Source organism: Aetokthonos hydrillicola CCALA 1050 (assembly GCF_017591665.1).
Classification (GTDB): domain Bacteria; phylum Cyanobacteriota; class Cyanobacteriia; order Cyanobacteriales; family Nostocaceae; genus Aetokthonos; species Aetokthonos hydrillicola.
In genome coordinates this window covers 57672-115342 of record NZ_JAAKGC010000013.1, presented here as the reverse complement: position 1 = coordinate 115342, position 57671 = coordinate 57672, and the positions used below count along the sequence as shown (strand labels likewise).

The 57671-nt window shown below is 40.1% G+C and carries 49 protein-coding genes, 1 other RNA gene and 1 pseudogene (2 of these 51 cut by a window edge); 34 read left to right on the top strand and 17 right to left on the bottom strand.

Annotated elements, in window-relative coordinates:
* On the bottom strand, positions 1 to 883 hold the 5' portion of the coding sequence (locus G4P69_RS09370; RefSeq protein WP_208340136.1) for a trifunctional serine/threonine-protein kinase/ATP-binding protein/sensor histidine kinase. It extends 4502 nt beyond the left edge of the window; 883 of the gene's 5385 nt are visible here — the first part of the coding sequence; it begins with the start codon at positions 881 to 883; its stop codon lies beyond the left edge, outside the window.
* Between the two features lie 560 nt (positions 884 to 1443).
* On the opposite strand from G4P69_RS09370, the gene G4P69_RS09365 reads away from it, so the two are divergent.
* The 4 genes from G4P69_RS09365 (at position 1444) to G4P69_RS09350 (ending at position 9533) form a co-directional block, all read left to right on the top strand.
* Entirely contained in the window at positions 1444 to 3897 is a 2454-nt protein-coding gene (locus G4P69_RS09365) for a beta strand repeat-containing protein (protein ID WP_208340135.1), read from the top strand.
* A 58-nt stretch (positions 3898 to 3955) separates the two neighbouring features.
* Entirely contained in the window at positions 3956 to 4495 is a 540-nt protein-coding gene (locus G4P69_RS09360) for a hypothetical protein (RefSeq protein ID WP_208340134.1), read from the top strand.
* Positions 4496 to 4731: 236 nt separating this feature from the next.
* Positions 4732 to 6147, top strand: coding sequence for a DUF11 domain-containing protein (locus G4P69_RS09355; protein ID WP_208340182.1), 1416 nt, complete (start codon positions 4732 to 4734; stop codon positions 6145 to 6147).
* Positions 6144 to 9533 carry a porin family protein gene (locus G4P69_RS09350; RefSeq protein ID WP_208340133.1) on the top strand — a complete coding sequence of 1130 codons (3390 nt, stop codon included), beginning with the start codon at positions 6144 to 6146 and terminating at the stop codon, positions 9531 to 9533. Before G4P69_RS09355 ends, G4P69_RS09350 begins: the two co-directional genes overlap by 4 nt.
* Before the next feature lie 37 nt (positions 9534 to 9570).
* Here the strand turns inward: G4P69_RS09350 and G4P69_RS09345 are convergent, their stop codons facing one another.
* Together G4P69_RS09345 and G4P69_RS09340 are read right to left on the bottom strand one after the other, a co-directional pair.
* Complete coding sequence (locus G4P69_RS09345; RefSeq protein WP_208340132.1) at positions 9571 to 9897, bottom strand: DUF5615 family PIN-like protein; 327 nt, start codon at positions 9895 to 9897, stop codon at positions 9571 to 9573.
* A complete protein-coding gene (locus tag G4P69_RS09340) occupies positions 9881 to 10105 on the bottom strand; it encodes a DUF433 domain-containing protein (RefSeq protein WP_208340131.1) in 225 nt (74 codons plus the stop codon). Before G4P69_RS09340 ends, G4P69_RS09345 begins: the two co-directional genes overlap by 17 nt.
* 100 nt (positions 10106 to 10205) lie before the next feature.
* On the opposite strand from G4P69_RS09340, the pseudogene G4P69_RS09335 reads away from it, so the two are divergent.
* Both G4P69_RS09335 and G4P69_RS09330 read left to right on the top strand, forming a co-directional pair.
* Positions 10206 to 10421, top strand: a pseudogene (locus G4P69_RS09335) (WD40 repeat domain-containing protein); the annotation flags it as partial.
* Positions 10336 to 10509, top strand: coding sequence for a hypothetical protein (locus G4P69_RS09330; RefSeq protein WP_208340185.1), 174 nt, complete (start codon positions 10336 to 10338; stop codon positions 10507 to 10509). The pseudogene G4P69_RS09335 and the gene G4P69_RS09330, both read left to right, overlap by 86 nt.
* Here the strand turns inward: G4P69_RS09330 and G4P69_RS09325 are convergent.
* Positions 10496 to 10990, bottom strand: a complete 495-nt coding sequence (locus G4P69_RS09325; protein WP_208340129.1) for a hypothetical protein — start codon at positions 10988 to 10990, stop codon at positions 10496 to 10498. The two genes, G4P69_RS09330 and G4P69_RS09325, sit on opposite strands and share 14 nt — an antisense overlap.
* A gap of 958 nt (positions 10991 to 11948) precedes the next feature.
* Positions 11949 to 12167 carry a hypothetical protein gene (locus tag G4P69_RS09320; RefSeq protein ID WP_208340128.1) on the bottom strand — a complete coding sequence of 73 codons (219 nt, stop codon included), beginning with the start codon at positions 12165 to 12167 and terminating at the stop codon, positions 11949 to 11951.
* A gap of 793 nt (positions 12168 to 12960) precedes the next feature.
* Between G4P69_RS09320 and G4P69_RS09315 the strand changes: the two genes are divergently transcribed.
* Genes G4P69_RS09315 through hpsJ-A form a run of 4 tightly spaced genes read left to right on the top strand, consistent with a single transcriptional unit; the run spans position 12961 to position 15996 of the window.
* Complete coding sequence (locus tag G4P69_RS09315; RefSeq protein WP_208340127.1) at positions 12961 to 13788, top strand: PFE-CTERM domain-containing protein; 828 nt, start codon at positions 12961 to 12963, stop codon at positions 13786 to 13788.
* A complete protein-coding gene (gene crtA / locus G4P69_RS09310) occupies positions 13785 to 14639 on the top strand; it encodes a cyanoexosortase A (protein ID WP_208340126.1) in 855 nt (284 codons plus the stop codon). Before G4P69_RS09315 ends, crtA begins: the two co-directional genes overlap by 4 nt.
* Positions 14636 to 15304, top strand: a complete 669-nt coding sequence (locus G4P69_RS09305) for a cyanoexosortase A system-associated protein (protein WP_208340125.1) — start codon at positions 14636 to 14638, stop codon at positions 15302 to 15304. The genes crtA and G4P69_RS09305 overlap by 4 nt, the downstream gene beginning before the upstream one ends.
* Positions 15305 to 15318: 14 nt before the next feature.
* Positions 15319 to 15996: an HpsJ-like protein, cyanoexosortase A-associated gene (gene hpsJ-A, locus G4P69_RS09300; protein ID WP_208340124.1), complete on the top strand. Its 678-nt coding sequence runs from the start codon at positions 15319 to 15321 to the stop codon at positions 15994 to 15996.
* Positions 15997 to 16063: 67 nt separating this feature from the next.
* Here the strand turns inward: hpsJ-A and G4P69_RS09295 are convergent, their stop codons facing one another.
* A complete protein-coding gene (locus G4P69_RS09295; protein ID WP_243902921.1) occupies positions 16064 to 16534 on the bottom strand; it encodes a DUF6335 family protein in 471 nt (156 codons plus the stop codon).
* A 285-nt stretch (positions 16535 to 16819) separates the two neighbouring features.
* Here G4P69_RS09295 and G4P69_RS09290 point away from each other — a divergent pair, with 285 nt between their 5' ends.
* The gene (locus tag G4P69_RS09290; protein WP_243902920.1) at positions 16820 to 16990 is read left to right on the top strand and encodes an SDR family oxidoreductase; all 171 of its coding nucleotides are present in this window, start codon (positions 16820 to 16822) and stop codon (positions 16988 to 16990) included.
* Positions 16991 to 17020: 30 nt separating this feature from the next.
* Here the strand turns inward: G4P69_RS09290 and G4P69_RS09285 are convergent, their stop codons facing one another.
* The 4 genes from G4P69_RS09285 to G4P69_RS09270 form a co-directional block, all read right to left on the bottom strand.
* Entirely contained in the window at positions 17021 to 18520 is a 1500-nt protein-coding gene (locus G4P69_RS09285; RefSeq protein WP_208349529.1) for a S10 family peptidase, read from the bottom strand.
* A gap of 175 nt (positions 18521 to 18695) precedes the next feature.
* Positions 18696 to 24071, bottom strand: coding sequence for a trifunctional serine/threonine-protein kinase/ATP-binding protein/sensor histidine kinase (locus G4P69_RS09280; protein WP_208349526.1), 5376 nt, complete (start codon positions 24069 to 24071; stop codon positions 18696 to 18698).
* Between the two features lie 239 nt (positions 24072 to 24310).
* Complete coding sequence (locus G4P69_RS09275; RefSeq protein WP_208349523.1) at positions 24311 to 27460, bottom strand: non-ribosomal peptide synthetase family protein; 3150 nt, start codon at positions 27458 to 27460, stop codon at positions 24311 to 24313.
* A gap of 776 nt (positions 27461 to 28236) precedes the next feature.
* Entirely contained in the window at positions 28237 to 29943 is a 1707-nt protein-coding gene (locus tag G4P69_RS09270; RefSeq protein WP_208344937.1) for a glycosyltransferase family 39 protein, read from the bottom strand.
* 65 nt (positions 29944 to 30008) lie between these two features.
* Here G4P69_RS09270 and G4P69_RS09265 point away from each other — a divergent pair, with 65 nt between their 5' ends.
* Together G4P69_RS09265 and G4P69_RS09260 are read left to right on the top strand one after the other, a co-directional pair.
* Positions 30009 to 32348: an ATP-dependent helicase gene (locus tag G4P69_RS09265; protein ID WP_208344936.1), complete on the top strand. Its 2340-nt coding sequence runs from the start codon at positions 30009 to 30011 to the stop codon at positions 32346 to 32348.
* A gap of 3 nt (positions 32349 to 32351) precedes the next feature.
* Positions 32352 to 32987, top strand: coding sequence for a Uma2 family endonuclease (locus G4P69_RS09260; RefSeq protein ID WP_208344935.1), 636 nt, complete (start codon positions 32352 to 32354; stop codon positions 32985 to 32987).
* Positions 32988 to 33202: 215 nt separating this feature from the next.
* Here G4P69_RS09260 and G4P69_RS09255 read toward each other — a convergent pair whose 3' ends face one another.
* The 5 genes from G4P69_RS09255 to G4P69_RS09235 form a co-directional block, all read right to left on the bottom strand.
* Positions 33203 to 33454, bottom strand: a complete 252-nt coding sequence (locus G4P69_RS09255; RefSeq protein WP_208344934.1) for a type II toxin-antitoxin system HicA family toxin — start codon at positions 33452 to 33454, stop codon at positions 33203 to 33205.
* Positions 33447 to 33956, bottom strand: coding sequence for a DUF4365 domain-containing protein (locus G4P69_RS09250; protein WP_208349511.1), 510 nt, complete (start codon positions 33954 to 33956; stop codon positions 33447 to 33449). Before G4P69_RS09250 ends, G4P69_RS09255 begins: the two co-directional genes overlap by 8 nt.
* Positions 33957 to 34196: 240 nt before the next feature.
* On the bottom strand, positions 34197 to 34385 hold the full coding sequence (locus tag G4P69_RS09245; protein WP_208344841.1) for a DUF6887 family protein: 189 nt from the start codon (positions 34383 to 34385) through the stop codon (positions 34197 to 34199).
* Entirely contained in the window at positions 34382 to 34558 is a 177-nt protein-coding gene (locus tag G4P69_RS09240) for a DUF6888 family protein (protein ID WP_208344840.1), read from the bottom strand. The genes G4P69_RS09245 and G4P69_RS09240 overlap by 4 nt, the downstream gene beginning before the upstream one ends.
* A gap of 37 nt (positions 34559 to 34595) precedes the next feature.
* The gene (locus G4P69_RS09235) at positions 34596 to 36563 is read right to left on the bottom strand and encodes a WG repeat-containing protein (protein ID WP_208344839.1); all 1968 of its coding nucleotides are present in this window, start codon (positions 36561 to 36563) and stop codon (positions 34596 to 34598) included.
* A 453-nt stretch (positions 36564 to 37016) separates the two neighbouring features.
* On the opposite strand from G4P69_RS09235, the gene rpmI reads away from it, so the two are divergent.
* From rpmI to G4P69_RS09135, 20 genes are all read left to right on the top strand, one after another.
* Entirely contained in the window at positions 37017 to 37214 is a 198-nt protein-coding gene (gene rpmI / locus G4P69_RS09230; RefSeq protein WP_208344838.1) for a 50S ribosomal protein L35, read from the top strand.
* 19 nt (positions 37215 to 37233) lie between these two features.
* Positions 37234 to 37596, top strand: a complete 363-nt coding sequence (rplT, locus tag G4P69_RS09225; protein ID WP_208344837.1) for a 50S ribosomal protein L20 — start codon at positions 37234 to 37236, stop codon at positions 37594 to 37596.
* A 45-nt stretch (positions 37597 to 37641) separates the two neighbouring features.
* Positions 37642 to 38478, top strand: coding sequence for a transporter substrate-binding domain-containing protein (locus G4P69_RS09220; RefSeq protein WP_243902919.1), 837 nt, complete (start codon positions 37642 to 37644; stop codon positions 38476 to 38478).
* Between the two features lie 9 nt (positions 38479 to 38487).
* Entirely contained in the window at positions 38488 to 39012 is a 525-nt protein-coding gene (locus tag G4P69_RS09215; RefSeq protein ID WP_208344836.1) for a tetratricopeptide repeat protein, read from the top strand.
* A 278-nt stretch (positions 39013 to 39290) separates the two neighbouring features.
* The gene (gene bchB / locus G4P69_RS09210) at positions 39291 to 40817 is read left to right on the top strand and encodes a ferredoxin:protochlorophyllide reductase (ATP-dependent) subunit B (RefSeq protein WP_208349509.1); all 1527 of its coding nucleotides are present in this window, start codon (positions 39291 to 39293) and stop codon (positions 40815 to 40817) included.
* 433 nt (positions 40818 to 41250) lie between these two features.
* A complete protein-coding gene (locus G4P69_RS09205) occupies positions 41251 to 42021 on the top strand; it encodes a DsbA family protein (RefSeq protein ID WP_208344834.1) in 771 nt (256 codons plus the stop codon).
* 291 nt (positions 42022 to 42312) lie between these two features.
* Positions 42313 to 43014, top strand: a complete 702-nt coding sequence (locus G4P69_RS09200; RefSeq protein WP_208344833.1) for a CAP domain-containing protein — start codon at positions 42313 to 42315, stop codon at positions 43012 to 43014.
* A gap of 156 nt (positions 43015 to 43170) precedes the next feature.
* A complete protein-coding gene (locus tag G4P69_RS09195) occupies positions 43171 to 43947 on the top strand; it encodes a thioesterase II family protein (protein ID WP_208349508.1) in 777 nt (258 codons plus the stop codon).
* Between the two features lie 60 nt (positions 43948 to 44007).
* On the top strand, positions 44008 to 44373 hold the full coding sequence (locus G4P69_RS09190) for a ferredoxin thioredoxin reductase catalytic beta subunit (protein ID WP_208349507.1): 366 nt from the start codon (positions 44008 to 44010) through the stop codon (positions 44371 to 44373).
* Complete coding sequence (locus G4P69_RS09185) at positions 44370 to 44762, top strand: DUF309 domain-containing protein (protein WP_208349506.1); 393 nt, start codon at positions 44370 to 44372, stop codon at positions 44760 to 44762. Before G4P69_RS09190 ends, G4P69_RS09185 begins: the two co-directional genes overlap by 4 nt.
* A 155-nt stretch (positions 44763 to 44917) precedes the next feature.
* On the top strand, positions 44918 to 45412 hold the full coding sequence (locus G4P69_RS09180; RefSeq protein ID WP_208349504.1) for an LptA/OstA family protein: 495 nt from the start codon (positions 44918 to 44920) through the stop codon (positions 45410 to 45412).
* Between the two features lie 93 nt (positions 45413 to 45505).
* On the top strand, positions 45506 to 46234 hold the full coding sequence (gene lptB / locus G4P69_RS09175; protein WP_208349501.1) for an LPS export ABC transporter ATP-binding protein: 729 nt from the start codon (positions 45506 to 45508) through the stop codon (positions 46232 to 46234).
* A 162-nt stretch (positions 46235 to 46396) separates the two neighbouring features.
* Complete coding sequence (locus G4P69_RS09170; RefSeq protein WP_208349489.1) at positions 46397 to 47515, top strand: LptF/LptG family permease; 1119 nt, start codon at positions 46397 to 46399, stop codon at positions 47513 to 47515.
* Positions 47516 to 47777: 262 nt separating this feature from the next.
* Entirely contained in the window at positions 47778 to 48044 is a 267-nt protein-coding gene (locus G4P69_RS09165) for a YciI family protein (RefSeq protein WP_208349488.1), read from the top strand.
* Between the two features lie 37 nt (positions 48045 to 48081).
* An RNA gene (gene ffs / locus G4P69_RS09160) (signal recognition particle sRNA small type) lies at positions 48082 to 48178 on the top strand.
* Positions 48179 to 48203: 25 nt separating this feature from the next.
* Positions 48204 to 48593 (top strand): phasin family protein, encoded by a 390-nt coding sequence (locus tag G4P69_RS09155; protein ID WP_208349487.1) that lies wholly within the window; start codon positions 48204 to 48206, stop codon positions 48591 to 48593.
* Between the two features lie 142 nt (positions 48594 to 48735).
* Complete coding sequence (locus tag G4P69_RS09150) at positions 48736 to 49143, top strand: hypothetical protein (RefSeq protein ID WP_208349486.1); 408 nt, start codon at positions 48736 to 48738, stop codon at positions 49141 to 49143.
* A 27-nt stretch (positions 49144 to 49170) separates the two neighbouring features.
* Complete coding sequence (queF, locus tag G4P69_RS09145) at positions 49171 to 49551, top strand: preQ(1) synthase (protein ID WP_208349484.1); 381 nt, start codon at positions 49171 to 49173, stop codon at positions 49549 to 49551.
* 178 nt (positions 49552 to 49729) lie between these two features.
* Positions 49730 to 51202: a TldD/PmbA family protein gene (locus G4P69_RS09140; protein WP_208349480.1), complete on the top strand. Its 1473-nt coding sequence runs from the start codon at positions 49730 to 49732 to the stop codon at positions 51200 to 51202.
* A 230-nt stretch (positions 51203 to 51432) separates the two neighbouring features.
* Positions 51433 to 52773, top strand: coding sequence for a TldD/PmbA family protein (locus G4P69_RS09135; RefSeq protein ID WP_208346028.1), 1341 nt, complete (start codon positions 51433 to 51435; stop codon positions 52771 to 52773).
* 46 nt (positions 52774 to 52819) lie between these two features.
* Here the strand turns inward: G4P69_RS09135 and G4P69_RS09130 are convergent, their stop codons facing one another.
* Both G4P69_RS09130 and mgtE read right to left on the bottom strand, forming a co-directional pair.
* Positions 52820 to 53809 (bottom strand): aspartate carbamoyltransferase catalytic subunit, encoded by a 990-nt coding sequence (locus G4P69_RS09130; protein ID WP_208349478.1) that lies wholly within the window; start codon positions 53807 to 53809, stop codon positions 52820 to 52822.
* A gap of 447 nt (positions 53810 to 54256) precedes the next feature.
* Positions 54257 to 55612: a magnesium transporter gene (gene mgtE / locus G4P69_RS09125; RefSeq protein WP_208349476.1), complete on the bottom strand. Its 1356-nt coding sequence runs from the start codon at positions 55610 to 55612 to the stop codon at positions 54257 to 54259.
* 693 nt (positions 55613 to 56305) lie between these two features.
* Here mgtE and G4P69_RS09120 point away from each other — a divergent pair.
* Positions 56306 to 57671, top strand: partial view of a glycoside hydrolase family 15 protein gene (locus G4P69_RS09120; RefSeq protein WP_208349475.1) — the 5' portion only. Its footprint extends 1853 nt past the window's final position; the window shows 1366 of its 3219 coding nt (coding positions 1–1366); the start codon lies at positions 56306 to 56308; its stop codon lies beyond the right edge, outside the window.

Below are 57671 nucleotides of genomic sequence, written 5' to 3'. Positions count from 1 at the left end.
CGGAGACAACGAAGCGATCGCACACATCTCTCCTGGCAATTTCAAAACTTTCTATTTTGCCAGTTTCTTGGAGTTGAGATAAACAATGTTCTAGATCATATTTCAATCCTAAAGCACTTTGATAGCGGTCTTCAGCATTTTTTGCCATCAACTTGCTGACAATTGCGGACAATACTGATGGGATTTGTCGGTTAATTTCATGTACTAACAGTGGAGTTTTGGCAATATGACAATGAACTACTTCCATCGGATCATTAGCTGGGAAAGGTAACTTTCCCGTCAGTAATTCATAAAGAGTGACACCAAGTGAATAGAAGTCTGTCCGGTAATCAATCACGCGATTCATTCTCCCTGTCTGTTCTGGGGAGATATAAGCTAATGTTCCTTCTAATACGTTAGCCTTGAGTAGGGTTTGGGTTTCTCGTGGTAATAAAGATGCAATACTAAAGTCAATTAACTTAACTTGTTTGGAAGAGGGGTTGATTAAAATATTGCTGGGTTTAATATCTTTATGAATAATCCGCTCTTGGTAGAGTAGATCTAACGTGTTACACAGTGCGATCGCTATTTCTAAAAATTGCTGTAGAGATTCACTTAGTCCCCACTGCTTCAGAGAGATTCCCCCAAAATCTTCCATCACTAGCGCATAACCATTTTGGTAACGTTCGAGACTGTAGGTTTTGAGAATCAGAGGTGAGTGGAGATTTTTAGTAATAGTGTACTGGTTGCGAAATGACAAGAGTTCACGGAAACTTGGATAAGGATTTTTCAGCACTTTAATGACTACAGCCAATAGGTCACTCTCCCGATATCCTCGATAAACCAACGTTCTGGGACTATTGTAAATTTCTTCAGTTATTTGATATCCAGAAATACTGTTCACAGGAGCAACCACACTTGTTAATACTGGAAATGTCTATTTTTAGTATTCCCACACACAGAAACTATATTCACTATCAAGTACAGAATTTACACTAATACGATACCGCAAAATAATATTTCTGAACGTTAAAAATCTTTGTGCTATTGCGGAAAGTCTCCAAGGAAAGTTCCCAAAAACGACGTCTGCAAGGAATTTACCAAACAGGGTAGTTTTATCTACAGATCCTATTCACTTTGTCCGATCAGGAATCTAACAATCTCTTTAAGAAGAAATACGTGGTTTCTCTAAGGGGTTCTTTCTAGTTCGTGTTTTAGATTACATTTATAGGCAAAAAAAGTTTTTAACTTTTGCGTCTTTTACCAACAATGAGCATAACAAAACAGAGTTTCTTTTGATTGCCCGATGACGCTTGCTTACAGTTAATAGATTATATTCGTTCAGAATTGTTTTGTCAACTAATAGCTTTGCTTAGATTTAAGAACGTCTGCAATTCTGCATTTTAGTTTAATAGGCACAAGCCTGGAATGATTTTTTTATAAAAAAGAAAGGATGATCCTAAATTGAAAAGGCCAACGATTTATATCAAAAATTTTCGTTCTTTAATCGCAGCAGCATTATTAGCCGGTGGAGTTTTCCAATTTGTCGCGCCTGTATTAGCCGACGGGACAGCTGCTGGTACATCTATCAACAACACTGCAACCGCGACTTACGAAGACCCAAACAACCCAGGAACAACGATCAACGCTACTTCTAACATGGTCACGGTTACAGTTGCGAAGGTTGCGGGTATCACTGTAACAGCGTCTGGTGTTACCAACACATCTGCTGGTGCTGTTGACGTAGGGAATACACTCAACTACACCTATACAGTCACTAACGTTGGTAACAGCGCCATTGATTTCCGGATTCCCAACTTAGCAACAGTAACAGGTCCTGGTACGGTATCTGGTAATCTGCAAATTAGCTATGATGGTGGCGCTACTTTCCAAGATATCACTGGTAGTGAACTTGTTACAACAAAGATCGCAGTTGGCGGTTCTGTTTTAGTAAAAGTTCCGGTGACAGTTGCTAGTGGTGCCCAATCAGGAGATACTATCAGCGTTAAATTCGGTCAAACTCCTGGTGATGCTCAAAACCAACTCAGAATTCCAGATGGTGGTGACGTTTACACGGTAGATGATGCAACTGTTCCTGGTGGTACACCTGCGAATGGGACTCGTGAAGCGAGTGCAACCCAACAGATTAAAGTTGGTAACACTGCTAAAAATAAAGCACTAGCGACAATCCTCAAAACTCGAACAAACTTCGACAGTAGCGCTAGTACAGACAAGATTAATGATGATGTGTTAACCTACGGTTTGACCTTGCGAGTCGAGCAAAGCGACGTTACGAATACCGGACTAACTCCTGTACCGTTAGTCGGTACAAATATCAGTGTTGATAATTCAACAGTCTCCAGAATCTTAATCTCTGACGCAATTCCATTAAATACCTCGCTCAAAGCTATACCGACTCCTCCACCAGGTTGGAAAGTGGTTTACACAACTGACCCTGTAACCATGGATGCAAAAGATGCAAAATGGGTCACTACTGCACCATCTTTAAGTTCTATCACACGGGTTGGTTTCATTAACGATCCAAACGTAATCACTTCAGTCGCACCTGGACAAACGATTACAGGCTTTTCTATCCAAGTTGTCACTAGTGGTCTTCCTGCATCAGGAGGAAGTATTGCAAATATTGCTCAAGTCTTCGGTCAAACAGCAGGCGATTCCAATAACACCCTAGTTTATGACGAGTCCGGTGACCAAGATCCTGATAACTTTGACCAGAATACTAAAACCTTTACCGCCTTTGATTCAACCAACGACATTGGCTATATTAGCAACCCATCTTCTCTAACTTCTGCTGATATTGACCAAGCAAACAACAACACTGGTACTGGTCTTGCTGGTGAATACAACGTTTATACTATTTCACCTCAACAAACAAACGCTGTTTTGAATGGACCAAACGGCGCACCTGATGCTACTGGTGCGACTGGTACGAATGATGACTTTACTAACAAGTCTGCATTAATTCCGGCGAATACTCTTCCTGGTTCGCCTATTAATCCAAGTCCTGTAGGCTTTACCAATACAATTAAGAATTCAGGTACATCAACTAGCAATATTTCCCTTCTACCCACCGCACCTGCTACCAAAACTGACTTACTTGCGAATTCGTTGGTGACTTTAACTTACGGTAGTTTATCAGCGACTTATACCTACGATGGAAATGGAAACTTCACATTTACATCAGCGAATGGTACTGTCGGTGGTAATTCCATTAGTGCCACTAACCCACTTCGGATTGATAATCTCGCATCAGGCGCTACAGCTAACTACGGGGTGGAAGTGAAGCTCCCTAATGGAAGTCCACTTTCAACCGATGCTAATATTCTTAGAGGGTTCCCAGTGCCTATCACTGCTTTCATTGACGCCAACAGTAGTGGAAACCCTAGTGGTCAAACCTCAAATATTACAATTGACCGGGTTTACACCGGATTTTTAAGAATGGTTAAAGAAACCCGTGTTCTGCAAGGAACGGGTCCCGCACCACAATCAGCAGATACGACTTTCAGCACGAATCCCAAGACTCCCGCACCTGGAAATATTATTGAATATCGCATTACTTACACCAACATTTCTACACCTCAAGCCGGAACTGGCAATATTATCTTGAACGCAAATAATGTCGTAATTACAGAGGATGGTACTCTGTATCCTAATAGTAATTGGGCGTTAGATAACGACAAAAATGGCCAAATCGATACCAGTAACATTGTCGGTACGGCTAAAGATTCTGGTGCTGCAACGGTTACTTTCTTCAGTGGTACTCCAGCAAACAAATCAATCGGAGATCAAACAGGAACAACAGTTGATACTGACGTCACAAAGTATGTTGATGCAGTGACAGGTCAAGTTGCACCAAATCAAACAAGGACATTTGGATTCCAACGCAAGGTTAACTAGGTTGTTGGACAGGGAAAAATTAGAAAAGCAGTTTTGTAAGTTGTTTGAGGATATTAACATGAAGCGTTTTGCTACTATAGGTTTAGGGGTTATCGCACTCACCGCAGCAGTACCATTAGTTGGTACAATACCAGGGTTACCAAACATTTCCGCGATCGCACAAAATATTAAACATCAGCCACAACTACATTTAGAGTTAGATGTTGCTAAACAAGTCCAAGATAAGCAAAAGATTACCTGGCAGTCTTTACAAGGTCAAGCTTTGGTAAAACCAAAAGATGTGCTGCGCTACACGATTATCGGTGAAAACTATAGCGATCGCGCAGTGAAAAACCTCTCTCTCAATCAACCCATTCCCAGAGGAATGCAGTTTATCCTCAAATCTGCAACAGCGACCAACAAAGCAAAGATTACTTACAGTATTGATGGTGGACGCAGCTTCAGCGAAAACCCCACAATTAAAGTTACCCTCCCTAACGGCAAAGTAGAAACCAAACCAGCACCAGCCACAGCATACACCCATATCCACCTAAACTTTAACCAACCCATCCCTGCAAAAACCAAAATTCAGGGAACGTATCAAGTGCAAGTGCTTTAGAAGGAGTCAGAATTCAGAATACAGGAGTCAGAATAATTTCACCATTGAACTTACTCTCCATCGAGATTGAAGACAAATCTACCTATAGCCGCGATACATCTTCATTCTGGCTTCTGACTCCTGACTCCTGACTCCTTAATTCTTTTTATTAGAAGGAGAAAAATTCAGTGCCTCGTCAGTGGTTCCAACAGTTAGCAACATCTGTATTACTAATCGCAAGTTTGGTGGAGAATTCAATGTCTGCTGTAGCTCAAGTTTCACGTACACCTCTCATCAACCAAGTGAGTTATAGTTATACAGATTCTGTGAGTCATACTCAATTTCAAGGAACTTCTATTCAGATAAAAGCTACTCCTATTCCCTTAACTGATCCATTAGGGAGAATTTTAGGCTGTGCTGGTGAAGTTTTACCTGACTACACAGGTTTTTCTGTTGGTGTGTATGAAACTAATCCTAACGATCCAACAGGAACAGAATTAGGACAATTAGCTTCCCTGACTCGCACTGAATTCCCTGATATTCCTAATAACGACATTCCTGTAGGGAAAGAACCAAATAGCGAGAATAGTAATCCCTACTTCTTGACAAATAAAGAACCGCGAGGAACTTATAACTTTTTATTAGACCCGAATAAACGTCAACTCGAGCCTGGTAAAACTTACATTTTTGTCACAAATCCACCATCTAATTCTGTTTACAAGCAACGGCGCATTAGAATTCAAATTCTTGAAAGTATTGGTAATAATATCACCCGATATATTGCAACTTCCTTAGATGGTCAACCAATCAGAATCACAGGCGAAACTAAGATGGAAAGCGCGGTTGTCTTGGTTTCAAATGCAGAAACGACAGGATTGGATTTGTTTGCCTTTCAATTTACGTCAAATCTCTGTCAACCACATCAGGTACAGATTCTCAAATCAGGCGATCGCGCTAGTGCTCAACCAGGTGATACAGTCATTTATCGCTTAACAGTCAAGAATTTGGCTGATTCTGGTTTAGATCATGTGGTTGTCACTGATAACTTACCCTTGGGATTTAACTTTTTACCCAAATCTGTCCAAGGAGAAATTGACGGAAAACGTATCTCTATCAATACCACAGCCAATAAAGCTACGATAACATTTCAGACAGATGTTGCTATTCCATCGGGGAAAGTACTGAATATCGCCTACGCAACCCAACTAACACCCGATGCTTTGCGTGGTTCAGGACTCAACTCAGCAATTGTAAATGCACAACGGACTGATAATCATTTTACCACCAAGGATGGCCCTGCAACCTACCAATTACGAATTAGACCAGGAATTGTAGCTGACTGTGGAACGATTATTGGTCGGGTGTTTGTTGATAAAAATTTTGATGGTGAACAGCAGCCAGGTGAACCAGGGGTTCCCAATGCTGTGATCTACTTAGAGAATGGTAACCGAATTACCACTGATGCTAATGGTCTATTTTCCGTTGCCAATGAACCACCAGGAAACCACACTGGTGTTTTAGATCTTAGCAGTGTTCCAGGTTATGCTCTAGCACCCAATCACAAATTTAAAGAACGCAATAGCCAATCTCGGCTTGTACGTCTAGAACCTGGTGGATTAGTTAGGATGAATTTCGCAGTCACCCCGATTGTGCAGGAGAAACTCCGTAGATGAAAGACAGACTGCGCCACCTTAACTTAAGCTTAATGGGAGCTATAGCAGGAATTTTAATTCTTAACCCTACCATAGTTAAAGCACAAAGCACTGACTCTGAAAACTTCATATCCTTAAAACCAAACACGAGTACGGATACTTTAGCCAATATAGACTCGACAACTTCTTCTCTCAAAATTCTAACGCCTAAACCTGATGCGGTTATAGATGTGCCAGCTACTTCGGTAGGTGTTCAATTTCCCAGTGGAACTAAGGTAGAACTTCGGGTAAATGGTTCTTTGGTCGATTCATCCTTAATTGGACGTACAGAAACGGATACTAAGACTAACGTAGTAATACAGACATGGTTTGGTGTTTCTTTGAAAGAAGGAGAAAACATCATCTCTGTAGAGTCGGTTGGCTCAACACAACCTCCCGTGTCTATACGAGTCCAAGTAGCAGGAACACCAACAAAATTATCTATAGAAACAGTAGAGTCTCATATTCCTGCTGACAATCGTTCTACAGCGACAATCCAAGGACAACTGCTTGATAAAAATGGTAACCGTTCTAATAGAGATGGGATTGTTACCTTAGTATCAACAGCCGGGGAATTTGTAGGAAAAGACGCTAAACCTGATCAGCCTGGGTTTCAGGTTGAAGCTAAAAATGGACAATTTACAGCAACGTTGCTTTCAGATTTGAAGGCGCAGACAGTAAGAATTCGCGCGATAAGTGCTGATTTAGAAGGTTTTACACAACTCCAATTTGAAACAGCATTACGTCCTAGTCTCGTCACTGGGGTCGTAAATTTGCGTTTAGGTGCTAGAGGTACGGATTATTATGGTAAGTTACGTGATTTCCTTCCTCCTAATAAAAACAATAGCACTCAATTGGATTTCCATTCCGCTATATTCGCAACTGGTCCAATTGGGAAGTGGTTATTTACCGGAGCATATAATAGCGATCGCAATCTCAATGAAGATTGCAACTGCGATAATCGGCTGTTTAGAACAAACCAATTCAACGACCAAAACTATCCTGTTTACGGTGATAGCTCAAAAGTGGATGTAATGACACCTTCAGTAGACAGCGTATTTTTACGCTTAGAGAGATCTACTAAGACTCCAGGTGTCGAACCAGATTATTTCATGTGGGGGGATTACAACACCCAAGAGTTTGCGCGTCAATCACAGCAATTTACCGCCGTCACTCGTCAGTTACACGGCTTTAAAGCGAATTATAACTTTGGGAAATTCCAATTTACTGGATTTTATGGCAACAATATTGAAAGTTTTCAACGAGATACTATAGCGCCTGATGGTACAAGCGGTTATTACTTCCTTTCTCATAGACTATTAGTACCAGGGAGCGAAAACGTTTTTGTTGAGTTAGAGGAGCTCAATCGTCCTGGTACAGTGATTGAACGCAAACAATTATCCGTGGGAACCGATTACGAAATCGATTATGATCGCGGTACTTTATTATTTCGCCAACCAATCTTACGCACTGATGTGGATAAATACGGACAAGTTTTGGTGCGTCGGATTGTTGTCACTTACCAGCAAAAGAGTCAAGGTTCAACTAGCAATATTTATGCAGGGCGCGTACAGTTAAATCTTTCCCGTAAACTAAATGAGGAAAGTTGGTTAGGAGCAACATATTTACGACAAAACCAGGGAAGGCGTAACTTTGAACTCTATGGTGCAGATACAACAATTTCTCTAGGTTCAAAAGGTAAGTTAATAGCAGAATACGCTCATTCGACCAATTATTCTAACGTTATGGGATTGGTGAGTGGATCTGCTTATCGTATTGAAGCCCAAGAGGAAATCACCAAAGGTGTTCAAGGTCGAGCTTATTATCGCTCTACTGATACAGGTTTTGCCAACGATGCGACAATTAGTTTTGTTCCTGGACAGACTCGATATGGTGCGCAAGTAACCGCTCAAGTATCGTCGGTTACTAATGTGCGGGTACAATACGACCATGAAGACAATGTTGGTATTGCTCCCCAACCACTGGATAGTTTTGAGCAACTATTTTCACCTGGTGCTGTAGCAACTCCTGGAAGCAAAGTTGATAACTCTTTAACAACAATTTCGGCTGGTATTGGACAACGCATCGGTAAAGCAAATGTAGAAGTAGACTGGACTCATCGTCAGCGGGAAGATAGGATTGCCAAAATTAGTACTAGTGCTGACCAATTGCGATCGCGCTTCACATACCCCCTCACAAAAAATCTAACCTTTCAAGCACAAAACGAGCTCACTCTATCTTCTAAAGCTGATACTGTTTACCCAGACCGCACCATATTAGGTCTCAATTGGGCTGTTATTCCTGGCATCAGCGTAAGTCTAGCACAGCAATTTTATACTGGTGGTCAGTTTAAAGGTAACTCTATCACTAGCCTTAGCGTCAATGGAGAACATAAACTTGGTACAGATACCACCATCACTGGTCGTTACTCAATTATCGGTGGTGCTAACGAAATGACCACTCAAGGTGCAATTGGACTGAATAACCGATGGAGTATTGCTCCTGGATTACATTTAAACTTAGCTTACGAACATATATTTGGTAACTTCTTTGGACGTACTGCAAGAGGTGTGCAATATGCTCAACCGTTTGCTGTTGGTCAAAGTGCTTCGTCTATAGGTTTTGGTGGCGGTGATAGCTATAGCGTAGGGTTAGAATACACGAATAGCTCTAAATTTCAAGCAAGCGCTCGTTACGAACATCGTAGTTCTTCTGGTGGTTCCAACACCGTTATTTCTGCTGCTGCTGCTGGAAAAATTTCTCCCGCTTTGACAGCTTTATTCCGTTATCAGCAAGCAAATGCTTCCAATCAAAAGCTGATAGGACTGGGAGATACAATTAACTTAAAGCTCGGTTTAGCTTATCGCGATCCCAACAATGATAAATTTAATGCTCTGTTGCGTTATGAATATCGCAAAAATCCAGCAACCATCCCCAACACGTTGCTTTTAGGTAGTGGTACTGGTTCTGAAGACCATACCTTTGCCCTAGAAGCTATCTATGCTCCCAATTGGCAATGGGAGTTTTATGGTAAGTATGCTTTGCGTCACAGCACCTCTTACCTTGCTAGTGATTTAGTTGGAACCAGTACGGTAAATTTAACACAGTTCAGAGCTACTTATCGTTTAAGCTACAGTATGGATTTGGTAGGCGAAGCTCGTTGGATTAATCAAGGTAACTATACGGAAACAGGGTTTGTTGTAGAAGCAGGTTATTACCTAACCCCTAATTTACGTCTTGCAGCGGGTTATGTTTTTGGTAAGGTTAATGATCGCGATTTCGATGGTGCACGTTCAGCCGGAGGAGCTTATTTAGGGTTAACCCTTAAGCTGAATGAATTGTTTAGTGGTTTTGGGTTACAGAAGTAGTTAATTGATGGAAGTGTTTTGAGTAGCTATACAACTGTCACAAGCGTCCCACTTCAATCAATTCCCCCGCAGCAATTGTATTTAGCACTTTGCGAAGATCTGGTATCAGAGGAACTAAATCAGGTAGTCTATTACTGGGTGCGACAAGAACAACGACTGCCATCGCAGCTTCCTGTAAGTTTTGTTCATAGCGCAAATTTTGGTCTGTGGTGAGCAGAATCGTGAAGCCGTCTTGACTCATGAGTCGTAGCAATTCACCGTTCTTTTTTCCTGACCATCCCATCTCTACAACCGTACGTATCTCATAATCAGGAAGTTTACGCTTTAAAGGTCGTGGGACACATTCATCAAGCAGGATTCGCATAGGCTGTCAGCATTTCTTTTGCTAATTCAAGGGCTGCGATCGCCTGCTCGCGACTAACACTAGGGAAATGGTCTAGAAACACATCCAATGAATCACCAGCTTCGAGATAATCAAGTAGGGTTTTCATTGGCACACGGGTTCCCACGAAAACAGGGGTTCCCCCCAGAATATCGGGGTCGCTATGAACAATACGGGATGTTAATGCCATAACAAATTTAGCTGACTGGCTGCTAGTCTTTAGTTTAATCTTAACCTTATGTTACCAGGAATCGACTGCAACCGTGTTGTAGTAAACTACAAGCTGGGTTAATAGTGTCAGCTTTAGTCCGGATGGCAAGATGCTAGCTTCTGTTAGTCGTGACAACACAGTGAGGCTATGGAGGCTGGATTTTAATTATTTACTCAACCAAGGGTGCAATTTCCTCATACTACGGCTACGTGGGAATAACTATTGGTTATTTTGCTTACTATTATCTTTATGCCGGAAATTGGAATTATTATACTTCTGGAGCTTGGGCTCATGAAGAAAATCAATGGGCAACTTTATTAAAACCTGGTTTATATCTGTTCGGACAAGCAATTCCTATTCCCAAATTAGTCACTGTTCCTTAAATTTATATAGTGCGACACTCTCAATTACAAGATTTGTAGGTGAATAAGCTTGCTTACGAATGAAAGTCAATGTTAAGTTTCGAATTGTTGAGGTTTGTAAGCGCTTTTGTACCTGATTTTTCAAATCAGAAGTAATGTCAAAAGTAAACTTTTTTATTCCTTGGTTGGGAGTTGGTACATCAAAAAAATTGAGTGAACCAATGTAGTAGTTATCAATCTCAGCAATTCCCTGAAGGCTTGGTAGGTTTAGATAAATGCTGTAGCTTTGGGTGGGTTTAGACTGATATGCAACTTGAACTTCCAGCATATAAACTCGCTGAAAATTATCTGTTTCAATTTCTAAAGGTCTCGATAAAGGAAAAGTGACTTCTGTTGGGGTCAGTGGATTATCCGCCAACTTTATTTTAACTTCTTTAGACGAAATAAGCGTTGCTTCCATCTGATTTTGATTTGCTACCTCGAAAGAGGATAAGGTACTCATTAAAACTTCTTTAGAAAGAGGAGAGATTCGTAACAGAGTGAGTTGCTCCCAGAAAAATTCCCCAAACCCGGAACCCAATGGATTGCACCCTGGTAATACCAGCTGTCAGCGTTTTCGCAAGCTAAAGCTCGCATTTGTTTTAAGGCATTTTCTAGTGAGTCTAAATCCTTTTTACCTTTGTCAGAGAAAACACTACTGCGAGTAAATTGTATCTGCGCAGTTTGAGCAGGTTTGGTACTTGGCTGGACAGATTGGGATTGAGCATAAGCCTCAGTTGGCACTAGGAGTGTGCTGACAGTAGTAAACACTATTAGAATGATGGTACTCAGTAACTTTTTCATAAGTCTATTGAACGTTCCAATATTCAAGGCGCGATATCGACGAACAAATCTCTCAAGAAATCCTCTCAACAAAGTAGAAGTGAAGGAGGTGTTTCTTTCCTTGATAGCGGGAGTTATCACCCGCTAGTAAATCTGCTCCTAAGAAAACAGAATGGTTTCTTTCTATGCACAAACGGCTTTTATCCCTATGGAGAGATAATAATCGAGTTTAGATAGCGGAACTCATCTGTCCTTAAGGAGTTTGGTAATAACATACCAACACGAATCAGCAAACGATTTCAGAGAGAAAAATCCTATCTGAACAAAATTTTTGTCTTCCGCTCTGACGAGAGTAATAAAAGAAACGATAATCCAGGCACTAAATTGACAAACTTTTCAAACACCCTCTAAAGAGCCTAGTTTCTTCAACCGTTGTTAATTAAACCAGTTATCAGCGCTATAATCAAATGTGCTTAATAAATCGATACGACAAGCTGTCAAACTTCCCTAAACCTAGCACCCAAGTTCCCACAAAACACCAAGTCGATCCCCTTCACCGCTTACGGGAATGGCTTTTCGATTAAAAATTCGCCGTGTCCGTTCACGCAGCGTCTCCCTTGGGAGCAGCTGAAAAGCTTTCAACTTGCTATTTTGTAAAATTTCAAATATTGAATAGAAGTGTCAGCAATTGAGAACTCCCGTCCAGCTTCAGTCAGAAAATTATAACGACTACCTTGAAAACCTGTGAACTTCACCAACATCTCGAAACCGTTGAGAAATTGAACTCTATAAGTTACACCCCCCCTGAGTTCATGCTGTGACACAGATTCTCCCTTCAAAGTGTTAAATTCTATCATTAGAGTATCCCTAATTTAAGACAATTTTTAAGCATCACCGGAACTTACGCCTAACAGAAGCGTTGTTTGTAGATGGGGTTGAGATAGATTCCAAGCTCGTCTTATAGAGAGTGTTTCAAATCAATAAGGAACGAATTTACGATACTACTGAATTTACTTGTGATAGTCAAAATATTTAGTCTATCCACCGAGAGAATTTTTGTTAATCTTTAAAGTATTGGAAAATACAAAACACTTGAATAACTACAAAGCTCCATTAGTTCATAGCTGTATCTTTTTTGCTTAGATAATTAACACAAATTTAGATATATCTGCTAAAAACCTAATTTCTTAAACTTAGATCAATTTCTTCTCTTAAAGGAAACTTTAAAAGGCTATACAAGGATGTAGCCCGTACAATTGCGGATACCCTTGAGGTGATGAACCCACAATATCCTCCAGCGGAGGAGGGTTTAGAAAATATTGTCATTCCATGAACCCTACTAATTATGGGGCTATATTAACGTGCGAAATGTTGGCGGCAGCGCGTTAGCGAAGCTCACCGAAGGTATCGCCTTTACAAAGATTTATGATTAAGTAAAATTAACATTTACTAGCTAATGAGTATATATAGCATTTTGAGCCAAACTGAACGCGAACGAGTGAGTGATGGAGCAGTTGTATCTATCTTGAGCGGTTGCGAATCGTCACCAACGATAGGCAATGATTGATTGGCTAGCTAAAAACTGGACGTTTACTAAAACACGAAGTAATAATGGTAACGTTCGATTTTACTTAAAAATACTCAATTATAGTGAGCACCAAACTAGCTGTTATTATTACTGCTTTTAGCTTGCTGATGCTAAACTACCCCAGTTTGGCTGCATCGATTACTCTTTACGATGGTGCATCCGGTGTGACTCCTAACCAATACCCTGATGTATCGTCAACGTTCTTCACTTTTAATTCTCCTAACGGCGGTACTCAGCAAGCTAGTGGTGGAGTGACAAATTTGAATACAACAGCAAACAATTCTATATACGCTGGCTACAGTAACTACAATAATGCCAGCCTCGTCAACTCATCATTTCCCTCGCTAGATAGAAATGCTGGGTATACCTTGAGTTTCACTGTAAAGATTAACTCGGAAGCAGACACTGCTGATGCTACCCACCCTCGTGCAGGTTTCAGTGTTATTGCTCTCAGTAGTGACAAACAAGGGATAGAAATAGGTTTTGGCTTTAATAACAATACCGTTATTTTTTCTCAAGATAATTCCTCTTTTAATCAAATTGGTGAGAATTATAGTTCTGCATCAACTTTACTGGAGAGCCTCACCCAATATGATTTAACCGTTTCTGGTAGCACCTACACCCTGAGTAGTGGTAGTACTACTATTTTGAGCGGTGCGTTACGTAACTATACCGCAGCTACAGGATTTGGAAGTGATGTTTACAGAACTTCTAACTTTATTTTTTTGGGAGACGATACCACTTCTGCAAACGCTAATATCGACCTCAAATATGTAGCTCTTACCACTAACTCTGCTGGCGTACCTTACGAATTTTCTCCATCTTTAGGGATTTTAGCGTTAGCTGCTTGCGGTGGTGTCACTCATTTGATGAAAAAGAAAAATTCATGAATTGGTACTTACCGGGACAGCTAAAAAGTTCTTGGTTTTGGTTATCTGCGATCGCTGTCGGCTTGATACTGATTCAACTTGACTTAACTTATAAAATTCTTGGTAAGGTTGATAGTGTTATTATTAGTGCTTTGTTTTGGTTAGCTATCTCATATCTAATTTGGAATAAACGCCACACTCTCAACTTACAAAGTAATGTTTTTTCAACTTTTTGCGGCTTATTAATTATTATATTTATACTTGTCAAAAGTCAATCATTATTTTGGTACGAGTCTTTTTTTGTTAAACTTTCAGCTTTGCTTTCATTTTTATGTTGGTCTTTATTAGCATCTGGAATTAGTGGATTAAAGCAATACAAACAAGAATTTATAATTTTACTTATTCTTGTATCTGAGCAACAGATAATAACATTGATCTCAGAAAAAATAGATATTAGTATATTAGCTGCTAAATTTTCAACTTTTCTCCTCTGGTACTTAGGATTTCAAGTATCTCGCCAAGGCATTAACGTAATTCTTCCCACAGGAGAAATTCAGATATATTCAGGTTGCTCAGGCTTGAACGCCATAGTCTTATTGTTACAACTAGCATTAGTTTTTATTTTAGTATTTCCTATTAATTTTTTGAATAAAATATTAGTACCTCTTGTAGCTATATTTCTCGCATTTATAATTAACGTATTTCGATTAGCATTGATGGTGCTTCTAGTAGCATCTTCAAATAAGGAAGCGTTTGAATTTTGGCATGGACAGCCTGGTAACGAAGTATTTTCTACACTATCTATTTTGGCTTTTGGATATTTCTGTCATTTTATACTTCGAGAAAATCATCTTGAGGTAATAAGGCGATGAAATGGCAAAAAATACGCATGTTGTTACTGGCTTTAACTTGTATTGGAGTTCTGGCAAATCTTGGAAAGTTAATCGTTGAACCAGAAGCAGGTAATCATAAAGTAACTGAGTTCAATTTTCCTACAGATGTCCCATTAATTGGATCGAAAATGCTAGAAAGCAAACCTTTAATAGACACAGTTATTCAGCAACCAAGAAAATACGATTCTGTTATTTCTGGTAGAGTTTATCACTATACTCAAAATGGCATTTCTTTAAATATAGAAATGAGATATGTATTGGGTACTTTAGGGAATGTAGAGGGATTTATCACACAAAAACCAGACGGTAAACTATTTCAAAGTATACGCAAACAGCAAGGAATTGGTTTCTATGGTCTGTTTGTCGCTCAAAATAAAGCTTATTTGACTAGCTGTATTAACTCGCGTGGAGGGAGTACAGTTACTATAGAGCAGTTTTTACAAAATCGGCGTAGTTATGACCTTGACTTAAGTCGTCTACAGCCTTGGTTATTTGGTCAGCAAAGTCTGACAGATAGGCGTTGTTTATGGGCGCATTTATCAACTCCCTTAAATAAGGCTAATTCTAATTCTGCGTATCAAGTTTTGGAAAAAGCTTGGTTTTTTTGGTATCGCTGGTGGAGTCTCCACTTTCCGCAACACTAATTCAACGCATTGTTATGACAAAATCACAAATATATGATTGGGATGCTAATTCTTTGTTTCGCTTTGGAGGCTATATCTTATTAATTTTAGCTTTAATAGACTTTATTAATATTCTTATTCCATTTCATTTTACCAATCCTGTTTGGGAATTTCAGATGATTGGGGCCTTAGTGGATCATGCAACTGTACCTTTAATAGGTTTGATATTCGTATTTGCTGGTCATAGAAAATTTTCTAATAGATTAGAATTTTATTTACTAAAGTTCCTATCATGGTCTGCTTTATTTGTCGGGGTTTTATTTTTGTTGCTGCTTCCTCTAGGAATTAATAATACCTGGCGTATTGACCATCAAAATAATTTTCAAATTCTTAATCATTCGTCACAAAAAATTGCGCAATTACACCAGATTAAGAAACTTTTAAATAATGCAAAAACGGATCAAGAACTCAATAATATTTTCCATTCCTTCAATAGCGAACAAACCTTACCAAAGCTAGCAAATCCTCAAAATGTGAAAACTCAAATTGTTGCACAAATTGCTCAAATAGAAAAAAATGTAAATAATCAGACAAAAGCAATTCAGAATGATAAACACCAAGAACTTATCAGGAATTCTGTCAAATGGAATTTGGGTGCTTTAATTTGTGCAGTTGCGTTTATTTGGATTTGGCGTGCTACCAACAGTATGTGATTACCTTTGCCTGTGAAATCCTTGAGGGGTGGGAGTAGTGCCCACCAAGGAAAAAAAGATGTGTTGCTCAACGCTCCTGATAATCTTCTGAAGACATGGGATCTAACTCCCATCGACTAGAGTCACGCTCCCCCAAAATATCGTTTGTCTGAAGAGATACCCCATCGTCATAATCTAAGCCAACAGCTTCTCCCAGTTCTTGAACAATGCTTTGATCCGGGGTAGCAACAGTTCCTCCCACTCCTTCCTCACCTACTGCTTCAGCCTGATCCCAACGAGCATCAATATCACCTCCCGATAGTTCTGGACTAGCGGATGTGTATTGCTCCATTCGATCGCGCATGGTTCGTCCGCCAATTTCCAGCCCCGGCTCCAGAGCAACACCCGTTCCATAGGATTCAGTAATTTCTTGAGGTAAATCTGAAATAATCGCTTCCCCGTTATCTTCTACAGGTATATCCGAAACAAGGTCAATATCTTCAACGGGTATATTTGAAAGATTGCGTTCGTTGTCTGTTTTGCTTGTCCGATCAGGCATAATTCTTCTTACAAATCATCTAAATACAACATATCTAAAGGTGATAGTCACTATAATCCGCAAATAGAATGAGATCTCATTTCAAAGTGCTGACTCAGGAAAAAGACAGGCTCATTAACTTATCAGTTCATGAATCTTCAGATCCAAGTCTAGTAAGAGCTAATCGGGATAAACAAGCTCCGCAGGATAGAAATGAGTTGAACAACTCTCCGTGATTTAGGCGTTGGGTTTGGGTGTTAAACTTAGCAGCAGCAGTCGTAATTAAAATCTCATGAGCAGCTTAAGTTGTTTCTAGAAGGTAAAACCGAAGAAACTATTCAGCGATTAGCGTCAATGTCGGCGCTGGGACGAATTGGTGAACCAGAAGAGATTTCCCGTGTTGTTCTATTTTTGGCTAGTGAATCTGCTGGATGGGTAACAGGACAAAATATAGCCGTGAACGGAGGTTCTGCTTAGGAAAAATTAAAGTAGCACTTGATGTTGGCTTCAAGTTGCTGCCTCAAAGAAAGCTTTCATCTCCGTAAACCATTCCTCACGCGATTTATCCCACGTGTAGAACATGTGCCCACCCAGAAAATGTCTTAAAGTCAGATTAGGGCGAATTTCAGGATTAAGTCTCATCAAATCTGCTAAATAATTTGAGGAGAAATACGGAGTAACCAGATCAAAAACTCCGTGGGTTATATACACACGCATATAGGGGTTTAGCGTCATCCCCACCCGCAAATCATCGACTGCGCCGATAAAGCCCTGTTTAAAATCACCTTTGAGATCAAACTTCCAAGCTTTAAATGTTTCCAAATTCAGTAGATTGTAAGTTAGGTCAGTCTCAACCCCCAACGTGTCGCGTAAATGACTGTTGATTGCTCCGGTAAACAGTCGGTCAAGACCATCTAGGGTGGGATCTATACCCTCGTAAACTATACGATCAGGGAACGGATCGATCGCCGTAATGGAAGCGTCATACAGTCCAACAATACGCTGTTGATCTCGCAGCAGTTCCCTAGCAAACACTTCAATGTTGATCCTTCCTGCCTGTCTTTCAACCAATGCTACAGGCAAGCCAATTAAATCTGCCATTTGCTGATAAGCACTTTGACGTTCATCAGATGGGAACGCATCTCCCATCGCCAGCATTGGAATCAGGGTTTTGCGTGCAAATTGTTCTGCTGTTGCGGTGTGAGCTTGGATATCTCCCGGTTTTCCTGCCCACTGAACACGACCGTGATAAGCGCCACAGGCGGCAAAGGAAGGTAGCAACGATGCCCACGAACTCAGATTGTAGTCGCTACCCCCTAGCAAGCTGAACTCTAGAGCCGGGGAAATTATAATAGCACCTGAAAGACCAATGCCAAATTCCTGCTGCAGCTTACGAGCTAAGCGAGCTACCCGAAAGCCACCGTAACTTTCACCGGCAATAAAAATCGGTGCTAGCCACCGCTTGTTTTGAGAGAGAAATCTTTGCATAAATTCCCCAAGTGCTTTCAAGTCTCGCTCGACTTCCCAAAATTCTATTTCCTTGGGTTTATTTTCCTGTTCAGGATCAACTTTCTGGCTTGATTTATCTTCAGTATCTTTATTTTGAGGTAGACTTCGGCTGAAGCCTGTGCCGAGCGGATCAATAAACACCAGATCAGTAAAGCTCAACCAGCTTTCAAAATTATCGACTACCCGAACTGGAGGTTTAGGTAAGGTACCATTGGTTCCGAAATGGACACGCTTTGGACCTAATGCTCCCATATGTAGATACGCTGAAGCCGCTCCAGGTCCGCCATTAAAAACAAAGGTGAGCGGTCGGGGCGATGCGTACTCAGCGTCAGCTATATAAGCCACATAAAACATTTCAGCAACGGGCAAATCCTTGTCGAACAGGGTTTGCCAATCAGCAATGGCAGTATAGCGAATCTGTTGCTCCCCAAGCGATAGTGTATGCTCAGTTTTACTCTTCTTGCGGGGGGTTGCAGGTGGATTGGGACTCTCAGGCATGGTTAAAGCGATAGTGCAGAAGGACGAGGGTATCTGGTGAAAATTGTACTCAACCAAGAGAAGAAATACTATCAAAAGCGGGGCTTGAATCCATCCCCCTTGTGGGTAGAATTTTTATTTTTTTGGGTAGGATATACCCACACTTCTGACTTCTCCACATGCCGTGAAAAGTCAGCTATATAGTTAGTGTGATAATAAATTCTGTACCCTGCCCTCTTGTGGAATTAACATCAATCTTTCCTCCATGTTTTTCCACAATAATCTGGCGAGCGATCGCCAATCCTAGACCAGTACCTTTACCTACACCCTTAGTAGTAAATAAGGAGTCAAATATTTTTTCTTTAACTGCCTCTGTCATACCTATGCCATTATCAGCAATTTGAATTTTGACGTATTCTTGCTCATACACGGATGTTCGAATAGTGATGCGATTGGGGTTTTCTTCAATCTCTGCAAAACTGCGTCCCTCGTTTGATTCATCCAAAGCATCTATTGCGTTTGCTAAGATGTTCATAAATACTTGATTGAGTTGTCCAGGGAAACAGTGAATCTGGGGTAAATCACCGTACTCTTTGACTACGTCTATCACTGGACGAGTGTCATTAGCTTTCAGGCGGTGCTTAAGAATCAGAATGGCACTGTCAATACCTTCATGAATATTAAAGAGTACCTGATGATCTTTATCAGCTCTTGAGAAAGTGCGGAGACTAGTGCTGATATTTTCGATGCGATCGCACCCAACTTCCATTGATTGAATCATGTTGGGTAAATCCTCAATTAGGTAACTGATATCTACTTTTTTGGCGTGGGCTGCTATTTTAGTGTCAGAAGCACTTGATCGATATAAGCTAAGGTGATCAACAATATCTTGCAAACCTGTTTTAACTTCGCTGAGATTTCCTGAAATAAAACCCAGAGGATTATTGATTTCATGTGCTACACCTGCTACTAAATTACCCAGAGCAGACATTTTTTCGCTTTGTATAAGTTGCAATTGCATTTTCTGGAGGTCAGAGAGTGAAATCTCTAGACGCTTAGCATTGTCTTGTGCTTGTTGATAAAGTCGAGAATTCTCTAAAGAGATCGCTGCTTGGGACGTGATCAGATTCAAAATTGTGACGCGATCGCTAGTAAACGCATTTGTAGCCAGATTATTTTCTAAATACAGGATACCAATAAATTTGCCCTGATAAAAAATGGGGGTACACAAGATTGATTTTGGTTGATGCTGCTGGATATAAGGATCTGATTGAGCGATATCTTCAGAAATAGCGTCGTTCAACACTAAAGGTTCCCGAGTTCTAGCGACATAGTTAACAAGAGAAACAGGAATATCTTTACTGTCTGCAATTGGAGTGGATTCCACAATAACAGAAGAATTTTCTGTATTATTGATTGCTTTTATAAATAAGTCATTGTCTTTAACCAAAATCAGACAGCCTTTTTGAGCAGCGGCATTTTCCAGAATAATACGTAAGAGAGTATCTAGAAGTTGATCTAGAACTATTACACTGCTAATTGCTTGCAAAGCTTTTATTACCGTCACCAAATCTAAAATATTATTGCTATTAATTCCACTTTCCAAATAGTGCTTTGTAACAATAGTTTTAGTAGCATCTATTGCAGAGTCCTGGGTATTTTCGCTATGAATTATCAAATGGGGATAGCGTTCATTTAACTCTTTCACTTTTGCTATTGCTCCCCAATGTATATAATCATAGTAGGCTTCAGTCATATACATTTTAGCAATCTTTTCTTTACCCAGACCAAGATAAAACTTAGCTGCAAGCTCATTTATCAAGGCTGCATCTTGGATATAACTATTTTCTTTAGCTCCTGCAAGGGCACGATCATATAAATTGCTGGCTACTTGTACCTCACCTAATACTCGTGCTTTTTCCGCCTCAACTAACTCATATTTATGCTTGAAGTTACATGGTGCTTGTTTAGCCAATTTTTTCATTTTTTGCTGATTAAATTCTACTTGCTTTATATATTTCTTATTGTTCCGATATGTGTGGTCGTTGCAAAGAGCCAGGAGAGATAAAGAATAATAAAAATTATTATAAATATAAATTAAGAACCCTGCATTATCCGCATGAGTTTTTTCTACTATGAGCGCATTCTCTATTGCTAATTCATAATCATTAAATAAATACGCCAAAATAGCTTTACATCCATAATAAAACCCTTTATAAGAATAATTTTTAATAACATCCGATGCCATCGTTTTTTCGTCAAAAGCTTCACCGATTAAAGCAGATTTATTCGATGACCGTGATTGTAAATTTAAAGCAGTTTGTCTAAAAACACTAGCAGCTCCTGCTATAGCTTCAAGTTTTAGCTTGTGCATTAAATCAATATAAGCTAAAAGTTTTTTATCTACTAGTTCCAAGCTTTTTCCAGAAAGCAATGAATTACATCCTGCAATCACAGCACAATAACCAGCATTTTCTATATTTCCCATTTCTAATCCACTTTGCAGTCCCTCCAAACAAGAATCTATTGTGTCTTGAAGAGGATCTTTAAAAAAGCGAATTGTACCATTAAATACAAAATGAACTGTTGCTTTAAGGGAGTTAGCATTCATATTTGAAATCAAATCTACTCCTAACTTACCGAATTTATATCCTGTATCAAATTCACCAAGTTTATCAGATATAATGGATCCGTAAGCTGTATAAGCATAAGCAGAAGCAGGGGATCTACCATATTTCACGGATAGTCGAACCATTGCTAATATAGATAATCCAAAAAGAAGAGAGCCAGCCTGACTAGCAGTAGGAACAATTTGCAATAAAATTTGCATAGCTGCTAATTTATAAGGCTCGCACATTTCTGGCAACGAAGCCAATTTTTCTATTGGTTTACCCAGTAATGTTAATTTAGTCTCAACAAGTGATGAAATAACATCTAATTTTGTGGGTTTTATGGGTAATATTACTCCTAGTTCTTTAAGAACTTCCACTCCAATCTCTAAAGCTTCTGTAATCTTCTTTTGTGCAGTACAAATTAGCATTTTAACTTCATAGATCTTGACTTTATCTAAAATATTATTAGCTTGGTTGACTATAATATTTACTAGCTCGTTTGCTCTATCGAAATTACCAGTTAAATACTCTGCCTCTGTAGTTTCAACATATAAATTTAGCGTAGAGACATAGTTTTTTTGCCAGCTGTCTACAGATAAAAGTTCCAAACCTATATTTAAGTACTTGGCTGCAGCTTCATACGCTGTTGCTTGCTTAGCTTTCTTACCAGCTAAAAGATTAAGTTCAGCTAATTCATCTTTTTGGAATTGTTGAGTCAGTAAGTTTAAGCCAAAATTAAGCTGGTTGACAATATCCAAAATATTTTCTATCACTGATTCAGGCGGTGTCTGTTCCCGTAAGAGCTGGCCTATTTTTAAATGAGTTGATTGTTTTTGAGTGTCTGGAATTAGAGAATAAGCAGCTTGCTGAACCCTGTCGTGTAAGAATTTATAAGCTACATTTTTAGCGTCAAAAGTTAAATTAACAGAATCTTGTTGTTCAAATACTAAAGGAATACGGTAAGCATCGCTTAAGGGTAAAATTAATCCAGCTTGTAAGGCATAATAAAGTTCACTAGCAGTAGTTGCATGTGATTTTTCGTTCACTATTGAGAGGACATTTAAAGAAAATTGGTTGCCTATGCAAGCAGCCAATTTTAAAATTTCCTGTGTAGCTTGGGGTAAATTTTCTATTTGACTCGCAACTAGTTCTACTATACCTTTATTTGTAATACCAATTGATTGAATTTCTTCTATATTCCAATACCATAAACCAGTTTTAAAGTTAAATTTAAATAATTTTTCTTGATATAGAACCAACAAGAGTTGGGTTAGAAAAAATGGATTACCACCTGTTTTATTATAAAGTAAATCCGCTAATATTTGGACTTTTCCTACAGATGTATTAAATGTATCTGCAACTAATTGGCTGACATCTTTTAGAGAAAGCGATCGCAGAATAATATTATGAGAAATAGTGTTATTTTTAGTAATTTGCTCTACTGTTTGAATTAATGGATGTGTAGGGGTGACTTCATTATCTCGATAAGCCCCTATCAAAAGTAAATATTTACTATTAGGGTCAGTGATCAGCAGTTGCATTAACTTTAATGTAGCTGAATCTGCCCATTGCAAATCATCAAGAAAGATGACCAAAGGATGTTCTTTTTGGGTGAATACACGGATAAATTCACTAAAAACACGATTGAAGCGATTTTGTGACTCTGCTGCACCTAGTTGAACGACTTGTGGTTGTTTCCCGATGATCAATTCCACTTGGGGAATCACATCAATAATAACTTGTCCATTAGACCCAACAGTAGCCAATATTTTACTACGCCATTTTTCAAGTTGAGTAGTATTTTCGGTCAATAGTTGTCGCATCAATCCACTGAAAGCTTGAATCAGCGGTGCATAAGGAATATTCCGTTGGAACTGGTCAAACTTACCACTAATAAAGAAACCTTTAGCGCGGGTAATAGGTTTATTGATCTCGTTAACTACTGAAGACTTCCCAATTCCTGAATAACCAGAAACTAAAATAAGTTCTCGACTTCCTTGGCTAACTCTCTCAAACGCCTTCAAAAGAGAATTAACTTGAGTTTCTCTACCATAAAGCTTTTGAGGAATGAGCAATTGACTTAAGATATCTAAACGACCAGGTATAAAGCCAGTGGTTTTACCAGTTGTTCTTAACTGTTCGGAACAAAGTTCCAGATCTGCCAATAGTCCTTTAGCTGTTTGATAGCGGTCTTCAGCATTTTTTGCCATGAGTTTACAAACTATTGCTGAAATAGCACTGGGAACGTCTGGATTTAATTCCTTAATATCTACAGGTTGTCTAGCAATATGGCAGTAAACTAACTCGAGTGGATCATCACTTTCAAAAGGTAATTTTCCTGTAAGCATTTCATAAAAAGTAACTCCAAGAGAATAAAAGTCACTGCGATAGTCAAGGGTACGGTTCATTCGCCCAGTCTGTTCTGGGGACATGTAAGCTAAGGTACCTTCTAGTTGTTTAGGATTGGTGAGTTGTGGCGTTTCTTTATTTAATTGTGAAGCGATACTAAAATCTGTAAGCTTTACAATCCCAGTTTTAGGATTGATAATAATGTTGTCTGATTTAATGTCTTTGTGAATTATGTGGTGAGTATGTATTGACACCAAAGCTCGTGTTACTTGAATAGCAATACTCATAAAACTATTTAGCTGTAGTTTGTTAGAGCTAAGTAATTCTTTAAGTGATTGCCCATAAAAGTCTTCAAATGCTACTGCTAAACGGGTTTCGTGGTTCTCTAGTCTTAGAACTTTAACAACACTTTCTGAATCCAGGTTCTGTGTAATTTGGTACTCATGTTTCAACCGAGTTATTGCATCTAGCGAAGGATATTCTTTTTTGAGGATTTTTAGAATTACAGATTGTTGATCTACCTGGGATGTAGCACGATAGACAACTGTATCATCTCCCTCATGTAGAATTTCATGTAGCTGATAACTTGGAATTAAGGTAGATGTATCCATTGCAATATCCTTCTTGGTAGACATAAGACTTTAAATGGTGGATTCTATACTAAAGAAAAATCCTTATATAGCTTGTGAGCAAAATTGAAAGCACCAATCAACTTCAAAGAATTTAGACCGAGTTGTCTTACATCGTAATTATTTGCTAGAAGTGAACTTGATTCCATACAAGACGAATTTTACCAACTTGGTATGAGTCCGAAAAGTTAATTGAAGGCTCTAAATATGATGTGTCCATCTTAAGCTACTGATCTGACAGATGACCAGTATGAGTTGATCACTGGCAAACTTTTCGGTTCGCAAAGTTCTTGTAAGTCTACTTTCTTGGGTTCTTTGGGGATCCCTTTAAAAAAATTGGGTAAGTACTGATAAATCAAGGCCTTGTCAAATTTTGGACATTGAATGCTAGAACCTTGTATAGCGCTAAGGGTATTATCAGCTTTGAGTACAGGGGTACGATGGTGTACCTCCAAAATAGTGCTACGGTTTTGATAGACTTTTTCTTGGAAGAAAGAGGTCAGCGAATGCAAAGGATTAACCGGTGATAAGGTGGAGAGAGCATTCAACCAATTTTTGATCGAAATTTTCTGTAACGGGTACCCTAACTCTGTTAAGTACTCAAATATCTCGACATGACTTAACTCGTCTTCTCTTGGTACAAGAATATTGTAATTACCACCTATGTACTGATTGTCTGAGGAAATATGAGCTATGACGCTAGCAACGTAGTCAACAGGTACGGGACTCCAATATTTTTCCGGTAAGTCGGGAAACATATTCATTTGAAGACAGCCGCTCACAAAGCGGTAGAATGTATCGTTGAGGTTAGCAATTCCTGTTTGCCTGTGTCCGGAAATAAACCCAGGACGGTAAATTGAAACTGCTAATCCTTGTTCCCTTGCTGACCTTACCATTCGTTCAGCAGTCCACTTCGTCCGTACATAAGCAGATTCAACGGACATAATTGGTGCAAACAGATCAATGTCGGAATCTTCTGAAACTTCATCAATCCCTAGCAATGAAGACGGTGAGCCATAAACAGACAAAGTAGATACATAATGAACTACTTTGTGGCGACGATGCGCTGCTAAGGCAATCAGATTAGCAGTACCATCTAGGTTAGATTTTTTAATGAGTGAATAAGGTTTGATGTAATTGGTATCAGCAGCAACATGATAGATTAGATCAACTTCTTCACCCAGTTTGTTAAATAATTCTGTTGGAAGTTGCAACTGTGGCTGCTCTATATCCCCAACTATAGGATGTACCTGTGGTAATCCTGCTGTTGGTAGCTGATACTCGGTAAAGGTCTTATATAGCCTTGCCATTGCAACTTGATCGTTCTGTGCTCGTACGATACAGTAAATTTTTCGATAGCTATCTTTTTTGAGGAGTTCATGCAATAGGTGTGCACCCAGAAAACCTGTTGCACCTGTGATTAGCGCGCAGCCATATTTATTTTCTGGTCTTTGCTGCCAAATGGATGTATTTAACTCTGGAGAAAGTCTAGCTTCTGCTTGTAAATCAATATATCTATCATCAGCTACATCATCGGTCTTAATTTTACACTGTTCTAGCAATCTTGCTAAATCCAATGGTGTAGGGTACTCATAAACTAAGCGAGAAGGAATAGAAACATTAAAATTCCACTCAAGTGCATATAAGATATGAGCTATGCAGAGTGAACTACCTCCCATATGAAAGAAATTACTCTCACGAGTGCAGGTGCCAATAGGCAATTGTAAAACTTCATCAAATATCGCGGCAATCTTAACAGAGTTATCTTCACTGTTAGTACTGAAAGATGGCGATCGCGGTAGTTCTGGCAAACTACCCCGGTCTACCTTACTACGGTTAGGGAGCAAAGGTAATTCATTCATAAAGATAAAATGCTCAGGCACCATGTAATCTGGTAGTTGTTCAGCAGCAAAGCGTTGCAAATGTTTTTGTGTGAGAAACTGATTAGCTTTTGGAACAACGTATGCAACAAGCATTGATTGACCAGAATTTTCTGGCATATCAGTATTTCGTGTAGCTCCAGTTCTAATTGCCTTGACTGCATTCATCTGTACGCTAGGGTGTTGAGCAAGTAGCATTTCAATGGCTTCTAGTTCTATACGCTTACCTCGTATTTTGACTTGATTGTCACTTCTGCCAACATAATGTATCAGATCCGGACGTTCGGGGTCTTCGTAAACAACATCTCCAGTCTTATAGATCTTGCCCGAACCAAAGGGGTTATCTAGAAAACGTGCATTTGTTATATTCGGTTTTCCGAGGTAACCTTTGCTAACTCCTACACCACCTACATATAACTCACCCTTTTGACCCCTCTCACAAAGCCTGAGTTCTTCATCAAGAACGTATAGTTCTACATTTGGTAGTGCATAGCCAATAGGTAGATTAATATCCTGTGGCTGAAACTCATAAATCGTGCAACACACAGTTATTTCTGTGGGTCCGTAAGCATTGAAAAAGCGAGTACGAGGTGAAATCCAGGCTTTGGCAAGTGATATAGAACAAGCTTCACCACCTGCAACCACCATCTGTAAATCAGGTAGCTGATTACGAAACGGTGTTAGAGTTGCTAGCACAGAAGGTGAGAGTGTCACCCAATGTATCCGTTGTCTAGCAATGAAGTCTGCCAATGGTTGTCCTGGAAGCATTTTCTCTCTTGCTCCCAGTACCAAAGTTGCACCAGCGCATAGTGCTGTTACTAATTCCCACACCACTAGATCAAAGCTCAGTGAGGCAAACTGAAGTAAACGTAACCCAGGTTTTATATCAAAAAAACTACAGGTTGCTAAAGCTAAATTTAGTAAACCTTGATGTCTTAGCATGACTCCTTTTGGCACACCTGTAGAGCCAGATGTATAAATAATGTAAGCTAGTTGATCCTGGTCAACGACTGGAGATGGGACAGAGGGTTTAGTTAACTGCTCGGAAACAATCGGGGTATCTAAAAAATACATCTGCCCGTCAATACCGCTTTGACGTAGAGCAGGCTCAATATCAAATGCAAACTTTTGCTGTATCAAGACTGTGGTTAATTTTGCGTCGCTGATCATATAGCTGAGTCGCTGGCGAGGCAAATCTGGATCAAGAGGAACAAAAGCTGCACCTGCTTTCAAAATTGCATAGATAGCAATGACCATTTCAAAAGAAGGTTCTGTGCAAATCCCAACTAAACTGTTAGGTTTCAGCATACCTTGTGCTGTCAAATAGCTATATAAGCCTTCTGCTCGTTGGTATAGTTCTCCATAAGTTAACTGCTGCTCTTCAAGTACCAGTGCCACTTGATTAGAGTATTGGTGACAAATATAGTCAAGCAGAGTAACTATTGTGTGATGGGAAGTCAAATTTGTTAAAGTTTTTGATTGCGTGATCATAATTGTTGTTTCCAGAATCTTGAGCAAACTAATATCCCTAAATTACTGATAGATATTTGCTTGAATTCGTGCTTCTCTTTTTGTTATCAGTTCACTTTCTACTTACAGATTTACAAATGGCGTGTCGTCTTTTGAAATAAGGAAAAATACATTCCCAAGCTTAATTACCAGATTTTTCTATCAAAAGCATTACTTTTTTTAGCATTTTTATTTTTTAAAAAATATTTTATTATTGTTTGTTCATGATTTGTTGTTGATTGAACTTTATTGTGGCATATTTTTTTTTGAGTGGTATGTCTTTAATTGAATCTTCATTAATAAGAAAAAATGAATTAGAAATATTAGAAAAAATATTGATTGTTTACTGTTTGCTGATTTTTCTCTTAGAAAATATACTGATCAATACTCTAAAACGTATTCATCTAAAAAAGCTATTATCTGCTTTTTGTACGCGTTACAAGCATCTAGATAAAGCAAATATCTCTCCTAACTTGGCTGTGTGACACGATAATTTCGGTTGTTCTGTAGATCTTCTAGAATTTTAGTAGTTAAAATAGTAGTTAAGTAAGGTTCTAACTTTACAATTAATCAAAATTGCTGAGTTTCTAAGTAGATATTTGTAATCATCTTCAAGTTATTGCTTAAAACGTCTTGAGAAGTAGCTACGATGCTCCACGTTCATTAATTCTTGATTTGTTTCTAATGGAAAACACTGAATGAGATTTCAAAATAAACTCTTAAAATGTGGTGAACACTATTAACCAATACACTGCTAACTACTTACATCGATAAAGTTGATAAGGAATACCAATCCGATAGTACTCTTTAGAATCTATATAACAACTAGTCTGTTTAGCAATGACTATATGTTGCGGATAATCTCGGTGTCTTCTTCCAGGTGCAACTATCCATAAATTTAGTCGATTTGTCACTTTAGTAGGTAGTTGAGACAGCTTTTGCCACACAAGTTGAAAATCCGGGGATTGCTTGAAAAAAGCAAAATCAGAAGTTGGGGCGGAAGACGAAATAACTCTGCTCGCATCCCTAAGTTGTTCAAGTGTTAGAGCAAAACTTAACCCCAAAGCTACATCTTGATAATTGCTGTATGCCATTACAACCATAAGTGAAACAGACGGTTCCTGATTCATTGTTTGAGCGACTCGTTCTGGTTCAAAGGGTTTTTGGAAAGTTAAGTTAGAGACAACGAAAATACAACTAATAACACCAACCAATAAAACAACGAATTTTGAACGCCAGGTGCTACAAGTCGACGCAGCGCAAGCGAGCACTGGTTCCTTTTGAATTCTGGTCAGGCTTGCTGCTATTAAAGCACAGACACTAGGATAGTAGACAAAATTATAACGAGGAACAGCAGTAATATCTTTTTTTAAGAAATAGGCTATAGCAAAAAATTCTACTAGCAGCCAAACAGAGAAACTTAATAGAGTTAGTGTAGCTAGATGAGTTGATGGTGTAGACCACAACTCCCTTAAGCCTTTGAAGGCTTCCCTCCCAACCCATATTCCAAACAAAACCATTAATAATCCAGAGATAATTACAATTGGTAGGGGCTGATGTTCCACAGGTAAAGTAATTATCATCAGTATCCAGCCAACGAAAGTTTGATACACCGGGGCTATGTAATTCCCAGTCTCTAACCAATCTGTTTCTCCACGTTGAGAATGATTCAGTATTACCGAAAGCCAAGGAAGAACACTACTCAAAACACCTGTGATAGAGAGAACAAGTGGTAGCAACACTTTACCCTTGTTTAGGATGTTTGCTCTACACCAGTACATGAGCACGAGCAATGTGGCAATTTCAGCAAAGAAGACAAGAATAAAGAAGTAATTAACGTACAAACCGATACTGTTAACGATCGCCCATCCTAGCCACAGCCAAAACCTTATTTTTCGACGCGTTTCAAGATCTTGTTGAATTTGTACCAGTGTCAATAACGCTAAAGCAATCAAGAGCATTGGCAAAGTGTAGTGACGCGCTTCTTGAGAAAGGTAAACGGCAAAAGGTGATACCGCCATTAAAGCAGCAGCTGCTATCCCAGCCGATGGACAAAACGCAATACGATTTACACAATAAATAACTACGATCGCACCCACACCAAACAGCGCCGGTAGAAACCGCAATTTTTCCACCCAAGCTTCTCCTAATGGACTTACCCACCCCAACCAACTGTGCATCAAGCAAAAAAATAGCGGTGGATGAGTGGACTGTGTAGCGATATTTTGAGCAATTTGAGGACAACTCACCCCTGATTGAAAAGTAAAAATTTCTTGCAAACGCTCAAGAGGGAATACCACATCCAATGGCAGATCGTTATACGTTTTACCTAAGCTAAAAATGGCAGTAATCACCTCATCCATCCACAGAGGCTTTAAATCCAAGTGCCAAAATCGCAAGATAGCCCCAAGTGCGATCGCCACAGCTAAACTTAGGTAATGTAGAGACATTGTGTGTTTTGCCATCAGTAGATTACTACGCAATCCTCGTTCAAAATCTAGAATAATAATAGTGAAACTTTACAAATCCAGTGCCGCTAGAATCTTACTCTACTAAAGAGCCGATCTCTTCCCTCAGAGAGGCAGCCATAACAAGTATCCGTAATAGTCTGCGTCTTGGACAGCAGCCAATGGCTGACTGGAGATCTGGTCCCCTTGCTGTGTCAGCTGTTCCTGGTGCTGGTAAATCCACAGGTATGGCTGCTGCTGCTGCGATCGCCATCGCGCGTCAATATGAACGTTCTGCGGAATTACCCCGCAAGACTCGCCGTCAACTGATTGTTGTTACTTTTACTCGCTCAGCTGCTGCCAATATTAAAGCTAAAATCAGCAAATACTTGCGAGATTTATCATTACCCCAAACTGGCTTTGTTGTGCATACTCTACATGGTTTAGCATTAAACATCGCCAGTCGCTACCCAGATTTGTCAGGGTTAGAATTAGCAAATGTTACATTAATCACCCCAAATCAAAGCCACCGTTTCATCCGCACTGCTGTTGAACAATGGATTAGTAACAATCCAGGGCATTATTCTCGCTTACTAGAAGGTATTCAATTTGACGGGGAAGAAACAGAAAGACTCCGACGCCAATCAGTACTGCGCACAGAAGTATTACCAGAACTAGCAACTACGGTAATTCATGAAGCTAAAAGTTCTGGTTTATCACCAGAAGATCTGCACTCGATAAGTCATCAAATCACAGACGCGTATGGAATTTTAAGTATCGCTACTGGATTGTATGAGCAATACCAAAAATTAATGCGATCGCGTGACTTCATCGACTACGATGACATGATTTTAGCTGCTCTCAGAGTACTAGAAAACGAAACCGCGCGTAGAATCGAGCAAAACCAAGTCTTTGCTGTCTTTGAAGACGAAGCACAAGATTCCAGTCCCCTGCAAACTCGACTATTAACAATTCTTGCTACAGAATTAGCACAAGGAGAAAATTCAAAACCTCAAATTAACTTAGTGCGTGTAGGTGACCCAAATCAAGCCATTAACTCAACTTTCACCCCAGCCGATCCAATTTACTTTCGCCGTTTTTGTGAAGAATGCAACACACAAGAACGACTGGCAACAATGGATCAAGCCGGTCGTAGTACTAGAATCATAATTGAAGCTGCCAACTTTGTTTTGGGATGGGTGAACAGTTTTTATGGAGGGAATGAGAACAAAACAGACAAACCCGCTCCCCCACTTCCTTTCCGGAATCAGAAAATTCGCCCAGTTGATCCAGATGACCCCCAAGCAAATGCCAACCCTGAAAAAGTAGGACACGGATTAGAATTATATACTCCGCGTGACATTCATCATACAGTCGAGTTGCTTTCTCAAAGGGTTACTGAATTATTTACTGAAGATCCCACAAACACTAGTGCAGCTATTTTAGTCAGGGAAAATCGCCAAGGAACTTGGTTAGCAGAAGCACTAGCCCCTATATGCAAAGAGCAAAAAATTACGCTTTATGATGTAGCAGCACACGATCGCCATTCCCATGTACCAGAGGAAATTTTAATACTGCTACAATTTTGCGATCGCCCTCATTCACCTGACTACCTAAAAGCAGCACTAACAGTCCTTGTACAAAGACAGTTGATTGAAAGCCAAGATCTCAACACTCTTGCTAGTTTACCCGAAGAATTTTTATATCCTGGTCCCTTAGCTTCACCCCAACCAGAACCAGTTGAGAAAGCAGCAAGATTGTGCCGTAATTTACTTCGCGCCCGCTTAGAACTACCTTTGTACCAAATCATTTCTTTCCTAGCCTTAGCATTAAATTATGATCAAGCAGAACTAGCAACAGCGGATAAACTTTCAGAACGTGTCATCCAGCAAATAGCTGGTAACAATTCCATGAATGCCATGCTGAATGTACTCAGTGAAATAGTGAGTTCCGAACGCTTTGAACCTGTAGAAACAGACAATATAGAAGCACGTTACACTCAGCGCGGTCAACTTACCATTATCACAATGCACAAAGCCAAAGGGCTAGATTGGGACTATGTTTTTATCCCGTTTCTACACGAAAACTTAATTCCTGGGAGATTCTGGGTTCCTCCCCAAAGTCAGTTTTTAGGAGATTTTACCTTATCAGAAGTTGCTCGCGCCCAAATACGTACAGCACTTCATGGTGAATCTTCCCTACCCAGCACCAGTGAAGCTTGGGAACAAGCAAAACACCTAAAAACTGCTGAAGAATACCGTTTATTATACGTCGCTATGACAAGAGCAAAGCGCTTATTGTGGATATCTGCTGCACAAAAAGCCCCATTTACTTGGAGTAAACCAGAGAATTTACAAACTTCAACACCTTGTCCAGTCTTTCCAGCATTAAAGCGCCAATTTCCAGAGTTAATTATTGGTTAACTTATGACCCAAGCACAAATCCAAACCCAAACAAACCCAAAAACATACACCTTTGATGAGTTTATCGAATGGTACCCCGAAAACTCCCCTGTACGCTACGAACTACACAACGGAGTAATAATTGAGATGGCTCCACCAACTGGCGACCATGAAGATATTGTAGGTTTTTTAACAGAGCAGATCGTTAGCGCATTTAAGGAACGTAAGCTACCCTACACGATACCGAAATCAGCTTTGGTTAAGACGCCCGATGGCGAATCTGCTTACATACCTGATGTATTGGTTCTCAATCGTGACAATCTAAAGAATGAACCATTATGGAAAAAAGAATCTACTGTTCTTTACCCTGAAAGTGTAGCGCTGGTTGTTGAAGTTGTTTCAACAAATTGGCGAGATGATTATTATAATAAATTCGCTAATTATGAAGAAATTGGAATACCAGAATATTGGATCGTCGATTATGCAGCATTAGGTGGGCGCAAATTTATCGGTAATCCCAAACAACCAACCGTTTTGGTGTGCGAATTAATTGATGGAGAATACCAAATCACTCCGTTTAGGGGTAGTGATTTGATTGTGTCCCGAACATTCCCAGATTTGAATTTAACCGCGCAACAGGTCTTTGATTCAGTCATTTAACATTTTCTTATACCATTTTTATATAAAGACGCATAGAAAGAAACCCACCGCCTTCTTTCCCTCCCCTTGGCAAGGGGAGGTTAGGAGGGGTAAAAATAATGTGCAGCTTCACAGAAAATTGGTATTAGAAAGTCTATTACAATATACAAATTAAATGTGCAAAAGCATATAGACCCGTAGGGTGGGCAAGCTAAGAACAATTACTTATTGCTTTATTAGCTTGCTACTTTCTCCAAAGAACTGTTAAATTTATCGCTATCCATCAAACCATTTTCCGACAATATTCGGCGTACAGCTACTAAATGTACACTTCGTACGTACGCTTGTTGGTTATAACCAGGTAGAATAACTAATGTACCAGATGATGGATACTGATATATTTTATGTGAACCAGCGGTTGGCACTGTTACAAAACCTAAGCTATAGAGCAAATGTTCTAGCTCACGAAATTTAATTTCTCTAACCATTATGCCGAATCACTCCTTGTAACTGGCTGAGAACATCATTTTTAAATTTAGCAAATTTTTTTATTGCCTCTTGATTTAATATATTAGCTTTAGGTAAGCGTATAGTGATACTTTCACGAGTCTTGGATATGTCAAATTCATCCAAGTTTTCAAAGTATGCTTGTAAATATAGCCAATAAGCTTGACCGTCTTGTGCATCATATACGATTAGGATACATGGCATCGGCTCAAACAGCCACAGTTCCAAATCCGAATGTGTAAGTGTAAAACTAATAGTTTTTTGGTCTGCCAATATAGAGAGTGAATCTGTAGCCTTTAACTGTATATATATTTGGCCATTCTCAATTTCTCCTTGATCATCGTAAGTGAAGATGAGTAAGTCGTAACCATAATCATACTCAACGCGTTCTACAGAGTAACCACACAAGAACGCATATCGTTCAACATAATTAACACTTAAATCTGCTATTACGTGCTCTCTTAGTCTCTTCTTTCTTGGCATCTACTGAATCTTTTTATTTTCAATTCTGTAAATGATATCAAAATCGTGTTTACCAAGCTTAGAACATAGAATATAGCAAGAGAAATGGTTAAAAAATGTAGCGGCGAGTACGTGCGCAGTTTGGGCGGTAAAATGTGGGACAAATTGTGATTAATGAAGACAAGCAGTGAAAGGTTACAAGTATTTGGTGGTGTGACGAAGTTCACGAGAGCGCCTAGAAAATTTCTCTTTGGTGGCTATTCACTGTGGTTGGGGTGGGTTAGTAGCTCGCTGTTTAACAATTTCAATAAACTCATCAGAGGTTACTGTCCTTCCATGCTGCTGAATCCGTAGCACTGCTTCATGTACTGCATCTTCATCATCGCGATGTTCCAAAATGTATTTTTGCAGTTCTTGCTGTGTCATCGCTTCCAGATTTGGTTTGTTCATAAAAACCTCACTTTACCATTTGAACGTATCAGAACTTGTAACCCATCACCAGCTAAAATGTAAACTTCTCCTGTTCTTTTATCTAAACGTACTAAATGCACCGAGAGAAACATTTTTGTTAATTCAGTACATATTCTGTAGCATTCCTTCATTTGCTCTGGTGTCGGTTCCATAATTTTAATTACTGCTATCTCCCTATTCCCTCTTTATTTACTGCTTATAAGGATGACGAATATAACCACATTTCCCGTTCAAACAGACAAATGCTAACCCTTCTGAAAACTTCCCACATTGTTCAAACGTCGGGGGAATAACAAAATTACCGCTTATATCGATATAACCCCACTTACCATTAACCTGTGCTGCGGCTAATCCTTCAGAAAAGTTATATCGTTTTTCTAAATGTTTACAGATAAACCCTCCACTATAGGAATTAGGGATATCCACAATATCGCAGATAAAGCGAGCAGTTATATCTTTATCTGGAGTATCGACAAATTGTGGTTTGATGACAAGTTTACCACTTTTGTCGATATAGCCAATTTTGCCATCAACCTTGACTGCTGCAACTCCTTCAAAAAAGGTACTAATCTCATCAGCCTCTGGTCGGATTACAATGTTTCCATTTTTGTCAATATAACTCCACTCCTCACCAGTTTTGACAACTGCTAAACCTTGGGAAAATTTATAAGCTTCATTAAATTGTGGTTTAATAACAATGTTGCCGCTTTTATCAATATAACCCCACTTACCACCCGTCTTTATTGGTGCTAATCCTTCAGAAAAGTTCCCAGCACCAGTAAATTTCCGATCAATGGTAAAACTTCCACTCTTATCCATATAGCCGCAAGTGCTAACAATACATACTGATGCTAGTCCTTCAGAAAACTTGTTAGCAGCATTTCTAGCAAATTGTGGCTGAATCACAAAGCGCCCTGTCTTGTTTATAAAGCCCCTATTCTGTCCTGAAATCCAAACAAGTGCTAGTCCCTCAGAAAAGTCTAGAGCACCATCAAATAGGGGTTGAATGGCGACTTTACCACGATTGTCTATATAACCTGTCCTACCCTCAATTCTTACACGTGCCAATCCATCTGAAAAATTAGCCGCCGCATCAAAGGTGGGTTTAATTGCATAATCAATGTTTGATGGTGAAACAGTGAAATTTGTCGATTGTATCGGCTCGTACAGAGAGCGATTGATCAAAAAAACAGTGGCAAGGACTCCTATTGCCAAAAAGGTGAATCCAAGAATACTTCTTCTTCTGAAAGACTGGGAAGATCGAGAGATGAGAGGAACTGATGGAGATGATGTAGCTACTGATGTAGGGGGGAGCTGAAGCTGAGCTCTTGGTGCTAGAGCATTAAGTGCTTGTAATGCCTCACTTGCTGATTGGTAACGCTGAGCAAAGTGGTAGCGCACCATTTTTGAGAGTATATCTGCTAGCAAGTCGCTAACTTGAACATAATTGCGCCAAATCAGTTCACCTGTTGTGGTATCTTGGAGTAGCTGTTGAGGCAGTAAGCCTGTGAGAGCTTGGATCCCAACCATACCCACTGCATAAATATCGCTACAAAACTTGGGACTACCATTAGCTTGTTCACTTGGCATATAGCCAGGAGTTCCAACAGCAATGGTGGATCTAACGTGACCTTCAGTATTAACTGCTAAAGTCCCAATCTCTTTAACTGAACCAAAGTCAATTAGCACAATTTTGCCATCTTTGCGGCGTCGGATTAAGTTTTGAGGCTTGATATCTCGATGAATAATACTCCGTTCATGGACAACGACCAATACTTCTAGAATTCCCTGTAACAGCTTAATAACTTCTTGTTCACTAAAACGCTTACCTAAAGTCAGTTCTTTGGTTAAGTCATTGCCATCAATAAACTCTTGAACTAAGTAAAACTCTCCATTTTCTTGAAAGTGGGCAAAAAGCTTTGGTATTTGGTCATGCTGACCTAGTAAATACAAAACTTGTGCTTCTGTTTCAAATAAACGACTAGCAATTGGTAAGACAGACGGGCTAGGACTTGTAAGTTTTAGATGTTTTACAACACATTGGGGGTGACCTGGTAAATCTCTATCTTCCGCCAAGTAAGTGTCAGCAAACCCCCCGGTTCCGAGGTGTCTGATGATTTGGTAGCGATTGCGGAGGATGGTTCCTTGAAGAAGCATAAGCAGATACACTTAACGGCGTTGCTAGGCGGAATTAAAAATTAAAAATTAAAAAAGCTTAAATGATTGGCTTTTCGTTAATTTTGTAGCCCGCAGGGTATGGTTGGGTTATTTCCGCGTTCGCTGTACTACAATCTATATCGTGACAGAGGTTACTTACTTTATTAATTAGTACTGGCTATTATATGTTAGCGCGCTCAAACTCTCATTAAATATCAAAATTCACTAAAAAAGCCAAACTATGATATCATACTGGATCGTGTTGTTTTCACAAAAGAACTCAGGAGTCAGGAGTCTGAATTCAGTATGAATTTTGTACAATTGACGGATGACAATGAGGTCTAAATCCCCAGCGTCTACACAAAGTCTACGATTGGTTGTGTTCTAAACACCCATCCAATTGATTGTGATTCCTGAGTTCTGAATTCTGAGTCCTTCTTTAAGTGCCAAACCATGCCTAAACTGAAAACTCGTAAAGCAGCGTCAAAAAGATTCCGCGTCACTGGGAGTGGTAAGATAGTACGTCGCAAAGCTTTCAAAAATCACCTCCTAGAACATAAGACTACCAATAAGAAGCGAAAGTTCTCGAAAATGGCAGTTGTCAATGAGCGTGATGAAGAAAACGTACGCTTAATGCTTCCCTATTTGTAATTATTTCAGGAATTAAGTTATGACAAGAGTAAAACGCGGTAATGTCGCTCGTAAACGCCGCAATAAAATTCTCAAACTAGCGAAAGGTTTTCGCGGTTCTCACTCAACCCTGTTTAGAACCGCTAACCAACAGGTGATGAAGGCTCTGCGGAATGCTTACCGCGATCGCAAAAAGCGCAAACGCGATTTCCGCCGCCTATGGATCACTCGGATCAATGCTGCTGCACGTCAACATGGTATGAGTTATAGCCAGTTGATCGGCAATCTGAAAAAAGCCAATATCCAGCTAAATCGCAAAATGTTGGCGCAGATGGCAGTTCTGGATCCAAATAGCTTTAGTAAAGTCGCTGAATTGGCAAGTCACGCTAAAGGCTCACGCTAGCAACAGATGTAACGGATTTAGCAACGGATGTAACAGATGTGTCATATGTATCAACTGCAGCGCAAACATCGGCTATATCTGCTGGTATCCGGTGCTATCTGTTGTCTAATAGCTTTTTCGTTTGGTATTGACAATACACAGCTAAAAGTATCTGCTGCCGAATTACCAAAAATTCAGCAGCGAGGATATTTGAATATAGCGGTTAAAGATAATTTGTACCCGTTGGGATTTAAAGACGCAAACGGGAATCTACAAGGCTTTGAAATTGACTTGGCAAAAGCATTAGCGTCTGATTTGTTGGGTAAACCAAATGCTGTAAAATTAAAACCTGTAGCGAATCGCGATCGCTTGTCTCTAGTTTTAGACCACAAAGTAGATCTTGCGATCGCTAGGGTGACAGCAACTTCTTCTCGGAATCGTTTAGTGGATTTCAGTGTTCCATATTACTTTGATGGCACTGTTTTAATCACAAAAGATCCCTCAGTGCAAAAATTGAGTGATTTGGCAAAACGGAAAGTAGCTGTTCTCAAAGACTCTAGCACTATACCAGTGGTGCAGTATTACTTACCCAATGCCGAGTTTGTCGGAGTGAGTTCCTACGAAGAAGCGCGATCGCTCACACAAACTCAAGCTGTATCAGCTTTCGCTGCGGATGGAAGCATCCTTAGTGGTTGGGTAAAAACGGATAATCAATATAGATTGCTACCAACAAAACTATCAACAGAACCCTTATCGGTGGTGATGCCCAAGGGATTACAGTATGATAAATTCCGAGAGCAGGTCAATGAAGCTATTTCTCATTATATAGCTGACGGTTGGCTGCAAAAACAGGCCACCTATTGGGGTCTACCAGAGATGAGTATAAAACTTAAGAATTATTAATATAAATCAATGACTAACAATCTAGCAATTTTTTATCTATCAATTTTGGTAGTTCTGCTTTTATTTGCAGGAGTAAACATTTTGCGTGAGGTTCTGAAAACTCGTAGAGTTAATAGCACTTTCTCAAAATTGAAAAAGAAGCTGAATAACGAAAAAGGCACAACGCAAGAATATTACGAATTAGCTAGCATTTATCTAGAGAAAAAATTATTTTCCCAAGCACTTCCTCTTTTTCAAAAAGCTATTAAAGCGGCTTCAGAAGAACGAGAAGAAAACATTGCGCCGATTTATAACGGGCTTGGTTACGCTTACTTTGCTCAAGAACAATATGATTTAGCAATTCGTCAATATAAAGAGGCTCTAAAAATCAAAGCTGATTATGTGACAGCATTGAACAATCTTGGTCATGCTTATGAGCGTAAAAAATTAAATGCTCAAGCGCTGGAAACTTACGAAGAATCTCTCAAATACGATCCAAAAAACTCTACTGCTAAACGCCGTAGTGAATCTTTAAGGCGTTTGGTATCTGCTTAATGGTTATAGGGCATGGGGCATAGGGCATGCCCAGTTATAACAAATGTGCCGAAAAATTAAGATTCGTATCACTTTAACAACTAGAATGTTGTTAAAGTCTGTGCTTAATTCTAAGCACTATGGGCATTCCAGCCTCTAAAGGAGATGTAAACCCAGTCAAAGCCTTACTTCTTAAAGGCTACAAGTTTTGCGACAATCAGAAGCGATTTAAAAATAAAGCACTCATAGTCCACCTTCAATCGGACTCAGTTCGTTTCATTAAAAGGGAGAACACAGTCATGAAATTGGCTTACTGGATGTATGCAGGTCCCGCCCACATTGGCACTTTGCGAATCGCCAGTTCCTTTAAAAATGTTCATGCTATTATGCATGCTCCACTAGGCGACGACTACTTTAATGTCATGCGGTCGATGCTAGAAAGGGAAAGGAACTTTACACCAGTCACAGCAAGCATTGTTGACCGTAACGTTTTGGCTCGCGGCTCCCAAGAAAAAGTGGTAGACAACATCACCCGCAAAGACGCCGAGGAACACCCAGATTTAATTGTGTTAACTCCCACCTGTACCTCTAGCATTTTGCAAGAAGACCTACAAAACTTTGTGGACAGGGCGCAGATGGATGCAAAATCCGATGTGCTGCTAGCTGATGTTAATCATTACCGTGTCAACGAACTACAAGCTGCTGATCGCACTTTAGATCAAATCGTTCAATATTATATTGAGAAAGCCCGTAAAAAAGGCGAACTTCCAACAACGAAAACCGAAAAGCCTTCGGTCAATATTATTGGTATTTCTACTCTTGGCTTTCACAACCAACACGACTGCACAGAACTGAAGCGGCTCATGGCTGATTTGGGCATTGAGGTAAATGTAGTCATGCCTGAAGGGGCTTCTGTTCATCAGTTAAAAAATCTCCCTCGTGCTTGGTTTAACTTAGTACCATATCGAGAACTGGGTATGATGGCTGCTCGTTACCTACAAGCAGAATTTGGGATACCTTATGTAGACATAACACCTATGGGTGTGGTTGAAACGGCTCGTTGTATCCGCAAGATTCAACAGGTGATTAATGCCCAAGGAGCAGATGTAGACTACGAAGACTTTATTAATGAGCAAACTTTGTATGTCTCTCAAGCTGCATGGTTTTCCCGTTCTATTGACTGTCAGAATTTGACTGGAAAGAAAGCCGTGGTATTTGGTGACAATACTCATGCTGCTGCCATGACCAAGATTTTGGCAAGAGAGATGGGTATTCACGTTGTTTGGGCTGGAACTTATTGTAAGTACGATGCTGATTGGTTCCGTGAACAGGTGAGCGAATATTGCGATGAGGTATTGATTACAGATGATCATGGCCAGATTGGGGATGCGATCGCACGTACAGAACCCTCTGCAATCTTTGGAACCCAAATGGAACGCCATGTTGGTAAGCGTCTAGATATCCCTTGCGGCGTTATTGCGGCACCTATCCATATCCAAAATTTCCCAATTGGTTACAAACCATTCATGGGTTATGAAGGAACAAACCAAATTGCCGACTTAGTGTATAATTCCTTCACTTTGGGGATGGAAGACCATCTGCTGGAAATTTTTGGTGGACACGACACCAAGGAAGTCATCACTAAGGGTATTTCTGCAGATTCTGACCTAACCTGGAATAAGGAAGCTCAGGCAGAACTAAATAAAATACCTGGATTCGTTCGTGGTAAAGTAAAGCGCAACACTGAGAAATTTGCTCGTGACCGGAATCTTGCTGTTATCACCGTGGAAGTGATGTACGCTGCAAAAGAATCGGTAGGCGCATAAACTTAAGACCTAATTATAGTCTGAGAAAAGATTAATGTGAAAAGGGAAAAGGCTGAAATTTAGCCTTTTCCCTTTTCATAATTGCCAAGAAAGTGATAGTGTAACTAGGTGTAGCAATTATGCTGTACAATTGCCTCACTTGAGGAATAATATCTATCACCGCTTAACTGGTCGGTAGTATTTCTTGAACAGTTTAAAGCTAAATAACGAACTAGTTAACTGTTTATAGTTACTAGTTAAAACACTTATATACCATACTCTTTCTGACAAGAAATTTCCGGTTGGACTCTCTTGTGAGCCATCTTGATGTTTTTTGATCAGGTGTAGTTTTGGGTGGTTGCTCTTGTCAGAAGAGTGTAAAACTCCCCATGTCTCAAATCAGGGGTTACAATCTTGTTTTTTGGTAAAAGTTTCAATCACAACGAGTTGTTGTATGTGTAGATACTTGTATTGTTTTAGGCAATTCTTGGAATCGCTAAGGTGCCTAGTCGTATTAGGGTTTGTTTGCTTAATTCTAAGCTGGTCACTTCCTGCTCAAGCAGCCAACCCGACCAATCCACAAATCGAACAACAAGTTTTACAAATAATTCGCGAACACCCGCAGGTCATTCTAGAGTCGTTAGAGGCATATCGCCAGCAATTAGTGCAAAAACTGCGAACAACACAACAGGCATTTTTTCAAGATTTAAAAACTGCTCCTGAGAAGATCATTGGTAAATCTCCCACTACAGGATCACCCAAAGCAAAAGTTTTAATCGTAGAATTTTCTGATTTTCAATGTCCCTATTGTGCAGAGGCTCATAAAACTCTAAACAATCTGATTGACAAACATCGAAATGATGTGACGTTGGTTTACAAAAACTTCCCCATCACACAAATTCACTCTGAAGCTATGCCCGCAGCTAAAGCAGCTTGGGCTGCATCTCAGCAGGGTAAATTTTGGGAATATCATAATGCGTTATTTACGCACCAAAATCAGTTGGGGGAAACACTATATTTGAAAATTGCCAAAGATCTAAATTTGGATTTGCAATTGTTTGCACGAGACAGGCGTATTGCGGATGCTGCAATTAATCAAGATATAGAATTAGCAGAAAAAATAGGGGTTTCTGGCACACCCTTCTTTTTCCTTGAAAGCGAAACGTTCTCTGGTCTTGTACGTCTGCCTGATATCGAAAAAATCTTATCCCAGAGTTCTGGTTAATTGCTTGGTACTATAGCTTTGTAATTAAACGTAAGTACTAATAGCTAAAGTCCATTGGAATGCACTTATTGGCTTTTAATGATTCACTCTGCTTATAAATTATTATAAGCATGGCAGGCAGATAGAATTTTTGGGGATTCTCTTTACGTTTTCTATTCTTAATGCTACAAATAAATCATTATTGCTGGTTTCAGCATTCTTCTTAAAAAGCGCTTTTTTAGAATAGCTGAAAACACTCACGGTGCATCAGAAAATCAGAATTAATACGTAAGAAAAATCGTGAGGCAATCAATGAAAAGTTGGAAAAAGTGCGTAATTTCAACTAGTGTTTTAGCATCATTATGGTCTTATCAAATAGTTAAACCGAGACCGTCGGTAGCTCAAGCTAGACATAATTCTGTCGTAGCAACGGCAAGTTACCTTTCGTCAATGGAACAACAGGTAATTACTGAGATGAATAAGGTGCGTACTGATCCGAAGTCGTACATACCTATTTTGAAAAACTATAGAAGCCGTTTTCAGGGCAATAAAGTTCAAATTTCTGAACATTTCTTTTTACAGACTACTGAAGGAATAAAAGCAGTTGATGAAGCGATCGCTTTTCTAGAAAATGCTACTCCGGTGGGAACTCTTAGCGTGTCTAAGGGAATGTCTTTAGGCGCAAGAGATCTTGTCAATGATCAAGGAGGAAAAGGTATTATTGGTCACTATGGTAGTGATGGCAGTGACCCTTCTGTTCGTATCAATCGTTATGGTTTGTGGCAATCGAGTGCAGGAGAAAATATTAGCTATGGTTCAGCCACCGCTCAAGATATAGTCATGCAGCTAATTATTGATGATGGAGTACCATCACGTGGTCATAGAAACAACTTTTTTAATCCCTCTTTTACAGTAGCAGGAGTTGCCTTTGGAACTCATGCCACATATAAAACAATGTGCGTAATTACTTATGCCGGAAGTTACAAAGAGAAATTTTTCATTGGTCATTTGTAATGATTTTTAAGTAGCTATTAAAAGCAAGTCTTTAGTTATAAATTCGTAGTTGTGGAAGAAAGCGGCTACGAATTTGTCTTTTGTTTCAACATGTAAACATAAAGTAAGGAATAATAGGCATCTAGAGTGGCTACGCTGTAAGCGAATGATGAACCGATGAAAAATATACAACCAAACTCTTGGCTTAAATGCACCAAACCAAATCCTGATGCCTTGGTGCGTTTGTTCTGCTTTCCCTACGCGGGTGCTAGCTCTGTGATTTTTCGTACATGGAACGATAATCTACCTAGTACTGTTGAGGTTTATGCCATCGAACTTCCTGGACGAGGAGTACAGATCAAATCACCACCATTTACGCGGTTAGAACCTCTTGTAGAGGCGATCGCGCAAATCTTGTTACCTCACTTAAACAAGCCATTTGCTTTCTTTGGTCACAGTATGGGTGCTCTAGTCAGCTTTGAGGTGACACGTCTACTCCGTAAAGAATACGGGTTACACACACTTCACCTTTTTCTTTCTGGTAGACGCGCTCCACAAATTCCTGATAGAGATCAACCGATCCACGCCTTACCAGATCCAGAATTCGTTGCGGGATTAAGCAGCTATAATGGTACACCGGCTGCTGTGTTAGAGAATGCAGAATTGATGGAGCTACTTATCCCTACTCTGCGGGCAGATTTTGCGGTTCTGGAAACTTACGTTTATACTCCAGCACCAGCCCTCAATTGTCCCATCACAGCGTTTGGTGGTTTGGGGGATCACAAAGTCAGTTACGATGATCTTCAAGCTTGGCGGGAGCATACAAATGCTGCCTTCTCAGTAGAGATGTTCGATGGGGATCATTTCTTCTTAAACTCGGCACAATCACTTTTGCTACACAGCATTTCTGAAAAACTATCTCGACACATCACTAAGGGGAGATCCACCTACTAATAGCACTGCAAGACTAAGGTACAATGCAAAGAAATATTTAAATTATGAGCATCCCATTTTATGATCTCACCAGAAGTTAACAAAAAATCTAGCGATAAAAGTTTAGAGGCAATGCGGCATTTTTCTGAACAATATGCCAAACGCACTGGAACATTCTTCTGTTCTGAACCCTCCGTTACAGCAGTTGTTATTGAAGGGCTTGCTAAACATAAAGACGATCTAGGAGCCCCTTTGTGTCCGTGTCGCCATTATGAAGACAAGGAAGCAGAAGTAAATGCTGCTTTTTGGAACTGTCCATGTGTACCAATGCGAGAACGCAATGAATGCCACTGTATGCTATTCCTGACTTCAGATAACGAGTTTGCTGGTGATAAGCAGGAAATTTCTTTAGAAACAATCAAACAAGTACGCGACGGTATGGGATGACCGAAAGCATACCTGAACAGTTTTGGCAAGGTGTAGAGCAGTTTAATGCAAGACAGTTCTACGCCTGTCATGATACCTTAGAGGCTCTATGGATTGAAGCAGCAGAGCCAGAAAAGACTTTTTATCAAAGCATTTTACAAATTGCGGTGGCGCTTTATCATTTGGGTAACTCTAACTGGAGAGGTGCAGTCATTTTACTGGGAGAGGGAAGCAATCGCCTCAACCGTTACCCATCCGTCTACAGTGGTATTGATGTAGACCAATTATTAGACCAAAGTGTAGTTTTGTTAAAACTTTTACAACAAACAGACCAGGAATCGATAGCTGGCCTTGATTTGGAACAAGATTTTCCCTTACCTAAAATTGTACAAGTAGCAATTTCAGAGTGAATTGTCAAGTCAGTTGACTTCTATATTATTAACGAAACATTGACAAAAGGCAGGGCGTCTATAAGTTCACTTACGAAATACACTTATAGAGGGGATTTCAAGTTCCTTGTTACAAAAAATTAGAATAAACAACACTAGACTTTAGCTAAATTCTTATGATATCGAGTTATCAATTACTTAAATTGCAGATAAATCGGTCTGTTTTAGCTTTGCTCCTACCCACTGTACTGGGGAATATATTCGTATTGCCCACTCTAGTACAAACTGCTACAGCACAACAATCTGGAGACAATCGAGCGCTGACGATTCGCTCTGATCACGAAGAATACGATTCTAAAACTCAGGTAGCAACTGCTCGTGGTAATGTTCAAATGTATTATCCTGCTCGGGGTATTCAGGCAACAGCTGCCCAAGCCCAATACTTCAGTAAGGAACGTCGTATTGTTTTAAGTGGTAATGTGTACATTCTCCAAAATGGAGGCAATAGTATTAGAGGAGAGACAGTTACGTATCTCATTGACGAAGGAAGATTTATTGCCAAACCTCAAAGCAACCAACAGGTAGAATCTATATATATAGTTAATGACACCAACCCTAATAACCAAGCAACTACACCAGCGCCAAAAACACCTCCTTTGAAGCGGCGATAGAGTAAATTTCTGTGGGCTTAGCCTTCCAGAGAGAACTAGCATATTGCCCCTTGGTCAATGGCGTTAGAAATCATAACTCAAAAAAAGCCAATCGTGAAAATTGTTTTAGAGAACATTCACAAATCCTACGGAAAGCGAGTTATTGTTAATCGGGTTAACCTTTCTGTTGCTCAAGGTGAAATAGTTGGTTTACTAGGTCCCAATGGGGCTGGTAAAACCACAACTTTTTATATTGCTACAGGTTTAGAAAAACCGGATCGGGGAACAGTTTGGTTAAGTAACCAGGATATTACTGGATTACCGATGCACAAAAGAGCCCGACTGGGTATTGGTTATCTAGCTCAAGAAGCGAGTGTTTTTCGTCAACTGAGTGTGCGCGATAACATTCGGTTGGTGCTAGAACAAACTAATGTACCACGCTGGCAATGGTCACGCCGAACAGAAAGTTTATTGCAAGAGTTTCGTTTGGAAAAAGTAGCTAATAGCAAAGGAATTCAATTGTCTGGAGGTGAAAGACGTCGGACAGAGTTAGCACGAGCGTTGGCAGCTGGAAAGGAAGGACCAAAATTTTTATTTTTGGATGAGCCATTTGCTGGAGTTGATCCTATAGCAGTCTCGGAAATTCAGCAAATTGTGGCACAATTGCGCGATCGCGAGATGGGTATCTTAATCACAGATCATAACGTCCGCGAAACCCTTGCAATCACAGATCGAGCTTATATCATGCGTGAAGGGCAAATCCTTGCTTTTGGTAGTTCCAAAGAACTTTACAATAATCCTCTAGTCAGGCAATATTACCTCGGTAATAACTTCCAAGTTTAAACAGTTATCAGTGAACAGTAAACAGTTATCACTGAATAGTCAAGCTGATAACTGATAATTGAGAACTGATAACTGATCCTGTCAACCTATTCCCACACTTGACTAGTGACTAAATTATTCAAGTCTTTTGCAACTCTCAATTCGCTGTTACCTATTTCCATAATGGATCGTTACCTGATCAGCGAATTGCTACCACCGTTTTTATTTGGTGTTGGGGCTTTTTCTTCGCTAGGTATCACAATTGACGTTATGTTTGAACTCATACGGAAAGTTGTGGAAGCCGGGCTCCCCATAAATATTGCCATAAATGTTTTTTTATTAAAGTTACCGTATGTTATCGTTTATGCTTTTCCTTTATCGACTCTGTTGGCGACTTTGATGACATACAGTCGTCTTTCTAGCGAAAGCGAACTGATCGCTTTGCGTGCTTGTGGCGTCAGTGTTTACCGTATGGTCCTTACTGCCGTCGTTTTGAGTTTTATTGTCACAGGAATGACATTTATTTTTAACGAGCAAATTGTCCCAGCAGCAAATTATCAAGCAACTGCTACCCTACAAAAAGCTCTCAAGGGAGATAAACCACCCATTGCTCAGCAAGATAACTTCCTTTATCCTGAAAAGCGGGAAGTTCCTTTACCAGACGGTACTACCCAGAAGATTTTAACTCGCTTATACTACGCCGATCAGTTTGATGGTAAGCAGTTCAAAGGTCTAACAATTATAGACCGTTCCAGAGAAGGCGTCAATCAAATTATCGCTGCACAAATAGGAGAATGGAATCCATCCCAAAATATTTGGGATATTTACAACGGAACGATATATTTAGTCGCCCCAGATCGTTCCTATCGTAATATTGTCTGGTTTAAACACCAACGATTGAAATTACCTCGTACAGCATTTGAACTAGCAGAAAAAACTCGTGACTACGGCGAAATGAATATTGCCCAAGCGATACAGCAACTAGCAATTGTACGCCTTGGTGGTGATGAGCAAAAAATCCGTAAGCTCCAAGTTCGGATTCAACAAAAAGTCGCCTTACCCTTCGTCTGCGTAGTTTTCGGCTTAGTTGGTGCAGCTATGGGAACCATCCCTCAGCGCACAGGGCGAGCCACAAGTTTTGGGGTTAGTATTATAGTTATTTTTACCTATTATTTATTTTACTTTATTAGTGGTGCGATCGCAGAAGCAGGTATCTTTTCTCCATTTATAGGCGCTTGGCTACCCGACTTTCTGTTTTTAGGAGTAGGTTTGTTCTTATTAAGACGTGTTGCTCAAAGGTAATGGGCATGGGGCATGGGGCATGGGGCATAGGGCATGGGGCATAGAGTATTGGGTAATAGAGAAAAGAGATTATGTCCAAACAAAATTAATTTCCACATGCTTTACGATACCGTACCCACAACTGTCGTCTGTATATAAACCGGTGTCGCTGTTCCTTGTTGATCCCATGCCCTATGCCCTATGCCCCATGCCCATACCCCTTGCCTGTCTAATATTCTTCCTGCTTTGATCTAATAATAGAGATGTTCGAGGATACAAGAGAATGCCTTGGTTTGTCAAAATTGAGGAAGGGAAAGTCGATAAACCCATTTTCGACCAATATGTGCCTGCCCACAAAGCCTACGTGCAAGAGTTGATCGTCAAAGGACATAAAGCGAAAACAGGTTACTGGGGGTGTAGGGGCGGTGGCATGATGCTATTTGAGGCCGAGTCGATGGATGAAGCGAAAAATATTGTAGAGGGAGATCCCTTGGTACAAAACAGCTGCGTTAATTATCAACTTTACGAATGGCGAATTGTTGTGGAATAACACACAATTATCTAAATTTAATGCTATGCTGTTTTTAGACCTGGATCTATGCGACTTCAACGCCCAAATCTTGTCAGGACCGGAAGGTAGCAGCAATACGGGATGCTTGTGGTAGGCGTAGTCTCCGGGTCGCCCTATTTTAGGAGCGCAAGAGCAGCAATGCCTGGTTTTGGAGATATTGTTAAAAAAGCTTTTTACCTCGGTGTTGGGTTGGCTTCTTACGCAGGCGAGAAAGCTGGTGGAACAGTCGCAGAAATGCGATCACAAGTCCAAAAGCTGGCAGATGAAATGGTAGCACGTGGCGAAATGACAACAGAGGAAGGACGCCGCTTTGTCGAAGATATGATGAGGCAAGCCCAACAGCCACCAACTTCTGATGCCACGGTTGAGAAAAAACCCTCCTCTGAACCTCGCCGCATTGAAATTTTAGAGGAAGAAGACAAACCAACAACAGAAAAACAGACACCTAACGAAAATATAGATAACTTACGCACACAAGTAGTAGAACTACAAGAAGAGTTAAAACGGCTCCAGCGTGATCAAAGTTAATTGTTGTATTTATTATATGAATAATTCAAGGTTGACCCCACAGCTTCAGGCTATCAAGTATTAAGCTGGTAAGAGACACTTGATGAAACTAAATTTATAATATAGTGTCCTGCCGTTGGTAGCCAGTAAGGACGTGAATTTTATGGACAAGTGGCAAAAAGAGTTTTGGGAAATGCTACAAACAGTAGCGGATGAAGTAGTTGATCGCTTCTTGTTGGGGATGACTGAAATGGTAGACAACTTTTTTGAACTTACCGAAGAAGTTAGCGAGCAATTCCAAAATACAATCATCACTGAAGTGGATCAATATTTACAAGAGTTGGCAGAACCAATTTTTGACGCTTACTGGGAACTAGAAGAAGCTATTAGTGATGAGGCAGAGCCGACTTTTCCTTATTCAGTTGAAGCTACATTAGAACAAAATCCAGCCTGCATCGGTTGCCGTCACTATCACGGGCAAGCATATAACGGAAACTTGTTAGTTTGTGGAATGCATCCTTACGGGTGGGAAAATGAGCATTGTCCAGACTGGGAACAAGAAGAGTTTTAAACAAGTTGTTTTTACTCGTTAATGATTATGGAAATCAAGTATGGCGAACGCAATATTGCGGAAGGTCAATTAATCACGTTTCCCAACCCGCGCTTGGGAAGGCGATATGATATAAACATTACCTTACCAGAATTTACATGTAAATGCCCATTCTCAGGGTATCCTGACTTTGCCACAATTCACATTACCTACATACCTGATGAACGTGTAGTGGAATTGAAAGCTATCAAGCTTTACATTAACAGTTACCGCGATCGCTACATTTCCCACGAAGAATCGATTAATCAAATCTTAGATGATTTTGTTGCAGCCTGTGATCCACTAGAAGTTACTGTCAAAGGAGATTTCTCCCCGCGAGGTAATGTCCACACAGTCATTGAAGTGCGTCATCTTAAGCAACCAAAATAAGCTCAGTGAACTAGTTAAACAAAATTCATTACACACAGCATTTTCCTGTTCGTTGTTAAAAGACTTATAAATCGGCAAAGGGCTCTTTCCGAAAAGAGACTTTCACGGTTTTGCTAGAGTGAACAAACCAGGATTTTTTAGTTCCACCTCCAATAAAATCAAGCAGCCGAGGCAACTCATGCTCACAAATACTTTACTTCTTTCTAAACAGCTCCCGACTTTAGAATATTCCTCAACAGTAGAACGATTCGATGAAACTTGGGAACCACCCTTGGCTACTCTCTTGGGATTAGGACGTGCTGCCGGTGCTGACTTCATCGAGTTTTTTCTAGAGCGTGTTAATTATATCAGTTGCCTTGCTGAAGAAGATGCCATCACCAGTATTACACCACGTCTTTCTACAGGTGCAGGAGTCAGACTATTTCGTGGCAAAGGTGATTGCTACGTCAGTACAAACGATCTTTCCTTTTCCGGTTTGTTAGCAGCTTTGGAAAAAGGGCTTTCAATCTTGGGATTGCAACTCCCTGCTCCCAATGCTTTTGTTCCAGAAATCAACCTAGAACTTCTTAGAGACTATGGCACAAAAAGAGGTAAAGATGGATGGTTACCTCTATGTAGCTCTATGAGGGAAATGGGAGAAATCTTACTTGATGGTACTGCCAAACTCGCGCAAAAAGCAACACATGTTCAATCACGCCGCGCCACCTATTTCCGTGACTGGCAAGAAATCTTAGTGGCTGCTAGTGATGGTACTTTTGCCCGTGATATTCGCCTCACTCAATCGGTAGGATTTAATATTTTGTGTGCTGACGGAGCAAATCGCGCTTCTATAGGTGAACGTGCTGGGCTCACCAGCGATCCTAACTTCCTGAAAACTTGGGATTACGAACAAGCAGCAGAACAAATTGCTGAGTCCGCAGGAAAAATGCTTTACGCTGATTACGTAGAATCTGGTACTTACCCGATCATCATGGCAAATCACTTTGGTGGAGTAATTTTCCATGAAGCATGTGGTCACTTGCTAGAAACCACTCAAATTGAACGCAAAACAACTCCTTTTGCCGATAAAAAAGGCGAAAAAATCGCCCATGAAAGCCTCACTGCTTGGGATGAAGGGCGCTCGGAAAATGCCTTCGGAACTATTGATATGGATGATGAAGGAATGCCAGCCCAAAGAACGCTATTAATTGAAAAAGGCGTTTTAAAGAACTTTTTAGCAGATAGAGCCGGTTCCTTACGTACAGGAAACCCCAGAACTGGTAGTGGAAGGCGTCAAAGTTATACCTTTCCCGCTGCTAGCCGTATGCGCAATACATACATTGCTACTGGTGATTACAGTGTTGAGGATTTATTTGCCTCGATTGACAAAGGGATCTACTGTAAAAAGATGGGTGGTGGTAGTGTTGGAGCTACAGGTCAATTTAACTTTGGTGTAGATGAAGCTTATTTAATTGAAAATGGTAAAATCACCAAGCCACTTAAAGGAGCTATCCTAATCGGTGAAGCAAAGGAAATTATGAATAGAATTTCCATGTGCTCCCAAGATCTGTCATTAGCACCAGGTTTCTGTGGCTCCGTTAGTGGAAGTATCTACACTACAGTAGGACAACCCCACATTAAAGTTGATGAAATTACCATAGGCGGACGTTGAAGAGGGAGTCAGAATTCAGAATTCAGAATTCAGGAGTCAGAATTCAGAATCTCTCTGATTTTATTTTGTAGTGCGGGCATCTTGCCCGCTTCAGTAGTAAAGTAGGGACTAAGATCCAGGCTTCAGTCATAAAGTAGGGAGCAAGATGCTCCCACTACCGTCTTTTTTGCACTCCGAAAGGGAGGCTTCGGTTAAAATCTAATTCTCAAATCCAGAATCTAAAATTAACTATGGCGAATATCGATAGTATTGCAAATCATGCCAGGGAAAGCGCAGATAAGCTTGGCATAAAAAAATTTGATGTTTATGGTTCAACAGTAGATCAAACCAGTGTCCAAGTAGATCAAGGTGAGCCTAAACAAGTGAAAGCCTCTAGTCTTTCTGGTGTTATCGTCCGGGTTTGGAATGAAGACAACACCATGGGTGTCACCACCACAACAGATGTAGATCCTAGGGGACTTGAATTGGCTTTGAAAACAGCTTATGAAGCAAGTTTCTTTGGTGTAAAGGAAAATGTTCCTGATTTTAGTCCAGAAGCAACTCTTCCCTTGGAACAAACACACCACGAAAAAGTAAAGCAAGCACCTGTTTCAGAACTTATAGACAGTTTATTATCTGCTGAAAAAGAAATTCTTGCAGCACATTTGGCTATTAAAGGAGTTCCTTATAACGGTTTGGGACAGAGCAACCGTGATAAGTTCTATCTCAATAGCGATGGTGCAATGAGAACTGAATCTCACTCTTTCTCACAGATTTCTTTATACAGTAAAACAGAGGAAGAGGGAAAAAAACCTCGAGGTGCTGGTGCTTTTAGAATCAGCCGAAGTCTAGATGAATTAGACATTAATGGTTGTATCAAAGAAACAGTAGACAAAACTATTAGTCACTTAAACTATCAAAAAATTCAGAGTGGTAAATATCAAGTTGTTTTTTCCCCAGAAGCTTTTTTAAGTCTCCTAGGAGCTTTTTCCAACTTGTTCAATGCTCAAAATATTCTCGATAAACAAAGTCTCTCCACTCCAGACGATATAGGAAAGCAAATTGCTTCTCCTTTACTTTCTGTATATGATGATGCACTACATCCAGCTAATCTAGGAGCAGAAGCTTTTGATGGAGAAGGAACTCCTACTCGCCAAGTTTCACTTATTGAAAACGGCATTTTGACAGGTTTTCTTCACAGTGCTGGTACTGCTAAAAGACTGAATAGCAAACCTACAGGGAATGCTAATATTGGAGCAAAAGTAAGTGTTAGTCCCAACTTTTATCACGTCTTCGCTAGCGCACCTGGTGAACAAGAATTAAGCTTGGAAACCGCGAAGAATGTCATTTTTATTGATGATTTGCAAGCTCTCCATGCAGGAGTAAAATCTTTACAAGGATCTTTCTCTTTGCCATTTGATGGTTGGCTTGTGAATGACGGTGTTAAAACAAGCATTGAATCAGCAACAGTTGCCGGGGATTTCTTAGAACTCCTGAAATCGATCATTCTTGTTGAAAAAGAAGCGAAGTTAACTCCTGGTGGAGTATGTCCTCACATCTGGGTTAATGAACTTTCTATTACTGGGGAGTAGCTTTTTACATGCCCCTTTGGGGCGGGTGTAGGGTCAGAAATTAGCCCTACACTTTTCCACTACCGATCAGATACAATAAAGCCATACGTACGGCGACACCACTGGTTACTTGGGTTTGGATGAGACTCATTTCGGGATCATCCATTAAATCCGAGCTGATTTCAACACCACGGTTCACAGGACCAGGATGTAAAAGTTTTACATCTGGCTTGCACAGTCGTAGTTTAGAGCGTGTAAGGCCAAACAATTGATGATATTCTCGTAAAGAAGGTAATAAGTGGGTAGTCATGCGCTCTTTTTGCAAGCGCAAGCTCATAACAAAATCAGCGTCTTCCAAAGCTGGCTCTAGTTTCCAATGTAGAAACAGTTTACCTGGTCTATCTTTACCATAATCTGCAAATAACTTAGGTAATAAAGTTGGTGGTGCAGCTAGATGAACTTGCGCACCACTTGCTGTTAAACTCCAAATATTTGATCTGGCTACCCTTGAGTGTAAAATATCTCCAACAATGGCAATTTTTTTATCCTTCAAAAGTTCAAGATGAGGATAATTTGGATCAATAAGAGTACAAATAGTAAATAAGTCTAGTAGCGCTTGAGAAGGATGTTCATGGAGTCCATCTCCAGCATTGAGGACACCAACTCGTACACCTAGACGATCCATTTCTTGGGCGATCGCGCCAGGTACTCCTGCTTCTCGATGGCGAATCACCATGATATCAGTTCCCATAGCTAAATAAGTTTTCGCCGTATCGAGAATAGTTTCTCCTTTTGTCATTGAGGATGTAGAGGAGGCAAAATTTAGCGTATCTGCTGAGAGTCGCTTAGCTGCTAGTTCAAAGCTGCTACGAGTGCGAGTAGAGGGTTCAAAAAATAAATTCGCCACCACCTGTCCTTGTAAAGTAGGCACTTTCTTTGTCCGTCGCGACAACACTTCCTGAAAGCTAGCAGCAGTTTGTAAAACAGCATTGTATTCAGTAGTAGTGAAGTCAGCTAGGGAAAGAATGTGGTGACGAGTCCAGGTAGTAGTAGGCATAAATGGTTATTAACTTTTCACAACGAGAAGCGTGGTAGCATCTCTACTATTTTTTTCAGGATATGCACAGGAAATGATACCACCTGTTTTGCCAGCGGTTAGGGACACTGAGGTAGGAATTTAAAGAGAATTCAGGAGTCAGAAGTCAGAAGTCAGAAGTCAGAAGTCAGGAGTCAGAATCAGCCCATGATCTCTGTAAGTAGGAGGAGGCGAGCCTCGCTAAATCCTAGAGTTAGCAGTCTACAGTCAATGGTAGGTTTGAATTCATCAATATCCATTCTTAAGTTCCCTACACCCCACAACGCCAGATTCCTACGTAGGGAAATCATCACTTCGACAAGCTCAGTGCACAGCCTGCAGAACTGGCTCCTCCTGACTTCTGAATTCTGACTTCTGAATTCTGACTTCTGAATTCTGACTCCTGAGTTCTGAGTTCTGACTTCTTGCTCAATGTTTTAGATGGAAGACATTTAAAGCCATAGAGATCATTGATAGGAAGATCATAAATCCAATGGCATCTAGCATCGTTGTCACTAATGGACCACTCATCATCGCTGGATCTAGCTTTAGTCGTTTTAAACCCATTGGTAGTAGAGTTCCTAGTGTAACAGCTACAAGAGTATTTGTTGCCATTACCGTTCCTGCGACTAATGCTACCCAACGTTCTGAAGGAGGTGCCCAAATTAGAGAAAGCATGATCATAGTAAAGCCTAATGCTAAGGCTGTTCCCAAACCAGCCGTCAGCTCCTTACGAAGAATCTGAAGAGTATCTTTAGGTGTTACTTCTCCCACACCCAATCCGCGGATTGTCACGGTTAAAGCTTGAATCCCAACAGTACCACCTGTGTTAGAGAAAAGAGGCATGATCACAGCTAGCACAGGCACCATTGAAATTGTTGACTGAAACGGAGCGATCGCACTTGATGCTCCGATATAAAGCAACATAATACCTAGTAGCCACGGTAAACGCTTGCGAATCGTGATTCCTGAAGGAGACAAAGCTGCTTCATCACCACCACTTACACCTACGAGTTTTTGAATTTCTTCTGTTGCTTGCTCCTCAACAATATCTACCACATCATCTATTGTGATAATACCCACGAGTCGCTCTTCCCTATCAACAACTGGGATAGCTATTAAGTCGTAGCGCTTCATAAGCCGAACCACTTCTTCTTGGGGAGTGTCGGTTCTGACTTTGACAACGCGATCGCTAGCAATATCTCTGATTTTTGCATCGGGAATAGTAAACAGCAACTGACGCAATGAGACAGTACTAACTAGCCGACGCTTATTATCTGTGACGTAAGCGTAGTAGATCGTTTCTTTATCTTCGTCCTGACGGCGGATTTTTCGTAACGCCTCTCCTACCGTCAATCCCTCTCGTAACCAGACATATTCTGTAGTCATCAACCGCCCAGCAGTGCCTTCCGGGTAACCAAGAATTGTTGCGGTTGCTTGTCGTTGTTCTGGGCTAAGTTCTTGCAAAAGCCATTTTACGACTCCAGGCGGCAGTTCATCGAACAATTCTGCCCGTTCATGAGCACTCATCGCCTCTACAATTTGTGCTACTTGAACATCATGTAAAGAGCTTATTAGCTCTTTTTGTACCTCTGATGGAAGATGTTCAAAGACATCTATTGCCTGGTTTTTATTGAGCAGACGGAATGTGATTGCGCGTTTTTGTTGGGGTGCGCGTGTAATATATTCTGCTGCATCAACTGGTTGTAACCGATTCAAATTCCACTTCAATTGGTTTAGATCGGCAATGTCTATAAATGAATTGCAAACATCCTGCGTAAGCATAAAACCTCCTATGATCTCCCCTAAGCTGGGGAGACAAGCTCACGAGCTTAGAGGAGGTTGGTACTACCGTCTTGTGGACTTTGGTCCATAAAATCTCAGAAATTCAACATCGATTACCAATCAATGGCATCGCTAAGTTATAATAATAACCCGGGACGCACCGTTCCGGTAGATGCCTAGTACAAGCGTGAGGAAGTGGCTATATTCCTCACAAGTTATTTTCCTATTGCCCTGATGCCTGTTGATTGAGTAGATTTTACTACTGTTGCCAACAATGTCAAGCGTACAACCTAACTTGCTTTCAAAATGAGCAAGGTTAAATTATTTGCCCACACACCACCGATCTTTTCGAGAGATTCAAAGAACTGTTGTATAAGAATACATAACTTTGTACCCCCTAACAGGCAAATATATAGTATCTAGGAAAAATTTCTGGCCTTTGACAAGGTCTTCCTGTTGTTAAAACAATCTAATACTGATATACAGCAAGGGGCACTGGCATCTAATTTTAGTTGGGTTTCTATATCCATCTTAGGAAATACAACACCGGTATTAACCCTTATGGATAATAAAAATTTGAAAAAATCTTTCTTTTAGAGTATATTCTCAGAATACCTGAAAAAGCACCAAGTGAGTGACGACTCCACGCACCTCCCATCGGAATTGGTGTGTTTAAAAAATACGAGGTTTTTGATGAAAACCGCAACCCAAGTTCAAACACGTCTTGACTACTACTATCAGCAAATCAAGACAATTATTATTTATCGTCAGAACCCGATTACTGGCTTGCTACCTGCAAGTACCGCAGTAACAGCTCATGGTGATTATAGAGATGCTTGGGTGCGTGATAATGTTTACAGTATTTTAGCAGTTTGGGGTTTAGCACTAGCATATCGCAAGGTTGATGAAGACAAGGGACGCACCTACGAGCTAGAACACAGTGTTGTTAAGCTAATGCGAGGGTTGCTATTTGCTATGATGCGACAGGCTTATAAAGTTGAGCGCTTCAAGCACACTCAATGCCCACTAGATGCTTTGCACGCCAAGTATAACACTGCTACTGGCGATATCGTTGTAGGCGATGATGAATGGGGTCATTTGCAACTCGACGCTACATCTATATTTTTGCTAATGCTAGCGCAAATGACTGCTTCGGGATTGCATATAGTATATACTCCTGATGAAGTTAGTTTTGTTCAAAATCTGGTGTACTATATCGGACGAGCTTACCGCACACCAGACTACGGCATTTGGGAACGGGGTAACAAAATTAATCATGGAAACGCAGAATTAAACGCCAGTTCTGTAGGAATGGCAAAAGCTGCGATGGAAGCTATTAAAGGACTGGATTTATTTGGTGTACGTGGTAGTCAAGCATCAGTGATTCATGTCTTGCCAGACGAGATCGCCCGTGCCAGGATTACACTAGAGTCACTATTACCACGAGAATCAGCCTCAAAAGAAATTGATGCAGCGCTATTAAGCGTAATTACTTTTCCAGCTTTTGCGGTGGAAGATATACAACTGCACGAACGCACCCTTAACGACATCATCAACAAACTTGAAGGAAAATACGGTTGTAAACGCTTCTTACGGGATGGACATCAAACAGTTTTAGAAGACTCTAACCGCTTACACTACGAACCACTAGAACTCAAACAATTTGAGCATATCGAATGCGAATGGCCATTGTTTTTTACCTACTTGTTCCTAGATGGGTTGTTTTGTGGTAAACAAGAGCAAGTATCACGCTACAAAGAGCGCTTACAGTGTCTAATTGTAGAGCGGGATGGTTTACGGTTGCTGCCAGAACTTTATTATGTGCCAAAAGAAAACATAGACGCCGAAAAATTAAATCCTCAAAGTCAGCCACGTCTACCTAACGAAAATGTGCCTTTGGTATGGGCGCAAAGTCTTTATCTTCTGGGTGAAATGCTAAGTGAAGGGTTACTTGCAGTTGGAGATATTGACCCTTTAGGAAGACACTTATGTATAGGGAAAACTCGGGAAGCATTGGTACAAATTGCTTTATTGGCAGAAGATGAAGATTTACAGATGG

Coding starts and splice junctions, on each gene's coding strand:
- G4P69_RS09320 (WP_208340128.1), bottom strand. CDS start 12,167: ATGATAGAATTTAACACTTTGAAGGGAGAATCTGTGTCACAGCATGAA.
- G4P69_RS09240 (WP_208344840.1), bottom strand. CDS start 34,558: ATGGAACCGACACCAGAGCAAATGAAGGAATGCTACAGAATATGTACT.
- G4P69_RS09135 (WP_208346028.1), top strand. CDS start 51,433: ATGGCGAATATCGATAGTATTGCAAATCATGCCAGGGAAAGCGCAGAT.
- G4P69_RS09220 (WP_243902919.1), top strand. CDS start 37,642: ATGTATCAACTGCAGCGCAAACATCGGCTATATCTGCTGGTATCCGGT.
- G4P69_RS09285 (WP_208349529.1), bottom strand. CDS start 18,520: ATGCCTGAGAGTCCCAATCCACCTGCAACCCCCCGCAAGAAGAGTAAA.
- bchB (WP_208349509.1), top strand. CDS start 39,291: ATGAAATTGGCTTACTGGATGTATGCAGGTCCCGCCCACATTGGCACT.
- G4P69_RS09165 (WP_208349488.1), top strand. CDS start 47,778: ATGCCTTGGTTTGTCAAAATTGAGGAAGGGAAAGTCGATAAACCCATT.
- G4P69_RS09255 (WP_208344934.1), bottom strand. CDS start 33,454: ATGGTTAGAGAAATTAAATTTCGTGAGCTAGAACATTTGCTCTATAGC.
- G4P69_RS09245 (WP_208344841.1), bottom strand. CDS start 34,385: ATGAACAAACCAAATCTGGAAGCGATGACACAGCAAGAACTGCAAAAA.
- G4P69_RS09215 (WP_208344836.1), top strand. CDS start 38,488: ATGACTAACAATCTAGCAATTTTTTATCTATCAATTTTGGTAGTTCTG.
- hpsJ-A (WP_208340124.1), top strand. CDS start 15,319: ATGACAAAATCACAAATATATGATTGGGATGCTAATTCTTTGTTTCGC.
- mgtE (WP_208349476.1), bottom strand. CDS start 55,612: ATGCTTACGCAGGATGTTTGCAATTCATTTATAGACATTGCCGATCTA.
- G4P69_RS09155 (WP_208349487.1), top strand. CDS start 48,204: ATGCCTGGTTTTGGAGATATTGTTAAAAAAGCTTTTTACCTCGGTGTT.
- G4P69_RS09325 (WP_208340129.1), bottom strand. CDS start 10,990: ATGAGTACCTTATCCTCTTTCGAGGTAGCAAATCAAAATCAGATGGAA.
- G4P69_RS09170 (WP_208349489.1), top strand. CDS start 46,397: ATGGATCGTTACCTGATCAGCGAATTGCTACCACCGTTTTTATTTGGT.
- G4P69_RS09275 (WP_208349523.1), bottom strand. CDS start 27,460: ATGATCACGCAATCAAAAACTTTAACAAATTTGACTTCCCATCACACA.
- G4P69_RS09180 (WP_208349504.1), top strand. CDS start 44,918: ATGATATCGAGTTATCAATTACTTAAATTGCAGATAAATCGGTCTGTT.
- G4P69_RS09270 (WP_208344937.1), bottom strand. CDS start 29,943: ATGGCAAAACACACAATGTCTCTACATTACCTAAGTTTAGCTGTGGCG.
- G4P69_RS09195 (WP_208349508.1), top strand. CDS start 43,171: ATGAAAAATATACAACCAAACTCTTGGCTTAAATGCACCAAACCAAAT.
- G4P69_RS09205 (WP_208344834.1), top strand. CDS start 41,251: ATGTGTAGATACTTGTATTGTTTTAGGCAATTCTTGGAATCGCTAAGG.
- G4P69_RS09190 (WP_208349507.1), top strand. CDS start 44,008: ATGATCTCACCAGAAGTTAACAAAAAATCTAGCGATAAAAGTTTAGAG.
- G4P69_RS09140 (WP_208349480.1), top strand. CDS start 49,730: ATGCTCACAAATACTTTACTTCTTTCTAAACAGCTCCCGACTTTAGAA.
- G4P69_RS09260 (WP_208344935.1), top strand. CDS start 32,352: ATGACCCAAGCACAAATCCAAACCCAAACAAACCCAAAAACATACACC.
- G4P69_RS09185 (WP_208349506.1), top strand. CDS start 44,370: ATGACCGAAAGCATACCTGAACAGTTTTGGCAAGGTGTAGAGCAGTTT.
- G4P69_RS09150 (WP_208349486.1), top strand. CDS start 48,736: ATGGACAAGTGGCAAAAAGAGTTTTGGGAAATGCTACAAACAGTAGCG.
- G4P69_RS09250 (WP_208349511.1), bottom strand. CDS start 33,956: ATGCCAAGAAAGAAGAGACTAAGAGAGCACGTAATAGCAGATTTAAGT.
- rplT (WP_208344837.1), top strand. CDS start 37,234: ATGACAAGAGTAAAACGCGGTAATGTCGCTCGTAAACGCCGCAATAAA.
- G4P69_RS09130 (WP_208349478.1), bottom strand. CDS start 53,809: ATGCCTACTACTACCTGGACTCGTCACCACATTCTTTCCCTAGCTGAC.
- G4P69_RS09280 (WP_208349526.1), bottom strand. CDS start 24,071: ATGGATACATCTACCTTAATTCCAAGTTATCAGCTACATGAAATTCTA.
- G4P69_RS09200 (WP_208344833.1), top strand. CDS start 42,313: ATGAAAAGTTGGAAAAAGTGCGTAATTTCAACTAGTGTTTTAGCATCA.
- crtA (WP_208340126.1), top strand. CDS start 13,785: ATGAATTGGTACTTACCGGGACAGCTAAAAAGTTCTTGGTTTTGGTTA.
- rpmI (WP_208344838.1), top strand. CDS start 37,017: ATGCCTAAACTGAAAACTCGTAAAGCAGCGTCAAAAAGATTCCGCGTC.
- G4P69_RS09345 (WP_208340132.1), bottom strand. CDS start 9,897: ATGCGAATCCTGCTTGATGAATGTGTCCCACGACCTTTAAAGCGTAAA.
- G4P69_RS09305 (WP_208340125.1), top strand. CDS start 14,636: ATGAAATGGCAAAAAATACGCATGTTGTTACTGGCTTTAACTTGTATT.
- G4P69_RS09295 (WP_243902921.1), bottom strand. CDS start 16,534: ATGCCTGATCGGACAAGCAAAACAGACAACGAACGCAATCTTTCAAAT.
- G4P69_RS09235 (WP_208344839.1), bottom strand. CDS start 36,563: ATGCTTCTTCAAGGAACCATCCTCCGCAATCGCTACCAAATCATCAGA.
- G4P69_RS09340 (WP_208340131.1), bottom strand. CDS start 10,105: ATGGCATTAACATCCCGTATTGTTCATAGCGACCCCGATATTCTGGGG.
- G4P69_RS09350 (WP_208340133.1), top strand. CDS start 6,144: ATGAAAGACAGACTGCGCCACCTTAACTTAAGCTTAATGGGAGCTATA.
- G4P69_RS09360 (WP_208340134.1), top strand. CDS start 3,956: ATGAAGCGTTTTGCTACTATAGGTTTAGGGGTTATCGCACTCACCGCA.
- queF (WP_208349484.1), top strand. CDS start 49,171: ATGGAAATCAAGTATGGCGAACGCAATATTGCGGAAGGTCAATTAATC.
- G4P69_RS09355 (WP_208340182.1), top strand. CDS start 4,732: ATGTCTGCTGTAGCTCAAGTTTCACGTACACCTCTCATCAACCAAGTG.